Source organism: Acholeplasma equifetale ATCC 29724 (genome assembly GCF_000687735.1).
GTDB lineage: Bacteria > Bacillota_I > Bacilli_A > Acholeplasmatales > Acholeplasmataceae > Acholeplasma > Acholeplasma equifetale.
On sequence record NZ_JHXL01000009.1, the window covers coordinates 1 to 57,671 of the forward strand.

General features: G+C 29.1%; 56 protein-coding genes, 1 riboswitch and 1 other annotated feature (1 of these 58 running past the window's edge). Of the genes, 49 read left to right on the top strand and 7 right to left on the bottom strand.

Annotated features, from left to right (window positions below; translation table 11 throughout):
• The first annotated feature begins 7 nt into the window (after window positions 1-7).
• Window positions 8-145 carry a transposase gene (locus T434_RS08085; protein WP_342668039.1) on the top strand — a complete coding sequence of 46 codons (138 nt, stop codon included), beginning with the start codon at window positions 8-10 and terminating at the stop codon, window positions 143-145.
• A gap of 136 nt (window positions 146-281) precedes the next feature.
• On the opposite strand, the gene gcvPB is transcribed toward T434_RS08085, so the two are convergent.
• The 4 genes from gcvPB to gcvT are packed head-to-tail and all read right to left on the bottom strand — an operon-like array spanning window position 282 to window position 4,520.
• Window positions 282-1,727, bottom strand: coding sequence for an aminomethyl-transferring glycine dehydrogenase subunit GcvPB (gene gcvPB / locus T434_RS0104815; protein WP_026400130.1), 1,446 nt, complete (start codon window positions 1,725-1,727; stop codon window positions 282-284).
• Window positions 1,708-3,036: an aminomethyl-transferring glycine dehydrogenase subunit GcvPA gene (gene gcvPA / locus T434_RS0104820; RefSeq protein WP_026400131.1), complete on the bottom strand. Its 1,329-nt coding sequence runs from the start codon at window positions 3,034-3,036 to the stop codon at window positions 1,708-1,710. Before gcvPA ends, gcvPB begins: the two co-directional genes overlap by 20 nt.
• A gap of 27 nt (window positions 3,037-3,063) precedes the next feature.
• Entirely contained in the window at window positions 3,064-3,435 is a 372-nt protein-coding gene (gene gcvH, locus T434_RS0104825; RefSeq protein WP_026400132.1) for a glycine cleavage system protein GcvH, read from the bottom strand.
• A gap of 5 nt (window positions 3,436-3,440) precedes the next feature.
• Entirely contained in the window at window positions 3,441-4,520 is a 1,080-nt protein-coding gene (gcvT, locus tag T434_RS0104830) for a glycine cleavage system aminomethyltransferase GcvT (protein ID WP_051614435.1), read from the bottom strand.
• A 106-nt stretch (window positions 4,521-4,626) separates the two neighbouring features.
• Here gcvT and T434_RS0104835 point away from each other — a divergent pair, with 106 nt between their 5' ends.
• A complete protein-coding gene (locus tag T434_RS0104835) occupies window positions 4,627-5,325 on the top strand; it encodes a metallophosphoesterase (protein ID WP_026400134.1) in 699 nt (232 codons plus the stop codon).
• 49 nt (window positions 5,326-5,374) lie between these two features.
• Here T434_RS0104835 and gpmI read toward each other — a convergent pair whose 3' ends face one another.
• A complete protein-coding gene (gene gpmI, locus T434_RS0104840; protein ID WP_026400135.1) occupies window positions 5,375-6,913 on the bottom strand; it encodes a 2,3-bisphosphoglycerate-independent phosphoglycerate mutase in 1,539 nt (512 codons plus the stop codon).
• Between the two features lie 143 nt (window positions 6,914-7,056).
• Window positions 7,057-7,178, top strand: a riboswitch (FMN riboswitch).
• An 80-nt stretch (window positions 7,179-7,258) separates the two neighbouring features.
• Between gpmI and T434_RS0104845 the strand changes: the two genes are divergently transcribed.
• The 26 genes from T434_RS0104845 (at window position 7,259) to T434_RS07545 (ending at window position 32,950) form a co-directional block, all read left to right on the top strand.
• Window positions 7,259-7,978, top strand: a complete 720-nt coding sequence (locus tag T434_RS0104845) for an ECF transporter S component (protein ID WP_026400136.1) — start codon at window positions 7,259-7,261, stop codon at window positions 7,976-7,978.
• 140 nt (window positions 7,979-8,118) lie between these two features.
• Entirely contained in the window at window positions 8,119-9,414 is a 1,296-nt protein-coding gene (gene eno / locus T434_RS0104850) for a phosphopyruvate hydratase (RefSeq protein ID WP_026400137.1), read from the top strand.
• A gap of 128 nt (window positions 9,415-9,542) precedes the next feature.
• Window positions 9,543-11,600, top strand: a complete 2,058-nt coding sequence (locus T434_RS07080) for a ribonuclease R family protein (RefSeq protein ID WP_051614437.1) — start codon at window positions 9,543-9,545, stop codon at window positions 11,598-11,600.
• Between the two features lie 60 nt (window positions 11,601-11,660).
• A complete protein-coding gene (gene smpB / locus T434_RS0104860; RefSeq protein WP_162150745.1) occupies window positions 11,661-12,110 on the top strand; it encodes an SsrA-binding protein SmpB in 450 nt (149 codons plus the stop codon).
• Window positions 12,107-13,066: a patatin-like phospholipase family protein gene (locus T434_RS0104865; RefSeq protein WP_162150746.1), complete on the top strand. Its 960-nt coding sequence runs from the start codon at window positions 12,107-12,109 to the stop codon at window positions 13,064-13,066. The genes smpB and T434_RS0104865 overlap by 4 nt, the downstream gene beginning before the upstream one ends.
• On the top strand, window positions 13,056-13,934 hold the full coding sequence (locus tag T434_RS0104870; protein ID WP_084301098.1) for a phosphatase PAP2 family protein: 879 nt from the start codon (window positions 13,056-13,058) through the stop codon (window positions 13,932-13,934). The genes T434_RS0104865 and T434_RS0104870 overlap by 11 nt, the downstream gene beginning before the upstream one ends.
• A 2-nt stretch (window positions 13,935-13,936) precedes the next feature.
• Complete coding sequence (locus tag T434_RS0104875; protein ID WP_035358455.1) at window positions 13,937-14,350, top strand: GNAT family N-acetyltransferase; 414 nt, start codon at window positions 13,937-13,939, stop codon at window positions 14,348-14,350.
• Between the two features lie 34 nt (window positions 14,351-14,384).
• Window positions 14,385-14,572, top strand: a binding site (T-box leader).
• 40 nt (window positions 14,573-14,612) lie between these two features.
• Window positions 14,613-17,168 (top strand): alanine--tRNA ligase, encoded by a 2,556-nt coding sequence (gene alaS, locus T434_RS0104880; protein WP_026400142.1) that lies wholly within the window; start codon window positions 14,613-14,615, stop codon window positions 17,166-17,168.
• 2 nt (window positions 17,169-17,170) lie between these two features.
• Window positions 17,171-17,593 carry a Holliday junction resolvase RuvX gene (gene ruvX / locus T434_RS07725; protein WP_210997121.1) on the top strand — a complete coding sequence of 141 codons (423 nt, stop codon included), beginning with the start codon at window positions 17,171-17,173 and terminating at the stop codon, window positions 17,591-17,593.
• Window positions 17,590-17,865 (top strand): DUF1292 domain-containing protein, encoded by a 276-nt coding sequence (locus T434_RS0104885; RefSeq protein WP_026400143.1) that lies wholly within the window; start codon window positions 17,590-17,592, stop codon window positions 17,863-17,865. Before ruvX ends, T434_RS0104885 begins: the two co-directional genes overlap by 4 nt.
• Window positions 17,846-18,415: an O-methyltransferase gene (locus tag T434_RS0104890; protein WP_026400144.1), complete on the top strand. Its 570-nt coding sequence runs from the start codon at window positions 17,846-17,848 to the stop codon at window positions 18,413-18,415. Before T434_RS0104885 ends, T434_RS0104890 begins: the two co-directional genes overlap by 20 nt.
• A complete protein-coding gene (locus tag T434_RS0104895; RefSeq protein ID WP_026400145.1) occupies window positions 18,393-19,007 on the top strand; it encodes a M48 family metallopeptidase in 615 nt (204 codons plus the stop codon). Before T434_RS0104890 ends, T434_RS0104895 begins: the two co-directional genes overlap by 23 nt.
• A 54-nt stretch (window positions 19,008-19,061) precedes the next feature.
• Window positions 19,062-19,538: a transcription elongation factor GreA gene (greA, locus tag T434_RS0104900; protein ID WP_026400146.1), complete on the top strand. Its 477-nt coding sequence runs from the start codon at window positions 19,062-19,064 to the stop codon at window positions 19,536-19,538.
• The gene (locus T434_RS07085) at window positions 19,538-20,086 is read left to right on the top strand and encodes a YqeG family HAD IIIA-type phosphatase (protein WP_035358457.1); all 549 of its coding nucleotides are present in this window, start codon (window positions 19,538-19,540) and stop codon (window positions 20,084-20,086) included. The genes greA and T434_RS07085 overlap by 1 nt, the downstream gene beginning before the upstream one ends.
• A complete protein-coding gene (locus tag T434_RS0104910; protein WP_162150748.1) occupies window positions 20,079-21,095 on the top strand; it encodes a GTPase in 1,017 nt (338 codons plus the stop codon). The genes T434_RS07085 and T434_RS0104910 overlap by 8 nt, the downstream gene beginning before the upstream one ends.
• Entirely contained in the window at window positions 21,092-21,649 is a 558-nt protein-coding gene (gene yqeK, locus T434_RS0104915; protein ID WP_026400148.1) for a bis(5'-nucleosyl)-tetraphosphatase (symmetrical) YqeK, read from the top strand. Before T434_RS0104910 ends, yqeK begins: the two co-directional genes overlap by 4 nt.
• Window positions 21,642-21,965 carry a ribosome silencing factor gene (rsfS, locus tag T434_RS07090; RefSeq protein WP_245588324.1) on the top strand — a complete coding sequence of 108 codons (324 nt, stop codon included), beginning with the start codon at window positions 21,642-21,644 and terminating at the stop codon, window positions 21,963-21,965. The genes yqeK and rsfS overlap by 8 nt, the downstream gene beginning before the upstream one ends.
• Before the next feature lie 9 nt (window positions 21,966-21,974).
• Window positions 21,975-22,688: a hypothetical protein gene (locus T434_RS0104925; protein WP_026400149.1), complete on the top strand. Its 714-nt coding sequence runs from the start codon at window positions 21,975-21,977 to the stop codon at window positions 22,686-22,688.
• Window positions 22,689-22,827: 139 nt separating this feature from the next.
• Window positions 22,828-22,950: a hypothetical protein gene (locus T434_RS08055; protein ID WP_281172685.1), complete on the top strand. Its 123-nt coding sequence runs from the start codon at window positions 22,828-22,830 to the stop codon at window positions 22,948-22,950.
• Window positions 22,951-22,968: 18 nt separating this feature from the next.
• A complete protein-coding gene (locus T434_RS0104935) occupies window positions 22,969-24,987 on the top strand; it encodes an InlB B-repeat-containing protein (protein WP_026400150.1) in 2,019 nt (672 codons plus the stop codon).
• Window positions 24,988-25,055: 68 nt separating this feature from the next.
• Window positions 25,056-26,165 carry a hypothetical protein gene (locus T434_RS07540; protein ID WP_162150749.1) on the top strand — a complete coding sequence of 370 codons (1,110 nt, stop codon included), beginning with the start codon at window positions 25,056-25,058 and terminating at the stop codon, window positions 26,163-26,165.
• Between the two features lie 8 nt (window positions 26,166-26,173).
• Entirely contained in the window at window positions 26,174-28,777 is a 2,604-nt protein-coding gene (locus tag T434_RS0104945; RefSeq protein WP_162150750.1) for a glycoside hydrolase family 10-like protein, read from the top strand.
• A 55-nt stretch (window positions 28,778-28,832) separates the two neighbouring features.
• Window positions 28,833-29,327, top strand: coding sequence for a ComEA family DNA-binding protein (locus T434_RS0104950; RefSeq protein WP_026400152.1), 495 nt, complete (start codon window positions 28,833-28,835; stop codon window positions 29,325-29,327).
• The gene (locus T434_RS0104955; RefSeq protein WP_026400153.1) at window positions 29,296-31,278 is read left to right on the top strand and encodes a ComEC/Rec2 family competence protein; all 1,983 of its coding nucleotides are present in this window, start codon (window positions 29,296-29,298) and stop codon (window positions 31,276-31,278) included. Before T434_RS0104950 ends, T434_RS0104955 begins: the two co-directional genes overlap by 32 nt.
• A gap of 50 nt (window positions 31,279-31,328) precedes the next feature.
• Window positions 31,329-32,273, top strand: a complete 945-nt coding sequence (gene holA, locus T434_RS0104960) for a DNA polymerase III subunit delta (protein WP_162150751.1) — start codon at window positions 31,329-31,331, stop codon at window positions 32,271-32,273.
• Window positions 32,270-32,950 (top strand): 3'-5' exonuclease, encoded by a 681-nt coding sequence (locus tag T434_RS07545; protein ID WP_051614443.1) that lies wholly within the window; start codon window positions 32,270-32,272, stop codon window positions 32,948-32,950. Before holA ends, T434_RS07545 begins: the two co-directional genes overlap by 4 nt.
• A 27-nt stretch (window positions 32,951-32,977) precedes the next feature.
• Here T434_RS07545 and rpsT read toward each other — a convergent pair whose 3' ends face one another.
• Window positions 32,978-33,238 (bottom strand): 30S ribosomal protein S20, encoded by a 261-nt coding sequence (gene rpsT, locus T434_RS0104970; RefSeq protein ID WP_026400155.1) that lies wholly within the window; start codon window positions 33,236-33,238, stop codon window positions 32,978-32,980.
• 104 nt (window positions 33,239-33,342) lie between these two features.
• Between rpsT and pgsA the strand changes: the two genes are divergently transcribed.
• The 4 genes from pgsA (at window position 33,343) to T434_RS0104990 (ending at window position 38,827) form a co-directional block, all read left to right on the top strand.
• A complete protein-coding gene (pgsA, locus tag T434_RS0104975) occupies window positions 33,343-33,930 on the top strand; it encodes a CDP-diacylglycerol--glycerol-3-phosphate 3-phosphatidyltransferase (RefSeq protein ID WP_026400156.1) in 588 nt (195 codons plus the stop codon).
• Window positions 33,931-33,983: 53 nt separating this feature from the next.
• Window positions 33,984-34,979 carry a recombinase RecA gene (gene recA, locus T434_RS0104980; RefSeq protein WP_026400157.1) on the top strand — a complete coding sequence of 332 codons (996 nt, stop codon included), beginning with the start codon at window positions 33,984-33,986 and terminating at the stop codon, window positions 34,977-34,979.
• Window positions 34,980-35,091: 112 nt separating this feature from the next.
• Complete coding sequence (locus T434_RS0104985; protein WP_026400158.1) at window positions 35,092-36,825, top strand: ABC transporter ATP-binding protein; 1,734 nt, start codon at window positions 35,092-35,094, stop codon at window positions 36,823-36,825.
• Between the two features lie 7 nt (window positions 36,826-36,832).
• Window positions 36,833-38,827: an ABC transporter ATP-binding protein gene (locus T434_RS0104990; RefSeq protein WP_026400159.1), complete on the top strand. Its 1,995-nt coding sequence runs from the start codon at window positions 36,833-36,835 to the stop codon at window positions 38,825-38,827.
• 43 nt (window positions 38,828-38,870) lie between these two features.
• Here T434_RS0104990 and T434_RS0104995 read toward each other — a convergent pair whose 3' ends face one another.
• Entirely contained in the window at window positions 38,871-39,512 is a 642-nt protein-coding gene (locus tag T434_RS0104995) for a hypothetical protein (protein WP_026400160.1), read from the bottom strand.
• A gap of 192 nt (window positions 39,513-39,704) precedes the next feature.
• Here T434_RS0104995 and rny point away from each other — a divergent pair, with 192 nt between their 5' ends.
• From rny to T434_RS0105080, 17 genes are all read left to right on the top strand, one after another.
• Window positions 39,705-41,297, top strand: coding sequence for a ribonuclease Y (rny, locus tag T434_RS0105000; protein WP_051614445.1), 1,593 nt, complete (start codon window positions 39,705-39,707; stop codon window positions 41,295-41,297).
• A 73-nt stretch (window positions 41,298-41,370) separates the two neighbouring features.
• Complete coding sequence (locus T434_RS0105005; RefSeq protein ID WP_026400162.1) at window positions 41,371-42,126, top strand: TIGR00282 family metallophosphoesterase; 756 nt, start codon at window positions 41,371-41,373, stop codon at window positions 42,124-42,126.
• Between the two features lie 104 nt (window positions 42,127-42,230).
• Window positions 42,231-44,048 (top strand): hypothetical protein, encoded by a 1,818-nt coding sequence (locus T434_RS0105010; RefSeq protein ID WP_026400163.1) that lies wholly within the window; start codon window positions 42,231-42,233, stop codon window positions 44,046-44,048.
• Window positions 44,049-44,072: 24 nt separating this feature from the next.
• A complete protein-coding gene (gene mutS, locus T434_RS0105015) occupies window positions 44,073-46,595 on the top strand; it encodes a DNA mismatch repair protein MutS (RefSeq protein WP_026400164.1) in 2,523 nt (840 codons plus the stop codon).
• A 7-nt stretch (window positions 46,596-46,602) separates the two neighbouring features.
• Window positions 46,603-48,297 (top strand): DNA mismatch repair endonuclease MutL, encoded by a 1,695-nt coding sequence (mutL, locus tag T434_RS0105020; RefSeq protein ID WP_162150752.1) that lies wholly within the window; start codon window positions 46,603-46,605, stop codon window positions 48,295-48,297.
• Window positions 48,294-49,139, top strand: a complete 846-nt coding sequence (miaA, locus tag T434_RS0105025; protein ID WP_026400166.1) for a tRNA (adenosine(37)-N6)-dimethylallyltransferase MiaA — start codon at window positions 48,294-48,296, stop codon at window positions 49,137-49,139. Before mutL ends, miaA begins: the two co-directional genes overlap by 4 nt.
• A gap of 3 nt (window positions 49,140-49,142) precedes the next feature.
• Window positions 49,143-49,634, top strand: a complete 492-nt coding sequence (locus tag T434_RS07105) for a shikimate kinase (RefSeq protein WP_162150753.1) — start codon at window positions 49,143-49,145, stop codon at window positions 49,632-49,634.
• Window positions 49,631-50,056 (top strand): type II 3-dehydroquinate dehydratase, encoded by a 426-nt coding sequence (locus T434_RS0105035; RefSeq protein ID WP_026400167.1) that lies wholly within the window; start codon window positions 49,631-49,633, stop codon window positions 50,054-50,056. The genes T434_RS07105 and T434_RS0105035 overlap by 4 nt, the downstream gene beginning before the upstream one ends.
• Before the next feature lie 35 nt (window positions 50,057-50,091).
• Window positions 50,092-50,649 carry an elongation factor P gene (gene efp, locus T434_RS0105040; RefSeq protein WP_026400168.1) on the top strand — a complete coding sequence of 186 codons (558 nt, stop codon included), beginning with the start codon at window positions 50,092-50,094 and terminating at the stop codon, window positions 50,647-50,649.
• A gap of 113 nt (window positions 50,650-50,762) precedes the next feature.
• Entirely contained in the window at window positions 50,763-51,494 is a 732-nt protein-coding gene (locus tag T434_RS0105045) for a pseudouridine synthase (protein ID WP_026400169.1), read from the top strand.
• A 50-nt stretch (window positions 51,495-51,544) separates the two neighbouring features.
• Window positions 51,545-52,204 (top strand): (d)CMP kinase, encoded by a 660-nt coding sequence (cmk, locus tag T434_RS0105050; RefSeq protein ID WP_026400170.1) that lies wholly within the window; start codon window positions 51,545-51,547, stop codon window positions 52,202-52,204.
• Window positions 52,205-52,206: 2 nt separating this feature from the next.
• The gene (locus tag T434_RS0105055; RefSeq protein ID WP_026400171.1) at window positions 52,207-53,601 is read left to right on the top strand and encodes a S1 RNA-binding domain-containing protein; all 1,395 of its coding nucleotides are present in this window, start codon (window positions 52,207-52,209) and stop codon (window positions 53,599-53,601) included.
• Between the two features lie 17 nt (window positions 53,602-53,618).
• Window positions 53,619-54,935 (top strand): ribosome biogenesis GTPase Der, encoded by a 1,317-nt coding sequence (gene der, locus T434_RS0105060; RefSeq protein WP_026400172.1) that lies wholly within the window; start codon window positions 53,619-53,621, stop codon window positions 54,933-54,935.
• Complete coding sequence (locus T434_RS0105065; protein WP_210997123.1) at window positions 54,925-55,920, top strand: NAD(P)H-dependent glycerol-3-phosphate dehydrogenase; 996 nt, start codon at window positions 54,925-54,927, stop codon at window positions 55,918-55,920. Before der ends, T434_RS0105065 begins: the two co-directional genes overlap by 11 nt.
• A 74-nt stretch (window positions 55,921-55,994) precedes the next feature.
• Window positions 55,995-56,270 (top strand): HU family DNA-binding protein, encoded by a 276-nt coding sequence (locus T434_RS0105070; protein WP_026400174.1) that lies wholly within the window; start codon window positions 55,995-55,997, stop codon window positions 56,268-56,270.
• Between the two features lie 167 nt (window positions 56,271-56,437).
• Window positions 56,438-57,394, top strand: coding sequence for an ankyrin repeat domain-containing protein (locus T434_RS0105075; RefSeq protein WP_026400175.1), 957 nt, complete (start codon window positions 56,438-56,440; stop codon window positions 57,392-57,394).
• 190 nt (window positions 57,395-57,584) lie between these two features.
• Window positions 57,585-57,671, top strand: part of the annotated coding region (locus T434_RS0105080) for a hypothetical protein (protein WP_026400176.1) (this coding region is incomplete at its 3' end). The annotated region continues 102 nt past the right edge of the window; 87 of its 189 annotated nt are in view.

A 57,671-nucleotide genomic window follows, 5' to 3' on the forward strand; every position in this document is an offset into this window, starting at 1 on the left:
CAGACGTATATCTAATGGACCTATTGAATCTACAAACTCTAAAATAAAAACTCTTATCAAAGCCTCTAATGGGATTAGAGACTTTAGAAGATTAAGAAACAAAATTATGTATTCTATCAACAAAGATACACCACTTAAAAACTAAAAATAATTATAGATTTATCGTTACAGTAAACAAAAAATGGAGGTACCTCCACATCTGTTATAGGTGTGGTGTACCTCCATATATGTTATAGGTCGATATGGATTAAACCTCCATATTAGTTATAGGACCTTTATTTTTATAAATCTTGATATTTAACTTTAGGTTCTCTTGCAGCTTTAGCTTCATCCAACTTTTTAACTGGTGTTTGATAAGGTGCATGAAGAACCAATTCGGGATTTTCATGAGCTTCTAATGCAATCTTTCTTAACGCATTTATAAAATCATCTAAGGTTTCTTTACTTTCAGTTTCAGTTGGCTCAATCATCATGGATTCATTAAAAATTAGTGGGAAATAAATTGTAGGTGCATGGAACCCATAATCAAGTAATCTTTTGGCGATATTTAATGTTTTAACATGAGTAGATTTATCAATTAAACCATTAAATACGAATTCATGCATTGTATTTTCTAAAATAGGTAATTGATATTGATCTTTTAAAGATGCCTTAATATAGTTAGCGTTTAAGTTTGCAAGTTTTCCGACATGTTTTAAGTTTTCTCTACCTAAAGAGCGAATATAGACGTATGCACGAAGATAAACAGAAGCATTACCAAAGAAATTTGATAGAGAACCGATAGAATCAATTGGTTCATAAAAATCATAATATCCGTTTTTATCAACAACAATTGGTTTTGGTAAAAATTCTTTTAAGAAAGATTTAACACCTACAGGTCCTGAACCTGGTCCACCACCACCGTGTGGTGTTGAAAACGTTTTATGTAAATTAAGATGAGTAATGTCAAATCCCATATCACCGGGACGACTAATACCTAACAGCGCGTTTAAATTTGCACCGTCATAATAAAGTAATCCACCAACATCATGAACAAGTTTAGAAATTTCTAAAATATCTTTTTCAAATACACCAGCGGTGTTAGGATTCGTAAGCATTAATCCTGCAACCTCATCATTTAAAACAGTTTTTAATGCTTCGATATTCATTGTACCATCTTGATTAGACTTAATTTCAATAACTTCAAATCCAGCAACAGAAGCACTAGCGGGGTTTGTTCCATGTGCACTATCTGGGATGATAATCTTAGTTCTTTTGAAATCTTTATTTTTTTCATGGTATTTTTTAATTATCATTAAACCTGCTAATTCCCCATGTGCTCCAGCATAAGTATTTAAACTATACGCATCCATACCGGTAATTTCAGATAAATAAGATGATAGTTCAGTATAAATTCGTAAGAACCCTTGTTGTGTTTTGGCAGGTTGTAAAGGATGAATTTCGCTAAAGCCTTTCAATGTTGCAAGTTCATCATTAATTTTAGGATTATATTTCATTGTACAAGAACCAAGAGGATAGAAGTTTGAATCAATACCAAAGTTCTTTTGTGAAACCTTTGTGTAATGACGAACTAAATCAAGTTCAGAAACTTCTGGTAAATTTGCCTCACTTGTTCTTAAAAGATGTTCTGGTAAATTAATATTTTTAAAATCATTTTTATGTAAGTTATGTGAAATTCGATTTTTCCTTGAAATTTCAAAAATTAATTTATCGTAAGTGTTTAGCATGAATTTCACCTACCTTTTTAACAAAGTCATTAATATCATTTGGACTTAACATTTCTGTATAAGCGAATAAGAATTTTTGATCACCTAGATATTGTGGTCCAAGATAACCAAGTTCAAGTAAATCTTCTTCAAACTCTTTTGGATGAATTTTAGATTTTAAAACAAACTCATTAAAATGAGGTTTATGATATACTTCCTCAAAATAACCTGTTTGAATGAGTTTTTCTTTTAAAGTGTAAGCTCCATTTAGCAATGTTTTAGCAAGTTCAATAAATCCATTTTTTCCAAGCCAAGATAAATAGATTGCTGCTGAGAGAGCCATTAAAGATTGGTTTGAGCAAATGTTTGAGTTTGCTTTTGCACGACGTATATGTTGTTCACGTGCTTGTAGTGTTAAGACAAATGCTCTTTTTCCAGATTCATCAGTTGTAACACCACATATGCGACCAGGTAATTTTCTTAGTAAATAATTTTTAGATGCTAAATAACCAGCATAAGCACCACCAGATGCTAGTGGCATACCTAAGGTTTGTAAGTCACCACAAGCAATGTCAGCACCTAATTCATTTGGTGTTTTAAGTAGTGCTAGTGATCTTATTTCGTGATTTAAAATGAATAAAGATTTATGTTTTTGGGTGTACTTAGATATATCATTGTAATCTTCAATAATTCCATATTTATTTGGATTGCTTAAAATGATAGCAGCTGAGTTTTCTAATACTGAATCTAAATCTGAAAAATCAGTGACACCATCTTTTTCAGGTAATTCAACGAATTCAACATTTCTAAAATGTCCATATGTTTTAATGACATCAATCAATTTTGGATGTAATGTTTTAGAATAAATTATTTTTCTTTTTTGAGTATGAGAAAGTGCCATAAGCATCGCTTCAGCAGTAGCAGTAGGACCGTCATACATTGATGCATTTGTTACATCCATACCAGTAATTTCTAAAATTAAAGACTGATATTCGAAAATATATTGAAGTGTTCCTTGTGAAACCTCTGGTTGATATGGTGTATAAGAAGTTAAAAATTCTTGTCGGTTTGTTAAACTCTTAACAACAGAAGGGGTATAAACGTGATATGCACCATATCCTCGAAATATTTTTAATCTTTGGTTTAAGTTAGATAAAGATTCTAAGTGTTTAGATAATTCAATATCATCCATTTGATTTGGAATATGATAATCACGATGTAATATTAATTCTTTGGGTATATTGCAAAATAAGTCATCAAGGTTTGAAACCTCAATGACTTTTAGCATTTCTTTTATATCTTCTTCAGTATGTGGTAAGTATTTATGCATAATTTCATCCCCTTTTATAGACAACTTTTAGTCTAATTGTCCTTCGTATTTTTCTACATCCATTAATTCATTTGATTCGTTAGGATTTGAAATTTCAATTTCGACAATCCAGTTATTAAATGGATCCTCATTAACTAATTCAGGATGATCAACTAATGCTTCATTGACCTTTGTAACTGTACCACTTAATGGCATATAAAGGTCAGATGCTGATTTTACAGATTCAACAGCAGCAAATACATCGCCTTTATTGAATTTTGTACCAACGCTTGGTAAATCAAAAAAGACGATATCTCCTAAATGCATTGCAGCATAAGAAGATATACCTACAATACCTTTATTTCCATCAATTTTAATCCATTCGTGTGTATCTGAATATAAAACGTCATACTTTGTCATGTTTATTACTCCTTTACATTATTCTTTTTAACATAAAAACGTTTATTTCTTATGATTGCTTTAACTAGCTTATTTCTAATCATAACATATACTTGTGTACCAATTCTACTATAATTTACATCAACTAATGCCATTGCTAAAGGTTTGTTTAATGATGGTGCTAAATAACCTGTAGTAATATGTCCAATTTCTTTATCATCAACAAATATTTTATATCCTTCTCTAGGAACATTACGTTCAAGTAATTCAATACCTACAGATTTTCTTTTTTGAGACATCATTGATGCTAATAATGCTTTTTTACCAATGAAATTATCTTTTTCAAGTGAGACACCAAACATTAAACCTGCTTCATAAGGATTAATCGTTTCATCGATTTCATGACCATATAATGGCATACTTGCTTCAAAACGAAGCGTATCTCTCGAACCTAAACCACAGGGTTTGATATTTAAAGATAAAAATTGATGCCATAAATTGATAATTGCTTCATATGGTGCATAGATTTCAAAACCATCTTCCCCTGTATATCCTGAGCGAGAGATTATAAGTTCATATTGATCAAGATATGTTTCAATGAAAGTCATTGAAATGGAAGGCAATGATTTGAGAATTTTAGAAATAACTTCTTCAGATTTTGGTCCTTGAACAGCTAATATTCCATGTGTAAAACTTTGATCAGTAATCTTTACACGTTCATCTTTAAGATGTTCAAATAGATGTTTTAAAACTTTCTCTTTGTTGGATGCATTTACAACAAGCATGAATTTATTTTTATTGAATGGGTAAATCATTAAATCATCAATAATTCCGGCATTTTCATTTAGTAAGAAAGAATATTTCATTTTTCGCTCAATTGTTAATTTTTGACTTAACATATATTCTAAAAATGAATAAGCACCATCACCTTCAATAAGAATTTGTCCCATGTGAGAAATATCAAACATACCTACAAATTCTCTAACTGTTAAATGTTCATCTTTTATACTAGAATAGTATAAAGGCATTATATATCCACCAAATGGTGTCATTGTAGCACCAAGCTTTATGTGTTCTTGATATAAAATTGTCGTTTTATCGCCCATGTTCATCTCCATATCTTTTATATACATTCATTATAACAAACATTCACTTAGTGAATGGATCTAACGATTATAAGATACGTGTTACAATATACTTGAGGTATTAAAAATGAAAAAATATTTTGTCTTTTCAGATATACATGGTTCCTTGACACCACTTTTAGTTGGATTGGAAAAAGCTGGATTTGATATTGATAATGAGTCTCATATTTTAATATCACTTGGTGATCATTTTGATAGAGGAATTGAAAATTTAAAAGTACTTGGATTTATTAAATATTTTGATCGAATGAATCGACTCATCATGATTAAAGGAAATCATGATGAATATTTAAGAAGATTTTTACTTGGTATTGATGATGGTATTATGAATATTCAATTTAATGGAATGGGAAATACCGTGATTGAATTAGCTGATTCTTCTGCTAACTCAATGGAAAAAATAAGACGGTCTATTTTAAAAAGACACCCCTACACATTAGATTTACTACAAAAAATGGTCGATCAATATGTACTGGGTAAGTACATATTTACACATGCGGGATTGGAATATAATAAAGAAAAGGGTTGGCATGTATATAATTTTGCAAGAACAATATATTTTGTTGAAAATTTTGACCCAAAAGACAACTATTATGTTTTTGGACATACTCATGCTGAAATATTAAATAAATATTTTTATAATAAAGAAAGTCATGAGCCATTTCGATATAAAAATTTCATAGGTATTGATACGAAAACAATTATTAGTAAAAAAGTGAATGTATTAGTTTTTGATGAAAATGGAAATGAAATTACAAATCAGTAAATGAAAAAGGTAGACTTATTACAGCCTACCTTTTTTTAATGATTACATACTATTTTTTAATAATAAGTGAAGAACCAGTCATTGCTTCAGGTTTATTGATTCCTAATAAATCAAGTAATGTTGGAGCAACATCACATAAGGCACCATCATTTCTTAATTCTAAACCTTCTTTAGTGATAACACATGGAACCGGATTTGTTGTATGTGCAGTATGTGGATTACCTAATTCATCACGCATTTGTTCAGCGTTACCATGGTCTGCTAACACAATAGCAACCCCACCTAATTCTTTAGTGATAACATCAACGATTTTACCCATGCATTCAACAGTAACTTCAACAGCTTTTGTAGTAGCTTCGATAGATCCAGTATGTCCAACCATATCAGGGTTTGCAAAGTTTAGAACCATTGTTTGGTATTTGTTAGTTCTCAATTCTGCAATCACTTTTTCTGTTAATTCATATGCTGCCATTTCAGGTTTAAGATCATAAGTAGCAACTTTTGGTGATTCAACTAAAATTCTTGTTGAATGAGCAAGTGGAACTTCTTTACCACCATCGAAGAAGAATGTAACGTGTGCATATTTTTCAGTTTCAGCAGCACGAATTTGACTTAAACCATTCTTTTCAATGACTTCACCATATAAATCTTCAAATGTTTGAAGTGGGAATGCTAATTCACCTTTAACAGTTTCTTTATAATGCATCATAGAAACGAAGAAGATATTCTTTGGAGCTTTTGAAATATTAAGCATTGGTTTACCTTCAGTTACTAATTCTTTAGTAGCTTCAGGGTTAGATAATGCAGTAGACATACGGATTGCACGGTCAGGACGGAAGTTTACAAAGATTACTGCATCGTTGTCTTTAATTAAACCTAATGGATTAACAACAAATGGTTTGATAAATTCATCTGTAATACCTTCATCATAAGAACGTTTAATACCTTCTAATACATCATCAATTAATGGTGCTTCACCTAGAGTCATTGCATCAAATGCAAGTTGAATACGATCCCAGTTATTGTCTCTATCCATTGCATAATAGCGACCTGCTAATGTTGCAACATTATAACCATAATCAACTAATGATTTTACATATTCATATCCAGATGTTTGAGGTGTATCGCGTCCATCAGTGAATGCATGTAAATAGGTTTGATCAATAACACCTTGTTCTTTAGCTAAATCGTATAATGCCTTAAAATGGTTAACATGTGAGTGAACACCACCATCAGAAACTAAACCCATGATGTGTAATTTTGTATTGTTTTTCTTCACATGATTGATTGCTTTTAAGAAGGCTTCGTTTTTAAAGAAACTACCATCTTTAATTGCAACATTGATACGTGAAAGTGATTGCCAAACAACTCTACCTGCACCTAAATTCAAGTGTCCGACTTCACTGTTTCCCATTTGACCTTCTGGTAAACCAACGGCTTCACCAGATGTATTTAAAGTCGTATTAGGATATTTTTTTAATAAATTGTCTAAATACTCAGTATTAGCAAGGGAAACTGAGTTAGAACTTGAAGGTTTAGCTAAGCCTAAACCATCCATGATAATTAAAGCTGCAAATTTTTCTGCCATAATATTCATACCTCTTTTCTTATGTCCTTAATTATTATACTATTTTTATTGATAGAAAACGATAAATTATATTATGAAAATGCATTCATAATGATATTATTTGCACATAATGCACAATGATGGTAAAATGTCTATGCAAACTAAATCATCTTCGGGGCGAGGCGAAATTCCTCACCGGCAGTTAAAGTCTGCGAGCAAAGTATTCTTTGCAGGAACTTGTGAAATTCAAGTACCGACAGTATAGTCTGGATGGGAGAAGATATTGTTCATTTTTTGACGTCTTTTTTTGAGTTACCCGAAATGGTTTGTTTGGGTAACTTTTTTTGTCGAAGGAGGATGTTATTAATGAGTCAAAACCACTATCTCATTAAAAAAATGATATATTTAGTTACTCTTACAGCCATTTCTGTTGTCTTGGGGTTATTTGAAATACCTCTGGCACCAGGAGTAGATTGGCTAAAACTTGATTTAAGTGAGGTTATAGTCCTAATCACTTTTATGATTTTAGGATTTAAAAACACCTTTATCTTGATAATTTTAAGAGGTATTACACGACAATTTATTCAAGGAGATCTATTAATACCGACAGAACTATGGGGAGAAGTGATTGCACTTATTGCGAGTTTAACGCTTGTTGGTTCATATTATCTATTATCTAGATTATTAGGCCGTCACGATAAACCACTTTTTAATGCAGCCTATTCTTCAGAACCATTTAAGTTTTGGGAAAGTATTGTAATCATTTTTGGTGTGACAATTATTTTATCTTTTGTATTGTTACTATCTAATATTTTTGTTACAACACCTGTGTATTTATCACTTTTATCTTCATACAGTGGTGTTATTCAGTTAAATGGGTTCCATTTTACAGTATTCTCATTGTTAGAAGATCCAGGTATGATGAATGTATTTGGTCTTAATTTGTCAAGCTGGGAAGCATATACAACTTTTATACTCGTAAATTACGGTTTACTTAATGTAAGTAAAGGTTTACTTACAACTTTAATTACATTACCATTAAGAGAACGTTTAGTATATTTCAATTTATTCCAAAATGTTCGTTAATTAAGAAGTGCAATTGTAAAAATAGGATTATAAACCTGAAGTATACGCTTTCATTTACTGAGTTTATTGTAAATAAATATAATTAAGGTATAATATAAATTGGTCAAAAACTTTATAAAAAAAAACAAAGGAGAAAAATAATGCCATATATTACAAATGTGTATGCTAGAGAAGTATTAGACTCTCGCGGTAACCCAACTATCGAAGTTGAAGTTACAACAGAATCTGGTGCATTTGGTAGAGCTTTAGTTCCATCTGGTGCATCAACTGGTGAACATGAAGCGGTTGAATTACGTGACGGTGATAAAACACGTTACTTAGGTAAAGGTGTTTTAAAAGCTGTTGAAAACGTAAATGAAATCATTGGACCAGCAATCTTGGGAGAATCTGTATTCGAACAAAACTTAATCGATAAAAGAATGATCGAATTAGATGGCACTAAGAATAAAGGTAAATTAGGTGCAAACGCTATTTTAGGTGTTTCAATTGCTGTTGCAAAAGCTGCCGCAGACTTACTAAATATTCCTTTATATCAATATTTAGGCGGATTCAATGCTAAACAATTACCAGTACCAATGATGAATATTGTCAACGGTGGTGCTCACTCAGATGCTCCAATCGATTTCCAAGAATTCATGATTTATCCTGTTGGAGCTCCTTCATTCAAAGAAGCTTTACGTTGGGGAGCTGAAGTATTCCATAACTTAAAAGCTATCTTAAAGAAACAAGGATTAGTAACTGCTGTTGGTGATGAAGGTGGATTTGCTCCAAACCTTAAATCAAATGAAGATGTTATCGAAAACATTTTAGCTGCTATTAAAGCTGCTGGGTATGTTCCAGGTAAAGATATTTTCATCGGATTCGACGTTGCTGCTTCAGAATTCTATGACAAATCAAAAGGTAAATATGTATTCAAAAAATCAACTAAACAAGAATTCTCACCTGCTGAAATGGTTGAATACTATGCTAATTTAGTTGATAAATATCCAATCATCTCAATTGAAGATGGTATGGATGAAAACGACTGGGAAGGTTGGAAATTATTAACTGACCGTCTTGGTAAGAAGATTCAGTTAGTTGGTGATGACCTATTCGTTACAAACACTGAATACTTAAAGAAAGGTATCGAAATGGGTGTTGCTAACTCAATCTTAATTAAAGTTAACCAAATCGGTACATTAACAGAAACATTTGATGCAATTGAAATGGCTAAACGTGCTGGTTATACAGCAGTAGTATCACACCGTTCAGGTGAAACAGAAGATACTACAATTAGTGATATCGCTGTTGCTACAAATGCTGGTCAAATTAAAACTGGTTCAGCATCACGTACAGACCGCGTTGCTAAATACAACCAATTAATTAGAATTGAAGACCAATTAGGTGAAGCTTCACAATACTTAGGTCTTGATTCATTCTACAACTTAAAAAAATAAGTTAATTTAAATAAAGAGTGCTTAGACTAAATAAGCATTCTTTTTTTTATATAAAGACTTCTGCAAAAAAATAGTCAAAAATATATAATTATTTATGTTAAAATATTATATATAGATAGAGGTGTAATATGGATACAAAGCATTTTTTCATTTGGTTTTACCAACTTCATACAACTCACATAAATATCAAGGATGCTAAAGAAAAATTTGGTGATGATTTTGATTCAATGCTTGGTCAATTAACACCTTTTTTTCATATGTCGAAAGACGGATTAATGAGTTTAAAGAAACAATATAAAATTGGTATTATTGATATCAAAAAAACTCAGAGTTTTTTAATTACGGATGATGAATTTGACTATCGTATTGATTTAGATGATTTAAATGGTGCATTAGATAAAGATATTGTTTTAGCGAAAGTAGATGTGGTTGATCCTTTTGTTGTTACAGTATTAAAATCAAATCTAACTCAAATTATTGCTTTAGTTAAAAAAACAAAAAAATTCATTCGTTTCGATAGCGAAGTAACACGCGATAAATTAATTATTGTAAACGATATACCTGATTATTTAGTCGATGGTCATTATTGTTTACTTCATGTTGAAAATCAAACCAAAACAACGATTGAAACAAAATTTATTGAGGTAATTGGACATCAAAATGATCCAGATATGGATATTGTCAAAATCATTTATGAATATGGTTGGCATACTAAATTTAGTAAAGAACTTTTAAAAGAGTTATCAGAAATTAAAGTAGATGATGTATATGAAAAATCATATCGTCGTGATTTAACAAATGAATTAATTGTTACAATTGATGGTGCTGATGCTAAAGATTTAGATGATGCAATTTCATTAAAAGAACTTGATGATGAACATGTACTTTTAGGTGTGCATATTGCAGATGTTTCTTATTTTGTTAAAGAAGGTTCTTTAATTGATCAAGAAGCGTATCAAAGAGCTACAAGTGTATATTTAGCTGATCGCGTTATACCAATGTTGCCACATGCTTTAAGTAATGATTTATGTAGTTTAAATCCTAATGAGGAAAAATATACATTATCTGTTTTAATGAAAATTAATAAAAACATGGAAGTTGTATCTCATGAAATTTTTCCATCAGTAATTAAAACATCATATCGATTAACGTATGACAGAGTGAATGATTTTTTATACAACTTCAAAACATTTGAAGATGAAAGATTAAATCAAATGTTATTAAAGATGAATGAAATATCTATGCAACTTAAGCGTCTTCGATATAAAAGAGGAGCAATTGATTTTCATTCTATAGAATTGGGTTTTGTTATCAAAAATCATGAGGTTTTAGATGTCTATCAAAGAACATCAGACGATGCAGAAAAGTTAATTGAATCTTTCATGATTTTAACAAACGAAGTTATATCTAAACACATGTATGACTTAGGTTATCCAAATATTTATCGTATACATGAAAAACCTGATTTGGTTAAAATTGATCAAGCATATCAAACATTAAGAGTATTAGGATTTCATCCAAGTCAAAAACTAAAAAGTCAGCATAAAATCTTACAACAATTAACAGAAGAAAGTATGAAAACAAGGTACGGAAGTATCGTACATACCGTTTTATTACGTGCAATGCAAAAAGCTAAATATTATTTTGAACCAATAGGACATTTTGGCTTAGCAAGCGCTTATTACTCACATTTTACTTCACCTATAAGAAGATATCCTGACTTATTTTTACATCGAATGATTCGAGATATTATATTTGATCATAAAGAAAAAGCAATCAATCATTATAGACAAATATTGCCTGAGGTTTCAGAACATACTTCCATTCAAGAACGTACAGCAATCCAAATGGAACGCGATGTAGAAAAACTTATGAGCTGTTTATACATGAAAAAATATGTAGGACAAGTTTATGAGGCTATTATCACACAAGTTATGATGAATGGATTCTTTGTTAGAACTCATAAAGGTATAGAAGGTTTTGTACACTTAAAAAATGTTGATGATTATTTGGTTTACCATGAAGCTAAAATGTTATTTACTTCAAGTCAGGGTAAAAAGTATCGATTAGGTGATACAATTCAAGTTCAATTATTAAAAGTTGATATGGATGAATTAAAAATTGATTTTACTATTTATAAAAAAAGAGAAATTAAGTCAAAAAATAAATCTAAAAAAAGAAAGTAAACTTATAGAGTAATTTAAATTATTCTTGTAAAATGAAAAGAAAGTAAAGGAATTCGTTATATGAAAATTATTACTAAAAATAAACGTGCAACATTTGAATATTTTATTGAACAAACCTTTACTGCAGGCATTCAACTTAAAGGAAGTGAAGTAAAAAGTATACGTGATGGTAAAGTTTCAATCAATGAAGCTTATGTAACATTTAGAAATGGTGAAGCATTTATTTTAAATATGCATATTGCAAAATTTATGCAATCATCCATTTTTAATCATGAGGAAACTCGAACACGTAAACTTTTACTTAATCGTCATGAAATAAATAAAATTATTACTGCAAAAGAACAAAAAGGTTATACGGTTATACCTTTAACTGTTGAATTACATCAAGGATTAATAAAAGTCACAATAGCACTTGCAAAGGGAAAAAAGCTTCACGATAAACGCGAATCTATTAAAGAACGTGATATAAAACGTGAACAGTTAAGTGCTCTTAAGGGGAGATATAAATGAAAATTAAAGTGGGGTTAATGTTAGGCGGTGGTGGTGCTAAAGGTGCCTTCCAGTTAGGTGTTATTAAAGCGTTAGAAGAAGCCAATCTTTTAAAATATATTAAGGTTATTTCTGGAACATCAATTGGTGCGATTAATACGTTGTTACTCATGAGTAAAAAAAATCACGATAAGATGTCAGAGATTTGGGAAGAATTAGAAAACTCTAATGTTTTCTCAACAAAAGCGCATATTACGAAAGATGACAGACTTTACTCACTCGACCCACTTGTTCAAACACTTTCTCAAAAAATTAGTGTTAAGGCAATTAAAAGATCCAAATATAAAGGTTATGCAACAGCATCAAAACTATATTCAAAAACAAGTTTAATGCATCAACTAAAAACAAATACTATGGAAAAAGAAGTATTTGCGTTAAAACAATTTGAAAATCCTTACGAAGCCGTTTTAGCAAGTGCATCTATCCCAGTTGTCTTTGGACCAACGAAAATTAACGATGCATCATATGTTGATGGTGGAATGTTAGATAATTATCCAATTGAACCATTACTTGAAGAAAAATGTAATCTTATTTTAGCAGTTGCATTGGATTCAAAATTTAATCCATTTGTTTATGATCATTTAGATATTAACATTGTAGATTTCACATCACGAAGTGCTTTTGAAACAAATATCATTAAAGATTTGATTGAATCAGTAGGATTTGTTGAGGAAAAAAAAGATGAAAAAGAATATTTAGGTTATATTGTTGGTCAAGTGATGATTCAAAAACTTTATAAAGAGGGAATTATTAAAAAAGTTCTTTGGTTTAAAAAACTTAATAAATATGATCACTTTAAGGTAATTCAACTTAACCAAGATGAAGAAGAATTTATTAAACATATTAAAACCGCAAATCGATTTAAAGAAATAAAGAGAAGAAAACGAAGAAGAGGAAGAAATAACGATGCAATTTGAAATAGATATTATACGCTTTATACAAAGCATAAGAAGTGATTTTTTAGATTCAATTATGAATTTACTTACTGAAATTGGTGATCAATTTGTTTTTATCGGAGTCGCATTTATTATTTATTGGTTAATTGATAAAAGAAGTGCATTTAAATTAGCGTTTGTATTTATATTTTCTGCAATCATTAATGTTTTTGTGAAAGATATTGTTAAACGTCCAAGACCACATCATTTACATCCTGAATTAAATGTTGGTGATCCTTTAGCAGACTATTCCATGCCGTCTGGGCACTCACAAAATACAGCTGTTTTAGCAACCGTCTTGCATAAAGAATATAATCATAAGTTTAAATGGTTAAAATGGGTATTATTAGCAGCATTAATTATTGTACCTATTACAAGAATGTATTTAGGTCAACACTACTTGACAGATACATTAGTTGGTATTGGATTGGGTATTGGTATATCACTTATTATGATGAAAGTGGTTGACTTAATGGGGGATAAAGAACATATTTATGGATTAATGTTATTAGTTCCATTAATTGGTGTATTCTTATTTACTTATTTTGGTGAATCATCATATGAAAGTTCTAAAAACTTATATGTTGCAACGGGTGGATTAACGGGATTTTTATTTGGTTATTTAGTAGACAAATTATATATCAAACATCAAACTCAAGTTCAAGGATTAAAAATTTTATATCGAATTTTGATTGGATTTGTTTTAGTAATTGGGTTATATTTAGGATTAAGTACATTATTTAAATCAATTGATCCAGAAAATGGTATTTTTGATGCGTTAAGATATGCAATAGTAGCATTTATTGGTACAGCAGGTACAAGCTTTATATTTAAATTATTGAAGGTGTAAAAATGATTCATATTAAAACATTTAATGATTTAACAAATCAGGAAATGTATGAAATTTTTAAGTTAAGACAAAATGTTTTTATTCTCGAACAGAAAATATATGTTGAAGATATTGATGATTATGATAAAGAAGCATTACATGTTTTTATCAAAGATAATGGAAAAATTGTGAGTTACTTAAGATTAATTGAAATGTTTGATGGCATGCATGTTGGTAGAGTCGTTACAGATTCAAAATATAGAAATCAAAGATATGCAACTAAACTAATTAATTATCTTCAAGAAAGATATACAACATTAATCTTAAGTGCACAAGTTCCTGTGATTGAGTTTTATAAAAAATTTGGTTTTAAAGTTGTTGGAAATAAGTATAAAGAAGCCACAATTTTACATCAAAAAATGGTTTATATTAAATAACTTGTATGATAGAATAATATTGTTATAAAATAAACATGGTACGATGAATAAGTCTAAGTAGTTTATAGGTACATTTAAGAGAGTCACTGGTTGGTGAAAAGTGATATGGATGATAAACGAACGCTAACTTAGGAGTATCAAGTAAGCTGGCTTTAACAGCTAATGAAGTGCTATAGTATTCTATAGAACTAAGGTGGTACCGCGAATTTATTCGTCCTTAGGCTTTTTATAAGTCTAAGGATTTTTTTATAGGAGGAAGATTATGAGATACATGACACATCATGAAATTAGAAAAACATGGTTAAATTTCTTTAAATCAAAAGGGCATATGATTGAAAAATCAAGTTCATTAATACCGATGGATGACCCAACATTATTATGGATTAATGCTGGTGTTGCACCACTTAAAAAATATTTTGATGGACGTGAAACACCAAAATCAAGAAGAATTACAAATATTCAAAAATCAATTCGTACAAATGATATTGATAATGTTGGAAGAACAGCTAGACACCACACATTCTTTGAAATGATGGGTAATTTTAGTATTGGGGATTACTTTAAAAAGGAAGCCATCGAATTTGCATTTGAATTGTTAACAAGCGAAGCATACTTTGGTATTCCACTTGAAAAACTGTATTTTACATATTATCCAACAGATTTAGATGCTAAAAATTACTGGTTAAATTTAGGTGTTGATCCATCACACCTAATTCCACTTGAAACTAACTTTTGGGAAATTGGACCTGGTCCAAGTGGACCATGTACAGAAGTTCATTTCGACCGTGGAGAAGCATTTGATAAACGTGGTGTAGAACTCATTTATAATGAAGTAGAAAATGACCGTTACATTGAAATTTGGAATATTGTTTTTTCTCAATACAATGCTAATCCTTCAAAACCTGGAAGTGAATATAAAGAATTACCAAGCAAAAATATTGATACAGGGGCAGGTCTAGAAAGATTCGCATGTATTTTACAAAATGCAAAAACAAATTTTGAAACAGATCTTCATTTGCCGATTATTCATAAAGTTGCTGAATTATCTAATCGTCCATATGACGGTTCAATGCCATATAAAGTTATTTCTGATCATATCAAGGCATTAGTGGTAGCAATCTCAGATGGTGCTATTTTATCTAATGAAGGTAGAGGCTACGTTTTACGTCGATTATTACGACGTGCAATTAAATATGGTAAGACACTTGGTTTTAATGAACCATTCTTATATAAATTAGTTGACACTGTCATTGAAATGTTAGATGAAGTTTATCCCGACATTAAAGAAAAACGAGACATTATTATCTCAATTATTAAAAAAGAAGAATTAAAATTCTTTGAAACAATTGAAGCAGGGATTAAGCATTTATTAAGTAGCGTTAATCATGATACTTTAAGTGGTGAAGATGCCTTCAAACTTTATGATACATATGGGTTTCCTATTGAATTAACCTTAGAATATGCTGAAGAAAACAACATCAAAGTTGATGTTGAAGGATATGAAGCATTACTTGAACAACAAAGAGAACAAAGTAGAAAAGCTCGTGATGTTAAACTTGGTATGAATAGCCAAGATGAAGCATTATTAAATTTCAAGGATGAATCAATATTCGTTGGTTATGATAGATTACAAGTAGAAACTAAAGTTATTAAGGTGTTTGATCAAGGAATAGTCTTAAAAGAAACACCATTTTATGCAACAATGGGTGGTCAGGTTAAAGATGAAGGTACTATAAATGGTTTAGTTGTAAAAAACGTCATTAAATTACCACATGGTCAACATTTACATGTTGTTGAAACAAATTCATTTAGTGAAGGTGATGAAGTTTTAGCAATTGTAGACAAACGTGTTCGAAAATTGACAGAAAAAAACCATACAGCAACTCACCTTTTACATAAAGCAATTAAAGAAACTTTAGGTAATCATTCAAATCAGCAAGGTTCATATAATGGTCCAGATAAATTAACATTTGATATCAACCATTATGAATCTATTACAAAAGAACAAATATTAAATATTGAACGTATTGTTAAAGAAAAAATTAAAGAAAACATTAAAGTTGATACAAAAGAAATGCCGATTGATGAAGCTAAAAAACTTGGTGCAACCATGTTATTTGGTGAAAAATATGGCCAATTTGTACGTGTTGTTAATATCGGTAACTGGAGTATTGAATTATGTGGTGGTACGCATTTAGACAACACAAAAGAAATAGATAATTTTGTTATTACATCAGTTGAATCAATTGGTTCTGGTATTTATCGATTTGAAGGAATTACTGGTGATGTTAAAAACATCTTACCAAATGTCTTAAAAAATCAATTAGAATCAATTGAAAGATTAAATGAAAAAATTCGTCAATACAATGGACAAATTTTAGAAATGCCAGCATTGACTTATAGTTATCAAGATGTGTTAAATTTACGTGATCATCAATTAAAATTATCAAATATGTTAAAGGAACTTGAAAAGACGCACGAACAAACACTAATTCAATCTGTTTTACAAAAAGCAGATTCATTTATTCCAGAACAAATTAAACCTTTAACATATATATATGTTGTAGATTTACCACAAAATTCTTTAAAGCCATTAATTGATGTGCTCTATGATAAAATGAAAACAGAAACAGTTGTCTTATTTAATGAGACAAATGAAAAAGTTTCATATTTAGTTAAAAGTGGAATTAATGAAGCAAAACAAGTGATTTTATCAATTAACCAAGCGCTAAATGGTTCTGGTGGTGGTAAAGATAACTTTGCTCAAGGTGGCACACAACAAGTAGCTTTATTCCGTGAATGGAAGAAAGGAAATTAAGATTGAGATATTTAGGATTAGATTTAGGCGAAAAAACAATTGGTGTTGCACTTTCGGAATCTGGAATTATTGCATCCAATTTATTAACTATTCGCTATAAAACCAATGATTTAAGTGATGCACTTAATCAATTCTGTGAAGTCTATCGAAAATATCCAGTTGATGTTGTTGTTATTGGTTTACCAAAACATATGAATAATGATATTGGTTTAAAAGCCCAATATGTGTTAAAATTTAAAGAAATGTTAGAACACGAGTTAAATATTAAAGTAGAAACATTTGATGAAAGAATGAGTACTCAAAGTGCTTTGAAAATTTTATCAGATAATCGAAAAAAATATGATAAACAAAGAGCATTAAAAGATGAAGTTGCTGCTCAAGTGATTCTACAAAATTATTTAAACGCGAAAGGAAAAACATTATGATTAAAAATGAAAAATTATCAATCATCACAGATGATAAAGAAGAAATTGCAACTATTCTTTTCACATTTACAGAAAATGGAAAGAATTATGTTGTGTTTGAATTCGATGAAACTCATGAAGTTTCTGCAGCAGTTTTCGTTGAAACAAAAGATGGTGAAGGAGAACTTCATGATATTGAAACTGATGAAGAATGGGCATTAATTGATAAGGTATTTGATCAATATCAAGAAGATTTAGAGTTAGAAATGGAAGATGACGAATTTGACGCTTAATGATTTAAAACAAATTTGTATAGAAGATCAAATTCCAATTATTCAAGAAGAAGCATTATCATTTATTCTTGATTTAATTGAAAAAGAAAAGATTGAATCAATATTAGAGATTGGAACAGCATATGGTTATAGTGCCATATGTTTTTCACTTAAAAATACACAAGTTACTACAATTGAAAAAGATGTATTTCGTGCAAAAATGGCAAATTCATTTATTAAAGATATGAAGGCTAACGTTAAATTGATTGTTGACGATGCGCTCAATGTAAATAATTTAGTTGGTCCATATGATTTAATATTTATTGATGCTGCAAAATCTAAATATATCAATTATTTTGAGAAGTTTTCAAAACTTTTATCACCTAAAGGAATCATAATTACAGATAATATGTATTTTCACAATTTAACTATTGAGAATACAAACAATCGAGGAACAAAATCACTATTAAAAAAGTTAGAAAACTATAAAGATTATTTGTTAACTCATAAGGATTTTGAAACACAAATTTTAAATTTAGGTGATGGACTTGCAATCTCAAAAAGAAAATAAGTTTCTTTATCAAAAAAATAATTATACGTTTTACTATCAATTAATTTATAAACCAATAAAAAATATTTATTTTCGTTTTAAAGATGATATATTGATGATTTCATTACCTAAAAATTTTAAATCTAAAAATATAGAATCAATTATTGATAGAAACGTAAACAAAATTGTTAAGTTAAAAAGTAGAATCAAAAGAATTGAAACACTTGATTTTCAACTCTGGGGTAATCCCATTGAAAAGATGGATCGAGAATCATATCGAAAACTTTTAATTTCTGAAACTTACCAAAAAATTGATGATTTAAAACCTAAGTTAGTTATGGATTTAAAAAAAGTTGGGTTAGAATTAAAACCAACTCAGGTTAAACTTTTAAAATCGAAGTTTGGTTCATGTCATACGCAAAAAAAGATAATTACAATTAATGCATTTCTTGCAAAACTTGATCCAATCTATTTATACTATGTTTTGTTACATGAATATGCACATTTAATTGTCGCAAACCATTCTAAAGATTTCTATCATGTTTTAGATAAAATGATGATGAATCATAAAATGATACAAAAACAATTAAGAAAACATCAAATTTCATATTAAAAATATGATATTAAATGATATAATAAACTGAAGAAAAAGTGAGGTATATGTCCTATGGCAGTTAAAAAAGTTTATGAATTAACTCAAGCAGGGTTAGATCAACTTAAAGATGAATTAAAAGAACTTGTTGAAGTTAAACGTAAAGAAAACTTAGAAGCTATTAAAGAAGCGCGCGCGCAAGGTGACTTATCAGAAAACGCTGACTACGATGCAGCAAGAAATGAACAAGCAAGAATTGAAGCACGCATCGCTGAAATTGAAGAAATTATTAAAAACGTTAAAATCATTAAAACGAATGATGATTCTTCAGTTGTAAACATTGGTAAAGAAGTTGTATTATACTTTGTTGATAAAGACAAGGAAGCAACATATCAATTAGTTGGTACAATTGAGGCAAATCCAAAAAATGGTAAAATTTCAATTGATTCACCACTTGGTAAAGCTATCCGCAACAAAGAAGAAGGCGACACAGTAACTGTTAAATCAGAAACAGGTAAAAGTTTTAACGTCGTCATTAAGAAAGTTGTTTAATGGCAATCTATAAGAAGTGTATTCCAACTTCATATTACACATCAATTTATGAAATTGACTATGACAATTTAAAAAAGCAGGGCATAACAACTCTGCTTTTTGACCTTGATAATACAATTATCAATTATGATGAGACAAAAATTGATGTTAAAAGAACAGAGTTCTTACAGGAGTTAGAAAAAGATTTTAAGGTATTAATTATTTCTAATTCTAAAAAGAAGCGTGTGTCATATGCAGTTGGACATCAATTCTCATTTGTTTCTTTTGCAAGAAAACCATTTAAAGTCGGTTTTAAAAAAGCATTAAAGAAACTTGATAGTAAACCAAGCGAAACAGTTATGATTGGTGATCAGTTGATGACGGATGTTTTTGGTGGGAATCGAATAGGACTAAAAACGATTTTAGTTGAAGCAGTACTTAGAAAAAGTGATAAAATTTGGACACGTATAAATCGCAAGTTGGAAGTCTACTTTTTAAATAAAATTAAGAAAAAAGAACCACTAAAGTTTGATGAGATTTTAAGGGAGTATGCTAAAAAGTATGAGTAATTGTTTAGGTTGTGGTATTGAGCTACAAAATCTTGATATAAATCAAGCAGGTTATGTCAAATCACTTGACCAACCTTTTTGTCAATCATGTTTTAGATTAATGCATTATGGTGATGCAAAAACACATTATCATCCATCTGAATTACCAACATTTAATAAAGATGCATTAATTTTTGTTGTAACAAGTGTTTTATATCTTGATACTATTCTTACATCATCCATCAAACGATTAAATGATGACTATAAAGTTGTATTCATCATCAATCAAATTGACTTATTACCAAAGTCTACAAATCTTAATATTTTAGTTCAAAATATAAGACGTCAATTTAAAGAACATCGTGTGAGTTTTGAAGACGTTATTTTAATGAATGCACATAATCCATATGATATAGAACAATTAAAATCATACATATTCGAGCATGATATTTTAGATATATACTTCATTGGTTTACAAAACAGTGGTAAAACTACAATTTTTAAAGCATTAACACAAAATAAAGATGCCCTAGCTATGAATAAAGCGGCATTAACATTAAAACCACTTAAGGGAACATTTGAAAATAGAAATATTTACGATACACCTGGTTTATATCAAAGTGGATTTTTACATGAGTTTTTAGATTATAGTCAATATAAAGATTTGTTGCCAAGTAAGGAAATGAAACCTAAAAATGGTAGATTAAAAGAAAATGAAGCACTTATTATTCATGGATTAGTTTCTGTAAGTGTAGTTAAAGGTGAAATATTATCCGTTTTATACGGATCAGAACATCTAAAATATCACATTACTCAAGATAATAAAGTTAAAACTCAATTAACAAATCCCAAATTATTTAACCCAATATTTAGCGAATTTGAAACGGTATATTATACATTAAAAGAAGATAAGAAATATCAAATCACTTTAGCGGATTTTGGAATTCTCATAGTTAAAGGTGTTTCAACATTAAAAATAGAATTTGTTAAAGGATTACATATTACTTTGACAGAAGGTTTTTTTAGATGAAATTTTTATATCAAAAAGTTGAAGAAAAATTCAAAAATCATCCGGAACGTTTAAAACACATTTATGGTGTTATAAATATGGCATTAAAGCTTTCTAAAATTTATCGAATTGATGAAACTTCAATTGAAATTGCTGCATTACTTCATGATTATACAAAATATGATTCAATTGATTTTCATAAAATGCATATGGATTACGATACATTTGTAAAATACCAAAATTATCCATATGTTTATCATGCGATTAGTTGTGCAAATATATTAAAAGATGAATTTCAAATTGATAATCATGAAATTTATCAAGCGATTTATACACATGTATGGGGAAGTCCTCATATGACATTATTTGATAAAGTTTTATTAATCTCAGATAAAATAGAAGAAACAAGAACATATGATGGTGTTGAAAATTTAAGAAAATTAGCATTTGAAAATATTGACTTAGCTGTCATTAAACATTTAGAATTTTTATTAGAATCCAATGTGGGACCTAAAAATGAAATTTTAGAAAACATTAAAAAGTTAAAGGAGAGTATTGAACTTGAACGTGATTAAAACATCTTATGATATCCTAGAAAAAGTAAATGCAGATAAAATTGTTTTGTACAATTTTAAAAATCATTCGCCTTTTTATGATTTTTTTATAGTGGCTAGCGTGAATGAACGTTCTCAACAAGCAGCGATTAGTTATTTTAATGAGGCGTTAAAAGGTTCTATTCGACATGTTGAAGGGAAAAATCAAAAAAGTTGGACTTTAATTGATATGGGGGATGTCGTTGTTCATCTTTTTAAAGATGAAGATAGAAGTTTTTATGGTTTTGATCAACGCTTTTTAGAATTTAAAGACAATATTGATAAATATATCAAATAGGGGAAACGTATGAAAAAAATCTTTATACTCGCATTTTTATCATTAATACTTATTTCTTGTACGATACAAGATCAATTTTTTAAACAACAAGCGTTAGTTTTAGTAAATAATGAAAATGAATCTATTGAGTTACATGGATATTTCGACGGTGGGTATAAAGGTGAATTAATAGAATTAGGGTTACTTTATCAATTTAGTGATGATGAACTTGTTTTATCTATCTTTAATTTAGATATTAATGTGTATAAACTTGATAAATACGCAGATCATATTATGCATGAATTAAATGATATAGAAGCATATTATAATGTTAATTTATATGTTAGAACATATATAAAATTATTGGTTGAAGGAGAAACACACATTCTTTATTCAGAACAAACTAAATTTAATCTTTTTGAATCAAAGAAAAATGATCAAGATGAATTTGCAGAAAAGATTATTGAAAAAGTTTTAGGTAGAGCTCAAATTAATTTAATTGAACTTGAAATTGATTATCGTGACTATACCGTATTGAAAGAACCTGAATACTTAATTGTTGAAGTAAAATTTGATTATAAAACAGTGACGTTAATCTTTAAACTTATTGATTTTAAATATGAATTCAGTGATGCTTTATTGCTAAAGGTCAATGGTAACAACATTAACATCAAATCGAAAGTATTAGAAGGAAATATTTTGACAGTAATATATGATGATCCAAATTGGTCAGGGATATATTAAAATATAAACATCCAGCATAAGGATGTTTTTATTTGAAAAAAATTTCCAAAAGTTGATAAAATATGCGTTTAATTTTTTCAAGTAATTACTATCGTATATAATGATTATAATATGAAAACGCTTTTATATGGGAGGATATATGAAAGATAAAGCGGAAAAAAAGATTTACGAGTCACCAAAAATTGAAGTGACTCAATTTGACGAAAAAGTTCACACCAATTCTGCATCAGCAAATGTCGATGTAGCGTCGTGGTGGAATTAATACGTTAGAGGTGTAAACATGAAAAGGGGATTAAGTATATTATTTGTTACACTTTTAACATTATTTGTGGCATTATCAGTAACTTATGCTGATGGTGCAGTTAGTACAGTTGATGGTGCTTCAATCCGTACAACAGGGGAACAAGGATTAAGATTCTATGCAAAATTAGAAGTAGAAGATTCAAGTGAGCATGGATTCTATTTATTATATGGTGAAGCTACAGTTTCAGATTTAGAGGAAGCTTTAGAGAACGAAATACCATCATTCAACGGTAAACAAGTATTCAAGCAAGTTATTTTAGGTGTTGATAATAATAACATGTATAGTGTTGTATTAATCAATATTCCTGAATTAGGTTATTTAGATAAAATTACTGCAATACCGTATGCTGTAATAGATGAATCAATTCAATTTGGTTCACCAGTAACGCGTTCTGTTGCAGAAGTAGCATTTAAGATGCATAATGCTGGTGATACTAGCGATGTGATCGAATCTATTGTTGATTTATATGCAAACTATAGAAAGTTTGAATATATGCCATATGGTGAATATGCTGTAACAGGAATTTATGAAATGAATCCTGTTAAATTGAAAGTAGAATTCATCAAAGATTGGAATGCGAAATTTAATACAAATCTACTACAAAATGCAGACATAAATACATTTCATAATCAGATGAAATCTGAAAATGAAGATAAAACTGGACAATCAAATACAAATGTCTCAACTACAAAAATGTATCAATTCTTTAATGATGCACTTTATGGTGCTAAATGGCGATGGGTACTTGAGTATTTAGAACCATATGGAAGAGGAACTACACACGTTTCTAGACAAGCATTAGCATTATTAGGCGATGGTACACATGCTCAAGGATTACATGAGTTAATCCATATTTCAAGAGCATTATATGGATTCTTTACAGTATCTAATGCAATGGGAGGATATCCTGGAGTTTCATTTGAAGTTAATGAAACAACGCTTACTAGATACATGGATGTAAAAAACTTTAATAATAAAATTTTAATTAATCTTGGAGAACAAGAAATTCATGTTTCAGGTTCTATAATTGATTTACCAGAAATAAGTACTAAAGAAGGATATGAAACAAATGGTAAATACAAATATAATAATGTTGATTATGAAAATACTTTAACTTTAGGAAATATTGGACTTGTAAGACCAAATTATTCATTAATTCAATATCCAATTAATTATTATGATGGAGAAAATCTACTTGAATTATCTCCTGCAACATATACAATTGTATCTGGGGCAATATTGCCAAATCCTGAAAAACCTGGTTTTATTTTCCTAGGTTGGTATGATAATCCTGATTTCTTAGGTTCACCAGTAATTGAAATAGCACAAGGATCTAGAGAAGAAAAAACATTTTATGCTAAGTATGAAGCATCTACGTTTGAAACTGTAAATGTGACATTTAGTTTGAATGGTGGACAACTTAACTCAACTGACTTATATACTTATCGCAGTGGATTATACATAGAAGCAACTAGATATTCTACAGCTGGTGATGGTGCTGGTAATCGTATTACAGTTGGGACTTCAAGAGGTGGATTATATTGGTATGTAATCGGCTTAAAATCAACTGGTTTTAATGGTATTTATGAAGTTGTTGGAAAAGGAACCGGATATACTAATGAACAAGCTACACTTTATGTTTCATATCATGATAATATTAATTCACCGTATAAGAACCAAATGACAAGTACATATTCTTCAATTAAAGCGGGAGATTTAGTTGTTATTGAATGGTTACCTTCTGCAGTAACTGGTGATACAAGTATTGACATGTATTTCTTCTTAAATCCAGTAGTTGCATCCCAAGATTTAACGCTGTCAATGACTGAACCACAATCATTATCTTTTCTTGTACCAGTAAGAATTGGTTATAAATTTGATGGGTGGTATGATAATGAAGGATTTATTGGAAATTCTATTAGTGATTATCCAGGTTTTACAAATGATGACAACGTAACAACAGTTACTTATTATGCAAAATGGATAGCACAATAATTTAAAAATTAATTTAGGTAAGGTGCTAAGACTATTTAGCACCTTACACTTGTTTATTTGGGAGAATAATGTTATTTAAAATTGCAGATTTAATTGTTCAAATGAATCCTATATATGAACCCCTTAAAACTCAAAGTAAAAAATATTTGATTGAAGGGGATTTTCATGTTGATATCGATATTCCTGATTTGACTCAATATATTCATAAATATCAATATGAAAATCCTCATTTATCAATTGGTGAATGTGAGTATTTAATTACAGGTGCTTACTTTTATTCAAAACTTATTGAGCATGATGGTATTTTAATACATGCTTCAGCTGTTGTTTATCAAAATAAGGCATATTTATTTTCAGCACCATCAGGTACAGGAAAATCAACACATACAAATCTTTGGGTAAAATACTTAGAAGCATTTGTGTTAAATGATGATAAACCTGCAATTCGAATTAAAGATAGCGACTTTATTGTGTATGGAACACCTTTTACAGGTAAAGAAGATTTAGGAGTTAATGATAAATATCCATTAGGCAATATTATTTTTATCGAACAATCCAAACAAAATTGGATTAAAGAATTAAGTAAAAAAGATAGCATTAAAAACATATATCGTGAAACAGTAAGACCACATAACGAAATTAAAGTTGACTGTGTTTTAAATTTTATAGAAAAACTCATTGAAAAGGTGAAAATATATCAATTTGGAGCAAATATAAGTAAAGAAGCGGTATATACGGCTTTGCATGGATTAGGGTTAATTGGATCAATTGAGTATATTTTAGAAACGAAAGGGTACATAGTTACCAATGTTTATGGGAAAAGTATGTTACCTTTATTAAAAGAAAATGAGAATCAAACCTTAATTATAAAAACAAACCAATTTAATTTATATGATGTGGTATTATTTAAAAGTAAAGATAAATTGGTTTTACATCGGATTATTAAAAAAAAGAATGACTTTTTTTATATCACAGGTGATAATCAATATCGATTAGAAAAAGTACATCAATCAAAAATATTGGGTGTTATGATTGCTTATTATAAAAATGATTTAAAGATTGATGTAAGTGATAAAGCATATCAAGCATATGTTAAAAAAATCATTCGAACAAGATTCATACGAATGATTAAAATAAAACTGAAGAATATATTTAAAAATATATTCAAGAAAGGATGAAGATGTCAATGATGAAAAGATTTTTATCAATCATGTTATTATTTGCAAGTTTAATTTTATTGACTTCTAATAGTACATATGGTTTAACTGTGACAAACGAAGTTGACAGTGAAGGACGAGAATTTAGAGCGGTTTGGGTATCAACAGTTACATCAGATATGCCGTATCGACCTAATGAAACAAGTTTTAAAAATCATATGAATGGTGTTTTTGCAGCGGTAGAATATTATAAATATAACGCAATCATTTTTCAAGTAAGACCTCATAATAATGCAAACTACAAATCTGAGATTAATCCGAAATCAGTTTATTTTGAAAATATTAATTTTGATGTTTTTGATCCATTTGAATGGGTAATTGAGGAAGCTCATAAACGTGGTATTGAAGTTCATGCATGGTTAAACCCATATCGTGTACAAGATAATCAGATTATTGGTTCATATCCACTCGAAAATCCTGCAAGTGATAGCAGTAACATACTTAGTTATGATGGTAAAAAAATATTAAATCCAGGATTACCAAATGTTAGAGAGCATATTTTTGCAACAGTTGAAGAAATTTTATTAAATTATGATGTTGATGCTATTCATTTTGATGATTACTTTTATATTAATTTAGGTGCAAATGGTTCAATTTCAGGTACACCAAATATTTTATCTGAACTTGATCAAGCAACATTTATTCAATATGGAGCTGGATTTGATACTTCAAGTGCAGCAAGCAAAGCTAATTGGCGAAGAAAACAAGTCAATTTAATGGTAGAAGGCGTTCATAACGTAATTACAAACTATAACCAATCGAATGGTAAAAATGTTCAATTTGGTATTGCACCAACGGGTATATACAAAAATGGTAATGGTACAGTGACTTACGATACTAACGGTAACCCAATTACAACAGGTTCCCAAACTAGTGGACAAGAACACTATAATTCTTATTTATTTTCGGATAGCCTTGAATGGATTAAAAATGAATGGATTGACTATATATTACCTCAAACATATTGGTCAACAAATCATAGTGTAGCATCGTATTATAAAGTATTAAGTTGGTGGGATAAAGTTGTTAAGTATAAAAATGTCAACTTATATTCTGGAATAGGTGTATATTTTTCAGATGACAGTACGAATACATCAAGTTGGACTACAGATACTCAAGAATTTAATAATCAAATGACTTATTTAAGAAGTTTAGAAAATGTAAAAGGATTTAGTGTATTTAGTTATCAACATTTTAGAAAGGGTTATGTTAATTCATCAGATATTTCTGCACAACAAATTAATAATGCTAAACATCACTGGAATGAATATGCGATATTGCCTGAAATAAAGACAATGAACCCTATCATTCCTGATGCTGTTAAATTTATTAATCATGAAAATGGTATATTAACATTTGATGCTGTCGATAATGCTAAATTTTATTATATTTATCGTTCAACAACTGATCTTACATACAATCCATCAGAAATTATTGGTGTTGTTGGTGGTAATCAAGAAACATTTACATATCAAACGGGTGATTTAAGTAATTCTTATGTATACGGTGTTAGAGCATTATCTCATACAAACCATTTAGGTAGTCATGAATCTGATGATCTAGTTGAAGTTTTAGAAGGTGCATCTATAAGAAATGGCGATGAAACAACTCAACAAGGATTAAGATTCTATGCTCAAGTTAAAGACACGAATTTAGTTGAAGAACATGGATTTTATGTTGTATATGGAAATGCAACTAAATATCAACTACAACAAGCTATTAAAAATCCAGTAAATAATAAAATTATTTTAAATAATAAAGAAGTATTTAAGTCAACTGTTAATGGTTTAGATGAAAATAATATGTATAGTGTTGTCTTAATTAATATTCCAAATATTGGTTATGTAGATAAAATTACAGTATTTGCATATTATAAACACAATGGTTATGAAATCATTTCATCAACTAAAACAACAAGATCAATTGCTCATGTTGCCTTAAACATGGCCAGATTAAATGAATCAAACAATGCTTCAAATGCCATCTTAAACTATGTAAAAAACAATTATCATATTATTCAAGCAACACCAGATGGTTATTCAATCACGGGTAGTATTTATGAATTGAATCGATTAAATTTAAAAGAAGAGTTCATTAGTGATTGGAATCAAAAGTTTGGTAGTGGATTAACAAATAATATGACTGTATCAGAATTCCATACTCATATGAAAACGGGTTTAAGTGGTGCTGATAATCAAAACTACGATATTTCCAACGCTAATATTTATAAATTCTTTAATGACTCAAATTATCATGATAAATGGATTTGGTTAGTTAATTTATTAGATGAAATTGATACTACAACACATACGAGACGACAAGCAAAAGCTATTAAAGGTGATGGTAGAGTATTCGATTCATCGACAAATCAATATTTACAAACTTGGAATGTCATTCATATATCAAGTAGTTTGTATAATTTCTTTAATGCTACACATGAAGTTCAAAATTATACTGCAATTAATTTTTTAAATTCCAATCCTCAAAGCAAAACATTTTATGAAAAAGTAGCAATCCACAATCAATCGATTTATACAAAAAATATTGATGAACATATAATTCAATTAAAATAAAAAAAGTAAAACACCTCTTAAAAATCTATTATTAAATAGAAAGAGGTGTTTTTTTATGAAGTATCAAGTATTAAAGATTTCGTTTATTCTTTTTATACTTTTATGTATATATTTTTTTCCAAGACAACAAAATAAAAATTATTATGAATTAGACCAAGAAATTATAAGTGTTAAAATAGATGGTGCTGTTTTAAATCCTGGAATTTATCAAGTGAATAAAAGTGACCGATTAGGCTATTTAATACATCTTGCAGGAGGATTAAGAGAAGATGCTGATATTAGTTCAATTTCTTTTAATCAATATCTTACAAATAGTGAATATTATATAGAGTATATAAAATTTGAAAAAATAGAACCAATTATAAAATATGATTTGAATTCAATTAACTATGATACGCTTCTAACAATTCCATATATTACAGAATCAAGAGCATTAAACATTTTATTATATCGACAAGAAAAAAAGTTTGATAGTATTGATGAACTATTAAATGTAAAAGGTATTGGAGAGAAGACATTTGAAAAGATTAAAGGATATTTTAAAGTTTAGTCGTTGGCATATTGTTGCATATTTATTTATTCTATATTTACTTTCATTAAATCATATTATATTTATTGTTCCATGCATTGTAAGTTTTTGTAAGTTGAAAACAAAAATATCTAAAAGACTACTTTTAGGTATTTTATTTTTATTTACAATCCATTTTATTTATCAAAATTTTCCGAATAAAGAAATTCAAGGATTGTCTATAGTCGTTGAAAAAGATGATTTAAAATCTAAATATATTATTCAAAGAGGACTTAAAAAGTATGAATTATATACAAATGTTGTTCTTAATAGTGGGGATATAATTTATATATCTGAAAAAGTTATTTCATATGACAATCCAACAATACCCTTAGGTTTTAATTATAAAACTTATCAAAAAAGTCAAGGTGTCTTCGGAAAGATTTATACTTCTAATATAAATATAAAATATCAATCCAAATTATTTAAACTAAAAGATTTAAATTTTATATGGTTTAAATTTTTTAAAGATCAAAATCTATTTGAAGTGGGAAGTCTATCATATTTGTTTTCACTGTCAAGTATTCATTTAAATTTTTATATAATACTCATTCGAAAAGTGTTAATTCATTTTGACTTCAATGAAGAATTGAAAGACCTAATCATTTGTATATTGATGATTATTGCCTATATGATTGGATTAAGTTTTATTGTATACATTTATTTTCTAAATTATTTTTTATCATTTATTAATAAAAGATTTGATTTCGAGTGGAAGAATTTAGACATAAAATCACTAACATTGATTTTACTTTTTATAAGACACCCATATGTTATGTATCATTTAGGAACAATTCTTTACTTATTGATAAGTTTTTTTAGTGTACTCATGGATAAAGAATATAAAAAATATTTTTATATTATTTTTATTTTTTTAATAATACCTTTTTTAGCTTATTTTAATGGGAAAATATATCCGATTGAATTTTTGATTATTAGTATGTTCACATCGATTTTAAGGTATATACTCATTCCAATCATTACTTTAACAAGTTTATTTAAAAGTGAATTTTTACTTAATCAATTTGGTTCATTTTTTTATGATATATATATTAAAATACCAACTAAATTATTAGGTTTTTATTTTCCAAAACTTAATATTATATGGTTTACTTTTTATATTTTATTTATAATTTATGTTCTAGTAAGTAAAAATAAAAAGAGTTTATTTAAACGCAGTTTAAGTTTTTTATTTATTTTTATAATGTTTATTGGATATACATTGATACCGAAAAGCGATAAAGTTATTTTTTTAGATGTTGGTCAAGGTGATGGTGCTGTCATATTTAAAAATGAAAAAGTAATTGTTGTTGATGCATATCAAAATGTGAAATCATATTTAATGAGCAAATATATTTATGATATTGATTATCTCATTTTAACGCATAGTGATTATGATCATATTAAAGAAGCATATGATTTAATAGACTCATTTAACATTCATCTAATATTTTTAAGTTATTATGATAATTATGCGATAAAACATGATTGTATACAATATATTTATGAAGATTATTTACCATATATTGATGAGATTCATTTGGAATTTTTAGGACCACTTAGAAAATATGATAAGAAAAATAACAATTCAATTGTTTTTAAGATTAATGTAAACAATGAGTATTTTTTATTTACAGGTGATATTGAAAAAGAAGCAGAACGAGATTTAGTTTATAAATACCAAAATTATTTAAAAAGTGATATTTTAAAGTCGCCACATCATGGTTCAGATACATCTAGTTCTATAGAATTTATCTCGTATGTATCACCAAGTTATGTAGTTATTAGTGTTGGAAGAAAAAACCAACATAATTTACCAAGTCAAAAAGTGGTTGATATTTATAAAGTATCAGGAATTAAAATTTATTTAACAAGTAATGATGGAAGTATTGAATTTCAGGATAACAAAATTATGACCTTTCCACCTAGATAAGGTAGGTTTAAATTATGAACTTTGATATAATAGAATAAAGGATGATTGTCATGGAAAAAGTTTATTTACTTTTAGGGGAAAGTTCCTATTTAATTAAAGAAAGAATTGAAAAAATCAAAGAAGAATTTGGAAGAGATGAGTTAAATATCAATAAATTTGATGCTGAGGAAACACATTTAAATGATATTTTACTCGAACTACAAACATTGAGTTTTTTTAGTGATAAAAAATTAATCGTTGTTGAAAATGTTGAAGCATTTAATAAATATTCAGAACATGATTTAGAGTCTTTTATTCATTACATAAAAAATCCAAGTGATGATATCGTACTTATTTTAACGCTTCATGATTTTCCTAAAAGCGTTCATCTAAAAGATGCTTTAGAAAAATATACATATATTGAAACAATTAAAGATTTAGAAGAGAATGCTTTGCCATTATATCTTTATAAAATTTTTAGTAAAGACGGATATCAAATTGATAGTAAAACATTAAAAGCATTGATAGAGCGTGTTGGTGTTGATTTATTCTTATTAAATCAAGAAATTGAAAAACTAAAAACATATAAGTTACATGAAAAACGCATAACTATTGATGATATTTATCAACTTGTACCGCGAACACTTGAAGATAATATTTTTGTCTTTATGAAGGCATTTTTAAAAGAAGACACTAAAATGTATCTATCAATTTATGATGATTTAATTCAATCCAAAATACCTGTATTAACGATAATGAATCAACTATATAGTAATTTGAGTTTAATTCTTCAAATTCAATATTTAATTGAAGATGGGCATAAACAAGAAAGTATTCAAAACTTTTTAGGTTTATCAAGTGGCAGAACATATTATTTAATGAAAGATGCAAAAGAACAAAACAAAAAACAAATAGAAAGGATCATCAAAGACTTAGCAATCCTAGATTATGAAATCAAAACAGGTCAAAAAGAAGATAAATTAGGATTTGAGTTATTGTTGATGAAACGTGTATGAAAAGTTTAAATTATAAAAAAATATTTGTCTTTGATTTTGAAACAACAGGATTATCACCAATTAAAAATAAAGTGATTGAAGTTGGTGGTGTATTATTAGAGAAAAAAGATCAAGGGTATATAGTAACTAAAACGATGAATTATTTAGTTAACCCTAATGAACCCCTTGATCCTTTTATTACGAAATTAACAGGAATCACTAATGAAATGTTAATGATGGATGGAATTGATGAATCTGTATTATTTCATGAACTACATAATATCATTGATGATGATACTCTATTAGTAGCATACAACTTAGCATTTGATATTGGATTTTTAATTGCACTATATCAAAGACATTTAAGTAGAACATATATCATTAAAAATGATATTTTAGATTGTATGGCAGTTTATAAAGATCGTTATCCATATCCGCATAAATTGTCAAATGCAGTTGAGCATTTTAATTTGAATCATGGAAATGCTCATAGAGCAAGTGATGATGCTTTAGTAACATTCAAAGTTTTAGAATGTTTAGATGAAGAGAAGAGTAATCTAGATTTATATGTCAATGTTTTAGGTTACAATCCTAAATATCGCCCACCAGATACATCTTTTTTCAAAAAAGCAATCACATTAGTACCACAAGGAATGAATGGAAATAGAGAAATTGAACGCATTCGCTCATTAGAGTAAAAAAAAACACCTTATTAAGGGTGTTCATTATAAGGAGTTCACTAAACTTGCAAGCGCTGACTTATGTCTAGCTACAAAATTCTTGTGGAAAATACCTTTAGCTTGTCCTTTATCTAACTTCTTATATGCTAATGATAATGCTGATAATGCTTTTTCTTTATTGTTTTCTTTAACAGCTACTTCAACAGCTTTATGAGCAGTTTTGTAAGAAGATTTGAATGATGCATTTCTTAATTGACGTTTTTTGTTAGTAATGTTACGTTTGATTTGGGATTTAATGTTAGCCACAAACTTCACCTCCTAGATAACAACATTCATTTTATCAAAAGAGCCGTTAAAATGCAATCACAAATCACGAAATATGATAAAATAAAGAACATGGAGAGTAAAATATGACAACTGCAAATAAAATCACATTATTTAGATTCATAATGATTCCAATTATGGTCATCATTTTATATATCACACCATTAAAAAAAATCAATACAATATTTGATATGAGCCTTGCAACATTGTTGTTTGCAATACTATTTATCATTGCAAGTTTATCTGATTTTCTTGATGGATATATCGCTAGAAAATACAATCAAGTTACAACATTTGGAAAGTTTTTAGACCCAATTGCTGATAAGGTTTTAGTGTTTACAGCACTATTCTATTTATTAATTTTAAGCCAGGATAGAGTACCGCTTTGGACAGTCGTAGTTATTATGACAAGAGAATTTATGGTTACTGCAATTCGCTTATTAGCTGTTGAGAAAAATGAAGTTATTGCAGCTTCTAAATGGGGTAAGTATAAAACAGCAACAACAATGGTTGCAATTATCATTATGTTGTTTAATGATTTTGGATTGGCTCAAATCAATTCAAATTTAATTTGGATAGGTAATTCAATTTATTATCTAGCAGTATTTTTCACAGTATTCTCTGGATTAGATTATTTTATGAAAAATAAAAATGTTGTTCTTGAGAGTATATAAAAAAGTTTTTTTCATACAAATTTACTATTATATTATAGGAGGCAACAATTAATATGGATGATAAAAATAAACAACAAGCCCTAGAAGTTGCATTAAAACAAATTGAAAAACAATTTGGTAAAGGATCAATAATGAAACTTGGCGATGAAGTTGATCATTCAATTTCTGTGATTCCTACTGGGTCTATTGCACTTGATATTGCTTTAGGTATCGGTGGATATCCAAGAGGAAGAATTATTGAAATTTATGGTCCTGAATCAAGTGGTAAGACAACGTTAACTTTACATGCAATGGCTAGTGCTCAAAAACAGGGTGGAACAGTCGCATTTATTGACGCTGAACACGCACTAGACCCGACATATGCAAAAGCATTAGGTGTTGATTTAAATAATTTAATTCTTTCACAACCGGATACTGGTGAGCAAGCATTAGATATTGCAGAAGCTTTAATTAAAAGTGGAGCTATTGATATGATTGTTGTAGACTCGGTTGCAGCATTAGTTCCAGAAGCTGAAATTGCTGGTGACATGTCAGCTAATCATGTTGGTTTACAAGCTCGTATGATGAGCCAAGCTATGCGTAAATTATCAGGTGTAATTTCAAAATCTAATGTTGTAGCAATTTTCATTAACCAAATTCGTGAAAAAGTGGGTATCATGTTTGGTAACCCTGAAACTACACCAGGTGGTCGCGCACTTAAGTTCTTCTCATCAGTTCGTTTAGAAATTAGAAGATCTGAGCAATTAAAATCTGGATCAGATGTAACGGGTATTCGTTCAGCAGTAAAAGTTGTTAAATCTAAAGTAGCACCACCATTAAAAGTAGCTAATATTGATATCTTGTATGGTACAGGTATATCAAGAAGTGGTGAAATTTTAGATATTGCAGTTGAATTAGGTTTTGTTAATAAGAGTGGTGCATGGTTTAATATTGGTGATGAAAAATTAGGTCAAGGTCGTGATAATGCACGTCAATACTTAGAGTCAAAGCCAGAATTACTTGATGAACTTGAACAAAAGATTTTAGATCATTACAAAATTAAACTGTAAAAATTGTGTAATTCATTCGAAAATTGAAAAAAGGTATATATTTATATACCCTTTTTTTTTATTTCTACTATAATTGAATTAGAAGAACTGCATTGCATAGTCGAGGGATTATATGATAAACATTATTAAAAAAGTTGGGTGGTTTATTAAACAAGAATGGAAGAGCTATACATTTATGCTCTTTATGTTGTTATTTATGTCACTTTTATTATTAACACCTGCTTTTGTGTTAGGTAAGGCTATTGATATTATCGTGTCATCAAGTTTAACAGTTGCATTACTTGTTATTATTGTAGGATTATTAATACTTATTCCTTTATTGCGATATGCTACAAGTTTTATTTATAACTATACAGTCGCTAAAACAAGCCAAAAACTAGCATTTACATTTAGAAAAATATATTTAAAGAAACTTTTCCAAATGGATGCCGAATTTTATGAAAAGTATCAAAAAGGTGATTTGATATCTCGTGCAACCGGAGACTTAGACTTAATTACATCAGCTGCAACATCAATGCTTGAAGGTATTGTTTTTAATACCGGAATTATTGTGTTTGCTATTGGAATAATGGCATTTACTATTTCATGGAAATTAACGCTTATAGCGATTACAATTATGCCAATAGGTATTACAGTACTTAATTTTATACGTATGAAAAAACGTCAGTATGTTAAAAAACATCGCATCATTTATGCAAAGATGACTGAAAAAATATTAGAATCTGTAGAAGGACAACGCGTCATACGAGCTTATGTACAAGAAGACAATGATTTAAAAGATCAATACAAAGCAATTGATGCGGACATTAATTCATGGAGTTACATGATTAAATATGAAAATCAATTGACCCCACTTTTTGAATTGGTTTATGGTATTACATATATTTTATCTTTTGCTTTTGGTGCCTATTTCATCATGAATCAGGAAATGAGTTTAGGACAACTTATCACTTTTATTTCTTATGTTGGTATTTTGTATGGGCCGTTCATATCGATTTCTGGTGTGTTCCAACAAATTAACAATGCAACGGTAGCAATTGATAGATTTGATGAGATCATGAAAACTGAACCAACAGTTAAAGAAGAAATCAATGATGAAAAACTTATTACATTTAAGCAAATTGATTTTAGAAATGTAAGTTTCAAATATCCGTTTGATGAAACGTATACTTTAAAAGATATTAATTTAACGATTCATCATGGAGAAACACTTGGTGTAGTTGGTCCAACAGGCAGTGGGAAATCAACATTAATACGTCAGTTATTAAGAGAATTCAATGTGACTGATGGTGAAATTTATATTGATGGAAAAAATATTAGTAAATTTAAAATTAGAGATATTAGAAATTTAGTAGGTTATGTACCTCAATCACACATGTTATTTAGAAGAGGTGTGTATGATAATATCTTGATTGGTAATCCAGAAGCTTCATTTGAAGCAGTTGATAAAGCAATGCAAGTTGCAGATTTCAAAAAAGATTTGCCTTATCTTAACCAAGGTTTAGAAACAAAGGTTGGAGAAGGTGGTGCAACACTTTCAGGGGGACAAAAACAAAGACTATCAATTGCTCGTGCATTGGTTAGAGAACCTGAAATTTTAATTATGGATGATTCATTATCAGCTGTAGATGCAAATACTGAAGAAACAATTATTCATCAATTAAAACAATATCGTAAAAATAAAACAAATATTATTATTGCTCATCGTTTTTCTGCAATTCGTGATGCGAATCTCATTATAGTTATGGAAAATGGTCGAATTGTTGACAGAGGAACACATGAAGAATTAATATCACGAGATGGTTGGTATAAAGAGCAATACATCCAACAAATGAGCATGAAGTAGGTGCCTTATGAAACAAATAAAAAGAGTTTGGCGTTATATTCGCCGTTATAAAGGCAAATTATTTATTGTTATTACATGTATGTTAGTCGTACAATTTTTAGGATTATTAGCACCTTTACTTGTAAAAAGTATTTTAGATGATCAACTTGTTGGTATTATGAAACCATGGTATGAAACGACTAATAATGGTGTTTATTATAATGGTAAATACTATACACAAGAAGAAGAATCAAATGAAGTTTTAAGTATTGTCATATATGAAGGGAAATATTATGCTACATATGATTTTATTGAACAAGGTCAACAAACTATTAAAGGTGATAAATTAATTGTTGAATTGTTTGATGGATCAAAAGTAGAATACGACGTTACTTTACTTTCAAGCCAGGAAGTAAGAGCGTTTTATAATCCGTTTATTAAACCGGTTGTAATACTTATTATTTTATTATTTGTTCGATATGTATTACACATTTTATTCTTATTCATTCAACGTATGTCTACTGCATATATCACAGTTAATATTGTTAGGGATGCGAGAAAAGACGCAGTTGAATCTTTACAAAGAATGCCAATGACATATTTTGAAAGTGAACCAGCTGGTAAAATTGCCAATCGAATTATAACAGATGTTAATGGCATGATGAACCTATTCTCAACAATCTTAAACCTTCTACTTAATGCAAGTTTATCTGTTATATTTGCATATGTTGGAATGTTTTATCTTGATGCGACATTAGCATTGTGGACATTTGTTTTATTCCCATTAGTTTATGTATGGTTAAAATATTTTGTTTATCATTTGAATTTAATTGCTCAAAGAGTTTCTGAATCTGCAAGTATGATTACAGCGAAATTAAACGAAATTATTAATGGTATTCATGTTTTACAAATTTTTAATTACCAAGAACAAACTGAAAAGGAATTTAGTTATGTAAATGATGAATATCGTAAAGAACAATTGAAAGAAACGAGACTCCACTTAACATTAGGATGGAATATGATTCGTTTAGTTGGTTTATTAGTCACAGCATTTATTATTTTATATTTTGGTATACAAAGGTTAACAGTTGCTGGTTTTGTTGTCACAGCAGGAACAATTTATGCTTATAATGATTATTTATCTAGACTTGTCGAACCACTACAAACTTTATTCAGAGAAATTGGTAATCTTCAAATGGCATTAGTTAGAACAGATAGAATTTTTACGATTATTGATGCTGAACAAGAAGATGATACTTTCACAAGTATTCCAAGATACAAAGGTAAAATTAAATTTGATAATGTATGGTTCTCATATAAAGAAGGAAATCCTGTTTTAAAAGGAATTAACCTAGATATAGAACCAAATCAAATGATTGGTGTTGTTGGACATACTGGTAGTGGTAAATCAACAATGATGAGTTTATTATTAAGATTTTATGATTTTAAAGTAAGTGATGTTGGTAATATTTATGTTGATGATATGGATATTCAAAACATCCCGAAACGCACCTACCGACAACATATTGGTATCATTACACAAGATCCAATGATTTATACCGGAACTATCGCAAGTAATGTTGCATTTGGACATGAAGCAACAGACGAAGAGATTGAACGTGTATTAAGAGAAATCGGTGGTGGACCAATGATTGATAAATTACCAAACGGTATTCATACAGAAATTTTACGTGGTGGTGGTAACTTATCGGTTGGTGAAAAGCAATTAATTTCATTTGCAAGAGCAGTAATTCATAATCCATCAATTTTAATTATGGATGAAGCAACAGCAAATATTGATACTGAAACAGAAGTATTGATTCAAAACGCTTTAAATAAGGTTAAAGAAGGTAGAACAACTATTGTCATCGCACACCGTTTATCAACAATTAAACATGCACATAAGATTGTTGTTCTTGAAAATGGTATTAAAGTTGAGGAAGGTACACATGATGAACTTATTGAGCATAATCAACAATATGCTGCAATATATCGTTCTCAAATGCGTTCTGTAAATGTATAATAAAAAAATGCTTAACGTTTTTGTTAAGCATTTTAATTATAGTTTACTTATTTTGATTATCAACGATAACGGATGGCGTCAATCCATATAAATCTGTTGAAAAGTAATGTGTAATTGATTTAACTTGTTCTAATGCAATAGGTGTTTGGTATGAAACTTTAACATATAAATGAGGTTGATGAACTGTAACAAACCATAATGGAGATTTTGGTAAACGCTCTTTAAAATCGAGTGAAATGTTAGAACTAAAATTATTTGTTGGATATAAAGATCTAGGTTGTGATTTAGCATTCATCCATTTTGTTGAAAGAATCATTGTAATCTGAACGTTTTCGATAAGATGATCTGTTTTATCAACAACTTTGGCTTTGAATGTGTAATATCCAGGGTTTTCATATTGTGGTTGCTTGATTTCAACAAGCTTAATTTGAATGATGAGATCGTTAGTTTCTAAATTAATAATCTCATGATTTGTTTCATCTTCAATTGTGATATACGTTTTTTCAAATGATGAGATTTTTTCACCATCAAACTCAACTTCATTATATCTAATATAATTTCCTAAATATAATGCTGTAACATATGCTACAGGTAATGTAATTAATAGAAGTGCTAACCCAATTTTCACACGATATTTAAGTAACCATGATTTAAAATTTGATTGTTTTTTAACCTTGTTTGCCATTGTTAACTCCTTATTAGTGTCCTTAAAAATTATTATACTATATATTTTATAAATTGATATATAAGAGTTTAAAATTTAATTGACTAAATTACGTAAAGTCGTTATAATTAAAGGTGTACTTTAAAGTGGAAAGTACAGTCTAAATGAATATTCAAAATATTTAAAAATTATATTTATCATGGAGGTAAAGGTATGTTTAACATATTATTCAATGTAGATGTACCTGCATTAATTACCTTCATTTTGCTAATCGTCGTCGGGATATTAATGGGTGCATATATCGGTTATATGGTTCGAGTTGCACATCATGAAAAAAGTTTGAAAGCTTCTAGAGAAGAAGCAGCCCGAATCATTGAAGACGGAAAAAAAGAAGCTGAGAAAATTAAAAGAGAGCAAGTTTTCGAAGCTAAACAAGAAATTTTAGCGTTACGTAAAGAATTTGATAATGATGTCAGAGAAAGACGCCAAGTCGTACTCACTCTTGAAGAAAAGGTAACTCAAAGAGAAAATGCCTTAAATAATCGTTCACAATATTTAGACAAGCGTGAAGAAAGCTTGGATTTAAAAGAACAAAAACTTGACGAACGTAAAGAACAGCTTGATGGATTATATAGCAAAGTGGAAGAATTAGTGAAGGAACAAGAAGAAAAGCTTGTCTTTATTGCTGGATTAACTAAAGAACAAGCAAAAGACCTCATAATGGCTCAAGTAAAAGATTCTATTTCTCAAGAAATTGCTCAATTTATTCGAGATGAAGAAGAACAAGCCAAAGCGGTCGTACAACAAAAGAGTAAAGAATTACTCGCATTAGCGATGCAAAAATTTGCATCTGAAACAACATCAGAACGTACAGTATCTGTTGTTGAAATTCCAAATGAAGAGATGAAAGGTCGAATCATTGGTAAAGAAGGAAGAAATATTAGAACTCTTGAAGCTCTCACAGGGGTAGATTTAATTATAGATGATACACCTGAAGCGGTTGTATTATCTGGTTTTGATCCAGTTAGAAGAGAAATTGCTAAAAGAGCATTAACGATTTTAGTTCAAGATGGAAGAATTCATCCAGGTAGAATTGAAGAAGTTGTAGAACGTGCTCGATTAGAAATTGATATGTTTATTCGTGAAGCTGGTGAAGAAGCAGTATTTAAAACAGCTATCGGACGTGTTCATCCTGATTTAATTAAACTCTTAGGTAGAATGAGTTTTAGAACATCTTATGGTCAAAATGCATTAAAGCACTCAATTGAAGTTGCATTCTTGGCTGGTAAATTAGCAGCTGAAATTGGTGAAGATGAAATTCTTGCTCGTCGAGCAGGTTTATTCCATGATATTGGTAAAGCTGTTGACCATGAAATTGAAGGTTCTCACGTTGAAATTGGTGTTGATATCGTTCGACGTTATAAAGAACCTAAAGAAGTTATTGATGCAATCGCATCTCACCATGGTGATAAAGAACCAGAAACAATCATTGCAGTATTAGTAGCTGCCGCAGATGCATTATCAGCAGCAAGACCTGGTGCTCGCAGTGAATCAATGGATCAATACATGAAACGCTTAACTCAACTTGAAGAAATCTCAAATGAAGTTGAAGGTGTTGAAAAATCTTATGCAATTCAAGCAGGTAGAGAAGTACGTGTTATAGTACAACCTGAAAAAATTGATGATCTCGGAATCATCTCTGTTGCTCGCACAATTAAAGAAAAAATCGAAGAGACAATGACTTATCCGGGGACAATTAAAGTAACAGTTATTAGAGAAAAACGTGCAACAGAAGTTGCTAAATAATTTAAAATATAATATTAAGGCGTTTATAGTAGTTTTAAACTATAAAACGCCTTTTTTCATATATAATATAGATATGAAAATATTATTTATAGGCGATATATACGGTAAGCCTGGCGTCGATTATGTTTTAGAAAAAATTGATTTTCTAAGAAAAACATATCATCCTAACTTAATAGTAGCTAATGCTGAAAATGCAAAAGATGGAAGGGGATTAACTAAAAATATTTATAAGCAGTTAATGAAAGCTGGCGTTAGTTTACTCACAATGGGTAATCATACATGGAAAAACAAAGAATTAGAAACATTCATTGATGAGGCAAATATCATTAGACCAATCAATGATGGATCTAATAAAGGAGTTGGTTATAAAGTTATCCAATACAATGATAAAAAAATATTATTTATCAATGCATTAGGTAAAGCTTATATGAATGAAGTTTATGATTCTCCTTTCTTAATGGTTAAAGAAATATTAGATAAAGAAACATATGATTACTCTTTTTTAGATTTTCATGCTGAAGCATCAGCAGAAAAAGTTGCGATGGGGCATTTCTTAGATGGGAAACTCGATTGTTTAGTAGGAACACATACACATGTTCAAACCAATGATAATCGAATACTTCCTAAAGGATTAATGTATATTACAGATGTAGGTATGACAGGACCACTTAATGGTGTAATTGGTGTTGAAAAAGACATCATTATTAATAAATTTGTTTATGGTGAATCAAAACCGAATGAAGTAGCTTCTGGGCCAAGACAACTCAATGCTGTTTTAGTAAGTTTTGTACCCAAACGAGAAATTATAAAGATTCATTTAGAGGAATAATGAATCATGAAAATGTTTATATGGGGCAATAAACGTGTCTTCTAATAAAATTTTATTATATATATGATATAATAAGTAAAAGTAGTAAATGTGGAGGAAAGATTATGTTTGATAAAGATGGAAGTTTAAGAGTTAAAGGCCAACTATATAATGTTGGTAATCTATTGGACCATCTTATATTTGTTCCCGGTGATTATGTTGCAAACTTTCTTAAAAATATAGGATTAACTGTTCCACGCAAGTTAAGAATTAAAGTTTTAAAAACAGTATTAAAAAAACCAGTTGAACGTACAATTGAAGAAAGAAAATCATTAGCTGATGAAATGGGATATCGTTTGACTTGGTTTTCAAGATTTACTGATACACAGCTCGTCAATCTTTTAGAATGGTATAAAGATTCTAACTTGTCTAGAGAATACTTAATTGAATTTTGGAGAGAATTACTATCTTACTTTGTTGATAAAGGTGTTAGCGAAAACGATTTATTAACACTAATTAATGAAGCTTATAAAAACGCAGGTAAGACAGTATTTACTAAAGAATTTAATCAACAAATTAACCCAATTTTTTATGACTTAAACGGAGAAATTGATGGTGTGACTCAAGAAGAATTTAGACCAGTTGTTTATAAAGCATCAACCTTAACAGAATTAAGACAAATTGGTGATAAATATAATGCTTCAATTCCTAAACGTTTAAAGAAAAATGAATTATTAGAAGTTATAATTCAAAAATTACAAGAACGTGGTGAATATACTAAGGAATTAGAAGAAAAACTTAAAGGACAAAGTATTTTACTTCTTGAAAGATATGCAAAAGATAATGATATTAAAGTATCAACTGAATTAAAGAAAGAAGAAATTATTGAATTTATTCTTTCAAACGCTAAAGAAACTAAAGAAACATACTATGTACCAACATCTTCAGCGGTATATGAACCTACAACCGTATTTGAAGAAGAATTAGTTGCTGTAGAGGAACCTAAAGAAGATGTGAAAGAAGAACCTAAAAATGAGGTTAAAGTTGAAGAGGTAATTAAAGAAGTTGTCTATCAGCCACAAAGTGGTGTAGATTACTCACCATATTTTGAACGTATAGCTGCGGCATTAGAAACTTTATCAGTTTCATTCAATGAAAAAGATTTTAGTATAACAGTAAATAATCCAGTTGTTTCTCAAACTCAAACTACTAAGGATTTAGTCAAAAAAGATCCGAAAGTAGAAGTTAAAGTTGAAGAAAAAACTGAGGTTCAAAAAGCAACTAAAGTTAAACGCTCAATGCATAGAGGTTTATTAATTACTACAGCTATATTTGCAGCAATCTCAATGTTTGCAATGATTGCTAGTGCAATTTTAGTATTACCATTCTTTGATTTTTCGAATGATGTATTAACTACAATTCTTAAAACTATATTCTTCTTTGATGAAAATATTCAAGGTCAATTAGCTTCACAAGATATTTGGTTATTTGTAAGTGCATTTGGAATTTTAGCATTAGTCAATTTACTTGTATTTTTCAGATTTAAATCTAAATCAATTTCTCGTGTTGAAGCATTCTTCTTAGGACTTATTGAATTAGTAGCCGGTTTTGGTGTAACAGGTCTCTTTGGTATCATATCAGCATTCTCACGTGGGAAAGCAATTGAATCTAAAGAAGATGTAAGAATTGCAAAAGCAATCGAAAAATCTGATAGCCGTATAGAAAAGAAAGAAAAATCACGTCGTTTTAAAGTTGTTAAAGGATTATTAATCACATTATTAGTTTTAGTAATTGTAGCACTATTGGCTGTTCTTACTATATTACTTATTTGGAGATTAGACTTCACATACGGATATGAAAACATTCCAGTATTAGGTCCATGGTTACGTGATTCTATTATTAAACCTATCTTTGGTTCAGCACACGAAATCGTATCACACTAAAATTTATACAACAAAGGGGCTACTATGAAAGATACACAAAAATATACCCCAATGATGCAACAATATTTAAGAATAAAAGAAGACTACGCTGATGCGATAGTCTTTTTTAGATTAGGTGATTTTTATGAAATGTTCTTTGATGATGCTATTGTTGCTTCAAAGGTATTAGAAATTGCATTAACATCTCGTGATGCAGGTGAAAAAGTTCCAATGTGTGGAATACCTTATCATGCATCTAAAGTTTATATTCAAAAACTTATTCAAAAAGGATTTAAAATTGCCATCGCTGAACAGGTTACTGAACCTGGTAAAGGACTTGTTGAAAGACAAGTTGTTAAGTTCATTACACCGGGTATGATTCTCGAAGATGGTATTTTGGATGCTTCAAGTTATAACTTTATTGGTGCAATTTATCAAACAGAGTATGGCTATATTCTTTCTTATGCCGATATTTCAACCGGAGATACGTTTTTACTTGATGGACTTAATAAGGATAATCTATTAAGTGAGGTTAAAAATTTAAATATTAGAGAAATCATCTTAAAAAACTTAAGTGATAAACAATTGATGAATTTCTTTAAAAATGAAAACATTGTTGTTTCAGAATTTAAAAATGATGAAATTATTTATCAACCATTACTAAAAAATTTAAACGAAAAAGTTCAAAAAGAAGCTGCAAGTTTACTTCTTAACTATCTTTTTGAAGAAAGTAAACAAGAATTACGTCATTTATTACCTTTTACAGAAACAAAAATAAAAAACTTCATGCATTTAGATCACCATGTATTAGAACATTTGGAATTAGTTGAATCAATGAGCGGAAATCCAAAATCTACTCTGTTATATTGGCTTGATCAAACAAAAACTGCAATGGGGTCTCGTTTATTAAGATACTTTTTAACACACCCATTAACCGATATTAAAGAAATTGAGTCAAGATTAAATTATATTGAAGCATTTCAAATCTACGAACCACGTCAAGCATTAGAGGATGCTTTACGTGAAGTTTATGACATCAATCGTCTGGTTGGTCGTATTGCATCTTTAAATGCAAACGCACGTGACTTAGTTCAACTTAAAAACACTTTAAAACAAGTTCCTAAAATTAAAGAAGCGTTAAATAGTTATCAACATCCATTATTAGATGAATTAAATCATTCAATGGATAATCATGACACTTTATTTGAATTATTAGATAATGCATTAAAAGAGGATGTACCAATTTCAGTTAAAGAAGGCGGTATGATTAAAGAAGGTTTTAACCAAGAACTTGATGAATTAAGAATGTTAAGTGAACATGGTGAATCTTGGTTAAATGATTATTTAGAAACTCAAAAAGAATTAACAGGAATTAAAAATTTAAAAATTGGTTATAATCGAGTCTTTGGATATTTCATTGAAGTATCTAAAGGAAATATTCCACTTATAAAAGATGAATATGGATATATCCGTAAGCAAACATTAGCAAATAATGAACGTTATATTACAGAAGAACTTAAAACGTATGAAGATAAGATACTAAATGCTAAAGCTAAAGCTGAGAAGTTAGAATATGATATATTTGTTGAGTTAAGAAATGAAACAAACCAAAATTTAAGTTCACTGCTAGCTTTAAGTCAAAATATTGCAAAAATCGATACTTTCTTATCTTTAGCAAAAGTAGCAGACATGTATCGTTATGTTAGACCACGTTTCAACCAACACCATTATGTAGAAATTGAATCTGCAAGACACCCTGTTGTAGAACGTCATGTTGAATTTGTATCAAATCATATTACGATGAAACCGAATGAAATATTTATTTTAACTGGTCCAAATATGAGCGGTAAATCAACATATATGAGAATGTTTGCAATTATGGTTGTTATGGCACAAACTGGTATGTTTGTACCTGCAAGTAAAGCGGATTTACCAATTTATGATGCAATATTCACAAGAATAGGTTCAAGTGATGATATTGCTGGTGGTAAATCAACATTTATGGTAGAAATGGTTGAGGCAAATGAAGCTTTACAACATGCAACAAGCAAATCTCTAATTTTATTTGATGAAATTGGAAGAGGAACTGCAACATACGATGGTATGGCATTAGCCCAAGGTATGATTGAATATATCCATAATGATATTAAAGCTCAAACATTATTTTCAACACATTATCATGAATTAACTAAATTAAGTGAAGAATTAGAACATGTAACAAATCTTCATGTTAAAGCAAAAGAAAATAAAGATCAAATGGTATTTTTATACCAAATTGAAAGAGGACCTAGTGATAAATCATATGGTATTCAAGTTGCAGCATTAGCAAATCTTCCAGAAAAAATTATTAAACGTAGTAAACAAATTTTAAAAATATTAGAAAAAGAATCTCAATATAATCAAGTAGATTTATTTACATTAATGGAAGAACCAGAAATTGAATATTTAATTCCAAATGATGTCAAACAACTTATTGAAGAAATTTCAAATATTGATACTGATCAAATGACACCAATTGATGCATTAATTAAATTAAAGTATTTACAAAATTTATTAAAGAAAAAGTAGTGATGATATGAATCAAATTAAAATCATGGATCAAGCATTATCCAATTTAATTGCAGCAGGTGAAGTTGTAGAGCGTCCTGCTTCAGTTATTAAAGAATTAATGGAAAATGCTTTAGATGCTCATGCCACTTATATAAAGGTTGAAGTTAAAGGTTTTGGATTAGAACAAATTATCGTAACAGATAATGGTATTGGCATGGATAAAGAAAATATGAAACTAGCTATTTTGCCACATGCTACATCTAAAATTTACACAAAAGATGATTTGTTAAGTGTTAAAACATTAGGCTTTAGAGGAGAAGCATTACCTTCAATTGCATCTGTTTCAAAACTAACAATTCAAAGTCGTAAAGAAGATTCTGAAGGGTACTTTATAAAGACAGTTTATTCTAAAGTGGATGATGAAGGTTTTATTGGTATGAATGTCGGAACCAAAGTGATTGTCGAAGAATTATTCTTCAATGTTCCTGCAAGATTTAAGTATATGAAATCTGAATATCAAGAAAAAAACTTTATCATTGCTACATTTGAAAAGATTTCTTTATCATATCCAAATGTAAAGTTTGAACTTATTATGGATGATAAAGTTGTAAAAAGTACATTAGGTAATGGTTCAATTAAGGCTTTAATTGAAAATATTTATGGTAGAAAATATAGCGAAGATTTAAAAGAAATTCATCAAACAATAGGCAAAATACATGCACATGCATATTTACTTAGCCCAAGATTTTCAAAACCAAAAAGAAATGATGTAAATATTTTTATTAATCATCGATATGTTAGAAACTATGTTTTAGAACAAGCCATTATTGAAAGTTATAATACACTGGTGATGACACAAAAATATCCGATTGCACTTTTGTATTTAGATTTGGATCCAACGTTAGTTGATGCAAATGTCCATCCACAAAAAATGGAAGTTAAACTTGCAAATGAAATGATGATTGCATTCCAATTAAAACCATTTTTAACAGATGCTTTAAGATCACATAGTTATAAAATTGTTGAACCGTTAAAAGAAATTAAAAACGAAACATATCAAGTACAATCATTAGATTTTGTTTTTGAAGAATCTAAATTACTAAATGATAATTTAGAGGAAGTTTTTAAAGAAGAATCTAAAATATTAATGGATAAAATTCCTTACTTTGAATATATAGGTACTTTATTAGGAACATATTTATTATTCCAAAATGATGAAGGGTTATTTTTAATTGACCAACATGCTGCTGAAGAGCGTATTCGTTATGAATATTATGAAACTAAAATTGGTCAACTGAAAAGTGATAGTTATGAACTTATCATACCTTTAGATTTAGCATTAGATATAAAGGATTTGGAGATTATTAAGCATTATCGTGATTTATTAAAATCATATGGATTTGAATTCCGTGATTCACATTTAATCAAACATCCATTGTGGTTAAGAGAAAAAGAAGTTGAAATGGCTGTCAAAGACATTCTTAAACAACTTGATGATGAACACGATATAAAATTAGATGTTTTAAGAAATCATTTAGCTAAAGATATATCATGTAAAGGTGCTATTAAAGCAAACCATCAATTATCTAAAATAGAAATCGATGAGTTAATAAAAAAATTAAGAAAATGTCAAAATCCATATACTTGTCCTCACGGTCGTCCAGTTTTAATTAAAATTACACAATATGAAATAGAAAGAATGTTTAAACGTATTGTATGAAAAAAGTGATTGCTATTGTGGGACCTACGGGTTCTGGAAAAACAAAATTATCAATTGAACTTGCAAAATATTTAAACACTGAAATTATTAATGGTGACTCTGTTCAAGTATATAAAGAGTTAAATATTGGCTCAGCTAAAATATTAGAGGAAGAAAAAGAAGGTATTAAACATCACTTACTTTCAATAAAAAATGTGGGTGAATCTTACACTGTATATGATTTTCAAAAAGATGCAAGAAATTTAATTGAAAAAATTGAATTGCCACTTATTGTTGGTGGTTCAGGGTTATATATTAAAAGTGCATTATATAATTACGAGTTTAGTCCATATACAACAAAAGATATACAAGTTTCAATCGATGAAATGATTGAAACTATTAAAAAATTAGATCCAAATTTAAATTTAGATTGGCAAAATGAAAGACGCGTTAGAAGTGCTTATAAATTAGTTATTCATGGCGATAAAAGAAGTGAAAAGAATAAACATGATGAACCAATTTATGATTTATTTTTAATTTATCTTGATATTGATCGTAGCGTTTTAAAAGAAAGATTAATTTATCGTTTAGATCAAATGATTGAAAAGGGATTTATTGAAGAAACACAAACTTTAATAGAACATGAATTGAATATTATCGGATATCGAGAATTAAAATCATATCTTTTAGGTGAAATAACATTAGAAGAAGCTAAAGATAAGATTATTAAAACAAGCATGTCGTTTGCGAAAAAACAAAAAACATGGTTTAAAAATCAAATGCATCCTAAAATGTATAACGCATTGGATCCTAATTTATTAGACGTTGTTATTCGTGATTTGAAGCAATTTTTAGAGGAATAGATTATGAATATATATTTAATTGGTATGCCAGGTAGCGGTAAATCAACAATTGGGAAATTATTAGCCAAAGATTTATCAAAAAATTTTATAGATTTAGATCATAAAATTGAAGAAAAATATGGGTTATTTATTGATCAAATTATTGAACAATATGGTGAAAAAACATTTAGAGAACTTGAAACCGAAACACTTAAAAATTTAAATGTTACGCATACAATTATTTCAACTGGTGGTGGTATTGTCACGATAAAAGAAAATAAAAAATATATGGATGGATTTGTCATTTATATAGATACACCACTTGAAATGATTAAAGCAAGATTAGAAAATAGTTATCAACGCCCACTATTAAAAACAAAGTCATTAGATGATTTGTATGATGAAAGATTTTTAAAATATCAAAGTTTTGCAGATATCATTATTTCTAATCGAAATTCTATTGAACTAACGATTGAATCGATAAAAAAAGTGTTAAAAGAAAAGGGGATAATATGAAAATTGCCGTTATTCACGGTCCTAATTTAAATATGTTAGGAAAAAGAGACCCAAAACATTATGGTTCATTAACATTAAGTGACATAGAGAATAATTTAAAAAGAGACTTTAAAGAAGTTGAATTTATATTTTTCCAATCAAATCATGAGGGGGCAATAATTGATTTTATTCAAAATCTTAAAGCAGATGCGCTTATTATTAATCCAGGTGCATATACACACACTTCAATCGCAATCCGTGATGCATTAGAAACAATAGAATTATTTAAGGTAGAAGTTCATCTTTCTAATATTTATGAAAGAGAGGACTTTCGTAAGATAAATTATGTAAAAGATGTTGTTAATCAATCATTTTATGGTAAAAAATATGAATCATATTACGAAGCGTGTCAATATATTGTTGATAAAATGATGAATTTATAGTAGAATATTAAAGGTTAAAAAAAGGAGAATCAAATATGGTATCTACAAGTGATTTTAAAACAGGTTTAACAATCGCATTAGATGGTCAAATCTATGTTATCTTAGAATTCTTACATTCTAAAACTGCTAGAAGTGGTGCTTTAGTTACTACTAAATTACGTAACTTAAGAACAGGTGGTATTATTGAATATACATTTAAATCTGGCGATAAAGTAGAAAAAGCTCATATTGACCGTGTAAGTATGCAATATTTATATGCAAATGGTGACATGCATGTTTTCATGAACATGGAAACATATGAACAAATCGAAATACCTGCAGAACGTATCGAATATGAACTTAATTTCTTATATGAAGGATTAATGGTTGATATTAATCTTTATGGTGAAGAAATTATTGGTGTTAACTTACCAGAAAAAATGGTTGTTGAAATTAAAGAAACTGTTCCTGGTGTTAAAGGAGATACTAAAACTAACGCTTTAAAAGATGCGTGGTTAGCTTCAGGTTTTTTAGTTAAAGTACCTATGTTCGTTGATACAGGTGACAAAATTATTATCAATACAACAACTGGAGAATACGTTTCAAGAGCTTAAGTAGAAAGTAGAAAGACCTTTGGTCTTTTTATTTATGATTAAATACCAAAATAGCATTTATATAAGTACATTTATCATGATTAAATATGCTATAATTTATGGGGGTGCATAAAATGGAAAGATTATCTAAAGTTATCGCTAATTCAGGATATACATCAAGAAGAAATGCGGAAAAATTAATTCAAGAAGGCCGTGTCAAAGTCAATGGCAATAAAATAACTGAATTAGGTTATAAAGTATCCCCGTTTGATGAAATCCATGTTGATGAAATTAAAATTGAAAAAGAAGAGTTAAGTTATATTTTAATTAACAAACCAACAGGTTATTTATCAACAATAGATGATCATTTAAAACGAAGAACAGTTAAGGATTTATTGGGTTTAGAAGAAAGCCGCCTACATTTATTTGCCACACACAAATTAGAATATGATATGGCTGGTGTTTTAATAATGACCAATGATGGAAACTTAACAAAGAGTTTACAATTTGCGAATGACAAAATTGAAAAAGAATATCTTATTCGTTTAAAAGGTATCATGATTAAAGAAAAACTAAGAAAACTTAGAAGTGGAATTCAAGTTGAAAATCAAAAAGTTAAACCTATTGATGCACAAATCTTAGAGCTTGATAAAAAAAATCAATCTACTTTATTAAGAATTGTTGTTACAAAAGAGACCCATAAAGATATTCGTAAAGCGTTATTAATTTTAGGACATGAAATTAAAAACTTTACGCGTATTCGATATGACTTTATAACTTTAGATGGCGTAGAACGCGGTAATTATCGTATGTTAAAAATTCATGAAGTGAAAAGATTATATCGCGATAGAATGATATCTCAATAGAATTTAATCCCTAGATTATGGTATAATGAATTTGATATGGAGGAAATTTTATGGCTAATTTTCAAGTTGCCATTGATGGTCCAGCCGGAAGCGGAAAATCGACCATCTCAAAACTGATTGCGGATAGATTGCAAATGATCCATATTGATACTGGTGCAATGTATCGTGCAGTAACTTTACTAGCAATTGAAAAAAAGATTAACTTACATGATGAGAATGCTTATCAGTTTTTAGAATCCGTGAATATTAGTTATCGCGATAATAAAATCTATATTGATGATAGAGATGTAACTGAAGAAATTCGAAGCAAAGAAGTAACAAATAATGTTTCATTGGTCTCATCATTTCCATATGTAAGAAATCAACTTGTTGAAATTCAAAAGAAAGCAGCTGAAAATGGTCGTATAATCATGGATGGAAGAGATATTGGAACAGTTGTACTACCAAATGCTGATGTTAAAATATTTCTAACAGCTAATGTTGAAGAACGAGCAAAACGTCGTCAAAAAGAAAAGATGCTTAAAGGACAGCATATTCAACTTGAAAAATTGGTTGAAGAAATTACAATCCGTGATATTAAAGATTCAACACGTAAAGAAAGTCCATTAAAAAAGGCTAAAGATGCTATTGAAATTGATACAACAAATTTAACAGTTGATGAAACAGTAGATAAAATTATTGGGCTGATTATTTCAGCAAAAGGAGTTTAAAAATGAACGATTTTATTTTTCCAAAAGTAGGTCAAATCATTGAAGGCGAAGTCTTCATGGTTAAAAAAGAAGTTGTCATCATCACATTAGGTGCAGCAACTGAAGGAACGATATATGCAGAACACTTTGATCAACCAGCACCAGCTGACTTAAGAAAAGTTGTAAAAGTTGGTCAAAAGATTCGTGCTAAGGTGACAAGTGTATCAGAAGGAGATGACTCATCTGTCATTCTTTTATCACGTCTTCCACTCCTACAAGAAGAAAGATTAGCAAAAATTAAAGAAATTGCTGATAGTCAAAAACGTGTTGATGCAATCGTAAAAGGATCAAACGCTAAAGGTCTTACATTAGATTATGAAGGATTTGAATTTTTCTTACCTTTTACGCTATTAGATTTTGAATTAAAAGATAAAATAGATTCATTAATTAACAAACCATTAACTGTTGTTTTTGAAGAAGTTAAAAAAGAAAATAAAAGATTAAAACTTATTGCTTCAAGAAAACCAATTTTTGAAGAAGAACGTTCAAGACAACAAGAATTACGTCAACAACAAAGACAAGATGAACTTGATAATATCCATACAGGAGATGTTATCGAAGGTGTTGTCGATGTTATCGAACCACATGCAGCATTTATTAGATTTAACCATGTATCTGGTATGTTACGCATTTCTCAAGTTTCACATCATCGTATCGATAAAATTGATGATGTATTGAAAAAAGGCGATAAAGTAACAGTTAAAGTGATAAAAAAAGAAGGCAATCGTTTAGATTTATCTATTAAAGCTTTACTACCTACACCATTTGCTCAATTCAAGTCTGAACATAAAGTGGGCGATAGAGTTAAAGGTGTTGTTGTTTCTAAATTACCATTTGGAGTAATATTAGAAATGGCTAAAGATGTTAAAGGATTACTCCATAAAAATGAGTATTCTTGGAACCCTAAAGATAACTTTGATGCATACTTAAAAATTGGTGATGAAATTGAAGTTGCAATTCTTTCAATAGATTCTAAAAATGAAAAGATATCATTATCAAAACGTGCTATTGAATATAATCCATGGAGTAAGTTAAATCTACGCCTTGGTGAAGTGATTCAAGTACGTGTTGAAAAAGTTACAAATGACGGTATTTATATTTCATATGAATCAGTTGATGGATTTATTCCAGTGAAAGAAGCTCATAATGATCCTAAAGTAAATATTGCTGATCACTACCAAGTTGGTGATGTTGTTGAAGCAAAAGTGATTGAGTTTGATAAAGAAGGCTGGAATTTAAAATTATCAGTTAAAAAATTATTAGATCAACGTGAACGTGCTGAATATGAAAAATATTTAGGCGATCAAGAGGAAGAAACAATTAAATTAGGCGATTTAATTGATTTAGAAAAAAAATAAAGAAGAAGGTTTTTTAGATGCCATTTACAGTAGCTATTGTTGGACGTCCTAATGTAGGTAAAAGTTCCTTATTTAATCGAATTGTAGGTGACAGAGTCTCAATAACAGACGATGTTGCTGGTGTAACTAGGGACCGTATTTACGCCCAAGCTGAATGGTTAACTAAAAAGTTTAGTATCATTGACACAGGGGGCATAGATATAGGCGATGCCCCTTTTTTAACTCAAATTAGAGAGCAGGCAGAAATTGCTATGGATGAAGCGGATGTCATCGTATTCGTTGTTGATGGTATGTCAGGTCTTACAGAAAGTGATTATTATATAGCAAAACAACTTTATCGAACTGAAAAACCTGTTATTATCGCAGTTAACAAAATTGATGATTCTGTTCATGCACATAACGCTTTTGAATTTTATTCATTAGGATTTGGAGATCCAATTGCAGTTTCCACACATCATGGTATTGGTATTGGTGATTTACTTGATAAAGTATTATCTTTTATGAAAAATGATCGATATCAAGTGGATCAAACAAGCATTTCATTCTCAATACTTGGAAGGCCAAATGTTGGTAAGTCAAGTTTAGTGAATGCTATTTTAGGTGAAGAACGAGTAATTGTATCACCTATAGCAGGTACAACAACTGATGCTATTGATACACCATTTACAAAAGATAAAGTTAAATATACCGTTATTGATACTGCAGGTATTCGTAAACGCGGTAAAATCTATGAAAATCTTGACAAATATGCATTACTTCGTGCAATGAGTGCACTTGAAAGAAGTGATGTCGCTTTACTAGTTTTAGATGGTGAAGAAGGTATTGTTGAACAAGATCAACAAGTAGCAGGTTATATCATGGATTATATGCGTGCAGTTGTTATTGTTGTGAATAAGTGGGACGCAGTTGAAAAAGATTCAAAAACAATGAAAAAATTTGAAGAAAAGATTAGAGCACAATTCAAATTTTTACCTTATGCTCCAATTGTATTCTTATCAGCTAAAAAGCGTGAACGCGTTCATACATTGTTCCCAGCAATTCAATTAGCATTTGAAAATTATACAAAAGAATTATCAACCAAAATTATTAATGAAACTTTACAAGATGCGGTTGCAATGAACCCACCAGCAATCCACAATCGTGGTAAAGCTAACTTCAGTTATGCAACTCAAATAGCTATCAAGCCACCTACGATTGCAATTTATGTGAATGATCCGGAATATGTTCATTTTTCATATGAACGTTATTTAAAAAATCAATTTAGAAGTGTTTTTGATTTAACTGGAACACCTTTAAAATTACAATTTAGAAAGAAGGATGCATATGAAGATTAGTATTATTGGTGGAGGTTCTTGGGGAACCACACTAGGTCAAGTTTTAGTAGATAATAAGCATGAAGTTTTAGTTTATGATATTAATCCAAAAGCTGTTGAGTCAATTAATAATAATATTCATCCATTTTTTAACTTGCCGATTGAAAACATTAAGGCAACCAACAGTTTAGAAGAAGCATTAAATTATTCTGATTTATTAGTTTTAGCAGTACCTACTAAAGTAATGCGTGAAACACTAGTTAAAATCAATGAATTATCTACAAAACCACTTTCATTTATCAATGTTTCAAAAGGTATTGAACCTGAAACTTTATTAAGAGTATCAGAAATTGTAGATCAAGTTATAGAATCATCAAAATTAAAAAATTATGCAGCATTAACTGGCCCTTCACATGCTGAAGAAGTAATTGAAAGAAAATTAACCGCTTTAACAGCTGCAAGTACAAATTTAGAATTTGCAAAATTAGTTCAAGAATTATTCAGTAATCAAGATTATTTAAGAATATATACATCAGATGATCTTATTGGTTGTGAAGTTGGTGGTGCAATTAAAAATGCTATTGCTATTATTTCAGGTATTATGACTGGTTATGGTTTAGGTGAAAATGCTCGTGCTGCATTAATTACTCGAGGTATATTAGAAATTGTTAGAGTTGTTATTGCAATGGGTGGTAAACGTGAAACAGCATTTGGTTTAACAGGTATTGGTGACTTAATTGTCACTGCTTCAAGTTTAAATTCAAGAAACTTTAACGCTGGTTTACGTATTGGTCAAGGAATACCTGTCGATCAAGTATTAAGTGAATCAAAGATGGTTGTTGAAGGTGTAAGAGCTATTCAAGCAGCTAAAGATTTAGTGAATAAAACAGGCATTGAATTACCAATTATTGAAATTGCATACGAAGTTATATTCAATCATATGAGTGTAGAAGATGCAATTAAATCTCTACTTTCTAGAGAATTAAAGGTAGAAACTATCGAATAAATAATTTTTTTATTGATTGTAATAAGATTTTTTATGTGTTATAATCGTTTTATCTAAAGGAGGATAGTTTAATAATGAACAAGACAGAATTGATTGCGTTAGTAGCAGATAAAGCTGGTACAACTCAAGTTCAAGCTGAAGCAGTTGTTAATGCTTTTACTGAAGTTGTTTCTGAAACACTTGCAAAAAGAGGGGAAAAAGTAGTTGTTACTGGATTTGGTACATTTGAAGTTAGAAACCGTGTAGCCAGAAAAGGTAAAAATCCACGTACAGGTGAAGAAATTGTTGTTCCTGCACAAAAAACTCCAGCTTTTAGAGCCGGTAAATTATTAAAAGACGCTGTTAAGTAATTTTGCATCTTTGAATATAAATATAATGGAATATTTAAAGAAACTTATGACTGATTTCTAAATAGTAGATCCATAGGTTTCTTTTTTTTATGTTTTTTCAAAATATGAATGATTTCAATAAAAACTAAAAATTAAGGTATAATAGACATAAAGAGGGAGGTATTTCAATGGATCTGTTTAAAAGCGCCTTTGAGAATGATATCCAGTTTCTGCAAAGTAATCTAGATTATTTAGGAAGAAAAGATGTCAGAGGTAAAACCTTACTTCATTATGCAGTTTTAGGTTCAGCCGTAGATGTTGTTGATTTTTTATTAAGTCAAGAAATTGATACAAATATACAAGATCAGTCTGGTGAAACAGCCTTATTTGATTGTGCAAGAAAAGGAAAATTGCTAATTGCCAAAAAACTAATTAGTAAATATGCAAAATTGGATATCAAAAATAATAAGAATGAAAATGTTTTGCATTTGGCTGCACATAAAGGTGATTTGGATATGGTTAAATTATTTGTTGAAAATGGATGCCCAGTCAATGAAAGAACCATTGAAGGAAAACTTCCAATTCATTATGCTATTTTAGCAGGACATCGCCATATTGTTGACTATCTTTTAGAAGTATCCGATGTGAGTATGTTTACCCTTGATTCAAACCAAAATACCTTTCTACATTATGCAGCTCGTACAACAAATGTTCAAATGATTAAGTATTTTTTAGATGAAAAGTTGGATCCTAATCAGCTTAACGATAGTTTCGAAACACCTTTATTTTTGGCTGTTCATTTTGGTACAAAAGAAACTGTTAAAATATTATTAGAGTATGGAGCATATATCGAAATTAAAAATAGAAGATTTGAAACACCCAAAATGATTGCTAAAATACATCAAGCACACGATATTTATGAATTACTAATAAGTGTTGAAGAAAGTCCTAAATATAAAAAAAGAATTGAAGATCAATTATTAACTGTTTGTGTATTAAACAGAGATTATGATGCATTAAAGAATGCTGTTGAAAAAGGGTATCGATTAAAAAAAGACCAACTCAATTTAACGGCCTTAGATTATGCAATAAAATATAAATTAACTGTTCATATCAATTTATTAAGAACAATTATCGATCAATAAAAAAGCTATAGTCTGAATTTGAACTATAGCTTTTTATTTTAGGTATATAACATATATGGAGGTTTACGATACCCAATAACTTATTGGGAGGTCTACCTCCATATATGTTATAGGTGGATTTTATTGTTTAAAAATAAAGGAGCTGTCTTATAATTGTAGTTAGCTGTAACGTAAATTATAAGGAGGCCCCATGCATGATAATATTATACAACTATTATTCTTAGAATCAATCAAAAATAGAATTGAACATCTTGAAACTCATAGAAAAGATGGAAAA

Excerpts from the sequence above, each read along its gene's own strand:
- gcvPB (WP_026400130.1), bottom strand. The coding sequence starts at position 1,727 with ATGCTAAACACTTACGATAAATTAATTTTTGAAATTTCAAGGAAAAAT.
- T434_RS0104870 (WP_084301098.1), top strand. The coding sequence starts at position 13,056 with ATGCAATTTGAAATAGATATTATACGCTTTATACAAAGCATAAGAAGT.
- miaA (WP_026400166.1), top strand. The coding sequence starts at position 48,294 with ATGAAAAAAGTGATTGCTATTGTGGGACCTACGGGTTCTGGAAAAACA.
- gcvPA (WP_026400131.1), bottom strand. The coding sequence starts at position 3,036 with ATGCATAAATACTTACCACATACTGAAGAAGATATAAAAGAAATGCTA.
- T434_RS0104985 (WP_026400158.1), top strand. The coding sequence starts at position 35,092 with ATGATAAACATTATTAAAAAAGTTGGGTGGTTTATTAAACAAGAATGG.
- T434_RS0104910 (WP_162150748.1), top strand. The coding sequence starts at position 20,079 with ATGAGTAATTGTTTAGGTTGTGGTATTGAGCTACAAAATCTTGATATA.
- T434_RS0105045 (WP_026400169.1), top strand. The coding sequence starts at position 50,763 with ATGGAAAGATTATCTAAAGTTATCGCTAATTCAGGATATACATCAAGA.
- T434_RS0105075 (WP_026400175.1), top strand. The coding sequence starts at position 56,438 with ATGGATCTGTTTAAAAGCGCCTTTGAGAATGATATCCAGTTTCTGCAA.
- eno (WP_026400137.1), top strand. The coding sequence starts at position 8,119 with ATGCCATATATTACAAATGTGTATGCTAGAGAAGTATTAGACTCTCGC.
- recA (WP_026400157.1), top strand. The coding sequence starts at position 33,984 with ATGGATGATAAAAATAAACAACAAGCCCTAGAAGTTGCATTAAAACAA.
- T434_RS0104950 (WP_026400152.1), top strand. The coding sequence starts at position 28,833 with ATGAAGTATCAAGTATTAAAGATTTCGTTTATTCTTTTTATACTTTTA.
- cmk (WP_026400170.1), top strand. The coding sequence starts at position 51,545 with ATGGCTAATTTTCAAGTTGCCATTGATGGTCCAGCCGGAAGCGGAAAA.
- T434_RS0105035 (WP_026400167.1), top strand. The coding sequence starts at position 49,631 with ATGAAAATTGCCGTTATTCACGGTCCTAATTTAAATATGTTAGGAAAA.
- T434_RS0104845 (WP_026400136.1), top strand. The coding sequence starts at position 7,259 with ATGAGTCAAAACCACTATCTCATTAAAAAAATGATATATTTAGTTACT.
- efp (WP_026400168.1), top strand. The coding sequence starts at position 50,092 with ATGGTATCTACAAGTGATTTTAAAACAGGTTTAACAATCGCATTAGAT.
- holA (WP_162150751.1), top strand. The coding sequence starts at position 31,329 with ATGGAAAAAGTTTATTTACTTTTAGGGGAAAGTTCCTATTTAATTAAA.
- T434_RS0104875 (WP_035358455.1), top strand. The coding sequence starts at position 13,937 with ATGATTCATATTAAAACATTTAATGATTTAACAAATCAGGAAATGTAT.
- gpmI (WP_026400135.1), bottom strand. The coding sequence starts at position 6,913 with ATGGCAGAAAAATTTGCAGCTTTAATTATCATGGATGGTTTAGGCTTA.
- T434_RS0104990 (WP_026400159.1), top strand. The coding sequence starts at position 36,833 with ATGAAACAAATAAAAAGAGTTTGGCGTTATATTCGCCGTTATAAAGGC.
- gcvT (WP_051614435.1), bottom strand. The coding sequence starts at position 4,520 with ATGGGCGATAAAACGACAATTTTATATCAAGAACACATAAAGCTTGGT.
- yqeK (WP_026400148.1), top strand. The coding sequence starts at position 21,092 with ATGAAATTTTTATATCAAAAAGTTGAAGAAAAATTCAAAAATCATCCG.
- T434_RS0105010 (WP_026400163.1), top strand. The coding sequence starts at position 42,231 with ATGTTTGATAAAGATGGAAGTTTAAGAGTTAAAGGCCAACTATATAAT.
- T434_RS0105055 (WP_026400171.1), top strand. The coding sequence starts at position 52,207 with ATGAACGATTTTATTTTTCCAAAAGTAGGTCAAATCATTGAAGGCGAA.
- pgsA (WP_026400156.1), top strand. The coding sequence starts at position 33,343 with ATGACAACTGCAAATAAAATCACATTATTTAGATTCATAATGATTCCA.
- T434_RS07540 (WP_162150749.1), top strand. The coding sequence starts at position 25,056 with ATGTTATTTAAAATTGCAGATTTAATTGTTCAAATGAATCCTATATAT.
- mutS (WP_026400164.1), top strand. The coding sequence starts at position 44,073 with ATGAAAGATACACAAAAATATACCCCAATGATGCAACAATATTTAAGA.
- T434_RS0105070 (WP_026400174.1), top strand. The coding sequence starts at position 55,995 with ATGAACAAGACAGAATTGATTGCGTTAGTAGCAGATAAAGCTGGTACA.
- alaS (WP_026400142.1), top strand. The coding sequence starts at position 14,613 with ATGAGATACATGACACATCATGAAATTAGAAAAACATGGTTAAATTTC.
- rny (WP_051614445.1), top strand. The coding sequence starts at position 39,705 with ATGTTTAACATATTATTCAATGTAGATGTACCTGCATTAATTACCTTC.
- der (WP_026400172.1), top strand. The coding sequence starts at position 53,619 with ATGCCATTTACAGTAGCTATTGTTGGACGTCCTAATGTAGGTAAAAGT.
- T434_RS0105005 (WP_026400162.1), top strand. The coding sequence starts at position 41,371 with ATGAAAATATTATTTATAGGCGATATATACGGTAAGCCTGGCGTCGAT.
- T434_RS0104935 (WP_026400150.1), top strand. The coding sequence starts at position 22,969 with ATGAAAAGGGGATTAAGTATATTATTTGTTACACTTTTAACATTATTT.
- T434_RS0104995 (WP_026400160.1), bottom strand. The coding sequence starts at position 39,512 with ATGGCAAACAAGGTTAAAAAACAATCAAATTTTAAATCATGGTTACTT.
- T434_RS0104890 (WP_026400144.1), top strand. The coding sequence starts at position 17,846 with ATGACGAATTTGACGCTTAATGATTTAAAACAAATTTGTATAGAAGAT.
- T434_RS07080 (WP_051614437.1), top strand. The coding sequence starts at position 9,543 with ATGGATACAAAGCATTTTTTCATTTGGTTTTACCAACTTCATACAACT.
- T434_RS0104945 (WP_162150750.1), top strand. The coding sequence starts at position 26,174 with ATGATGAAAAGATTTTTATCAATCATGTTATTATTTGCAAGTTTAATT.
- smpB (WP_162150745.1), top strand. The coding sequence starts at position 11,661 with ATGAAAATTATTACTAAAAATAAACGTGCAACATTTGAATATTTTATT.
- mutL (WP_162150752.1), top strand. The coding sequence starts at position 46,603 with ATGAATCAAATTAAAATCATGGATCAAGCATTATCCAATTTAATTGCA.
- T434_RS0105065 (WP_210997123.1), top strand. The coding sequence starts at position 54,925 with ATGAAGATTAGTATTATTGGTGGAGGTTCTTGGGGAACCACACTAGGT.
- T434_RS0104925 (WP_026400149.1), top strand. The coding sequence starts at position 21,975 with ATGAAAAAAATCTTTATACTCGCATTTTTATCATTAATACTTATTTCT.
- T434_RS07545 (WP_051614443.1), top strand. The coding sequence starts at position 32,270 with ATGAAAAGTTTAAATTATAAAAAAATATTTGTCTTTGATTTTGAAACA.
- T434_RS07105 (WP_162150753.1), top strand. The coding sequence starts at position 49,143 with ATGAATATATATTTAATTGGTATGCCAGGTAGCGGTAAATCAACAATT.
- greA (WP_026400146.1), top strand. The coding sequence starts at position 19,062 with ATGGCAGTTAAAAAAGTTTATGAATTAACTCAAGCAGGGTTAGATCAA.
- T434_RS0104835 (WP_026400134.1), top strand. The coding sequence starts at position 4,627 with ATGAAAAAATATTTTGTCTTTTCAGATATACATGGTTCCTTGACACCA.
- T434_RS0104885 (WP_026400143.1), top strand. The coding sequence starts at position 17,590 with ATGATTAAAAATGAAAAATTATCAATCATCACAGATGATAAAGAAGAA.
- gcvH (WP_026400132.1), bottom strand. The coding sequence starts at position 3,435 with ATGACAAAGTATGACGTTTTATATTCAGATACACACGAATGGATTAAA.
- T434_RS08055 (WP_281172685.1), top strand. The coding sequence starts at position 22,828 with ATGAAAGATAAAGCGGAAAAAAAGATTTACGAGTCACCAAAAATTGAA.
- T434_RS07085 (WP_035358457.1), top strand. The coding sequence starts at position 19,538 with ATGGCAATCTATAAGAAGTGTATTCCAACTTCATATTACACATCAATT.
- T434_RS0104865 (WP_162150746.1), top strand. The coding sequence starts at position 12,107 with ATGAAAATTAAAGTGGGGTTAATGTTAGGCGGTGGTGGTGCTAAAGGT.